Origin of the sequence: Nitrosospira sp. Nsp13, from assembly GCF_900101945.1 — a bacterium.
In the GTDB taxonomy this organism is placed as follows: Bacteria; Pseudomonadota; Gammaproteobacteria; order Burkholderiales; family Nitrosomonadaceae; genus Nitrosospira; species Nitrosospira multiformis_D.
In genome coordinates this window covers 1-57,671 of the sequence record NZ_FMVD01000003.1, presented here as the reverse complement: position 1 = coordinate 57,671, position 57,671 = coordinate 1, and the positions used below count along the sequence as shown (strand labels likewise).

General features: G+C 52.4%; 46 protein-coding genes. 17 read left to right on the top strand and 29 right to left on the bottom strand.

Going from position 1 to position 57,671, the window contains the following annotated elements; translation table 11 throughout:
- Positions 1–153: 153 nt before the first annotated feature.
- Positions 154–903, bottom strand: coding sequence for an RNA methyltransferase (locus BLO43_RS05130; protein WP_090906141.1), 750 nt, complete (start codon positions 901–903; stop codon positions 154–156).
- A gap of 265 nt (positions 904–1,168) precedes the next feature.
- Between BLO43_RS05130 and BLO43_RS05125 the strand changes: the two genes are divergently transcribed.
- The 4 genes from BLO43_RS05125 (at position 1,169) to mutS (ending at position 7,897) form a co-directional block, all read left to right on the top strand.
- Positions 1,169–1,981: an inositol monophosphatase family protein gene (locus BLO43_RS05125; RefSeq protein WP_090906140.1), complete on the top strand. Its 813-nt coding sequence runs from the start codon at positions 1,169–1,171 to the stop codon at positions 1,979–1,981.
- Between the two features lie 70 nt (positions 1,982–2,051).
- Positions 2,052–2,243: a hypothetical protein gene (locus BLO43_RS05120; protein WP_090906139.1), complete on the top strand. Its 192-nt coding sequence runs from the start codon at positions 2,052–2,054 to the stop codon at positions 2,241–2,243.
- 4 nt (positions 2,244–2,247) lie between these two features.
- Positions 2,248–4,947 (top strand): MGH1-like glycoside hydrolase domain-containing protein, encoded by a 2,700-nt coding sequence (locus BLO43_RS05115; protein WP_090906138.1) that lies wholly within the window; start codon positions 2,248–2,250, stop codon positions 4,945–4,947.
- Between the two features lie 355 nt (positions 4,948–5,302).
- A complete protein-coding gene (gene mutS, locus BLO43_RS05110; RefSeq protein WP_090906137.1) occupies positions 5,303–7,897 on the top strand; it encodes a DNA mismatch repair protein MutS in 2,595 nt (864 codons plus the stop codon).
- 10 nt (positions 7,898–7,907) lie between these two features.
- Here mutS and BLO43_RS05105 read toward each other — a convergent pair whose 3' ends face one another.
- The 13 genes from BLO43_RS05105 to rpsB form a co-directional block, all read right to left on the bottom strand.
- Positions 7,908–8,387, bottom strand: coding sequence for an FKBP-type peptidyl-prolyl cis-trans isomerase (locus tag BLO43_RS05105; RefSeq protein WP_090906136.1), 480 nt, complete (start codon positions 8,385–8,387; stop codon positions 7,908–7,910).
- A 176-nt stretch (positions 8,388–8,563) separates the two neighbouring features.
- Positions 8,564–9,169 carry a ribonuclease HII gene (gene rnhB, locus BLO43_RS05100; protein WP_090906135.1) on the bottom strand — a complete coding sequence of 202 codons (606 nt, stop codon included), beginning with the start codon at positions 9,167–9,169 and terminating at the stop codon, positions 8,564–8,566.
- 119 nt (positions 9,170–9,288) lie between these two features.
- Entirely contained in the window at positions 9,289–9,729 is a 441-nt protein-coding gene (gene fabZ, locus BLO43_RS05095) for a 3-hydroxyacyl-ACP dehydratase FabZ (RefSeq protein WP_074631369.1), read from the bottom strand.
- A 151-nt stretch (positions 9,730–9,880) separates the two neighbouring features.
- Positions 9,881–10,408 carry an OmpH/Skp family outer membrane protein gene (locus BLO43_RS05090; protein ID WP_081346654.1) on the bottom strand — a complete coding sequence of 176 codons (528 nt, stop codon included), beginning with the start codon at positions 10,406–10,408 and terminating at the stop codon, positions 9,881–9,883.
- A 25-nt stretch (positions 10,409–10,433) separates the two neighbouring features.
- On the bottom strand, positions 10,434–12,716 hold the full coding sequence (bamA, locus tag BLO43_RS05085; RefSeq protein ID WP_090906134.1) for an outer membrane protein assembly factor BamA: 2,283 nt from the start codon (positions 12,714–12,716) through the stop codon (positions 10,434–10,436).
- 16 nt (positions 12,717–12,732) lie between these two features.
- Entirely contained in the window at positions 12,733–14,100 is a 1,368-nt protein-coding gene (gene rseP / locus BLO43_RS05080) for an RIP metalloprotease RseP (RefSeq protein WP_090906133.1), read from the bottom strand.
- Positions 14,101–14,391: 291 nt separating this feature from the next.
- The gene (gene ispC / locus BLO43_RS05075; RefSeq protein ID WP_090906132.1) at positions 14,392–15,579 is read right to left on the bottom strand and encodes a 1-deoxy-D-xylulose-5-phosphate reductoisomerase; all 1,188 of its coding nucleotides are present in this window, start codon (positions 15,577–15,579) and stop codon (positions 14,392–14,394) included.
- Entirely contained in the window at positions 15,576–16,397 is an 822-nt protein-coding gene (locus tag BLO43_RS05070) for a phosphatidate cytidylyltransferase (RefSeq protein WP_090906131.1), read from the bottom strand. The genes ispC and BLO43_RS05070 overlap by 4 nt, the downstream gene beginning before the upstream one ends.
- A 36-nt stretch (positions 16,398–16,433) precedes the next feature.
- Entirely contained in the window at positions 16,434–17,240 is an 807-nt protein-coding gene (gene uppS / locus BLO43_RS05065) for a polyprenyl diphosphate synthase (RefSeq protein WP_090906130.1), read from the bottom strand.
- Positions 17,241–17,342: 102 nt separating this feature from the next.
- Positions 17,343–17,900 carry a ribosome recycling factor gene (gene frr, locus BLO43_RS05060; protein ID WP_074631356.1) on the bottom strand — a complete coding sequence of 186 codons (558 nt, stop codon included), beginning with the start codon at positions 17,898–17,900 and terminating at the stop codon, positions 17,343–17,345.
- Between the two features lie 61 nt (positions 17,901–17,961).
- Positions 17,962–18,678, bottom strand: coding sequence for a UMP kinase (pyrH, locus tag BLO43_RS05055; protein WP_074634153.1), 717 nt, complete (start codon positions 18,676–18,678; stop codon positions 17,962–17,964).
- A gap of 8 nt (positions 18,679–18,686) precedes the next feature.
- A complete protein-coding gene (tsf, locus tag BLO43_RS05050) occupies positions 18,687–19,595 on the bottom strand; it encodes a translation elongation factor Ts (protein ID WP_074634152.1) in 909 nt (302 codons plus the stop codon).
- A gap of 111 nt (positions 19,596–19,706) precedes the next feature.
- Positions 19,707–20,447: a 30S ribosomal protein S2 gene (gene rpsB / locus BLO43_RS05045; RefSeq protein WP_074631354.1), complete on the bottom strand. Its 741-nt coding sequence runs from the start codon at positions 20,445–20,447 to the stop codon at positions 19,707–19,709.
- A 421-nt stretch (positions 20,448–20,868) separates the two neighbouring features.
- Between rpsB and BLO43_RS05040 the strand changes: the two genes are divergently transcribed.
- The 5 genes from BLO43_RS05040 (at position 20,869) to BLO43_RS05020 (ending at position 23,389) form a co-directional block, all read left to right on the top strand.
- Positions 20,869–21,282: an ElaB/YgaM/YqjD family protein gene (locus tag BLO43_RS05040; RefSeq protein ID WP_090906308.1), complete on the top strand. Its 414-nt coding sequence runs from the start codon at positions 20,869–20,871 to the stop codon at positions 21,280–21,282.
- Positions 21,283–21,324: 42 nt separating this feature from the next.
- Positions 21,325–21,693, top strand: coding sequence for a phage holin family protein (locus tag BLO43_RS05035; protein ID WP_090906129.1), 369 nt, complete (start codon positions 21,325–21,327; stop codon positions 21,691–21,693).
- Positions 21,690–22,055, top strand: coding sequence for a hypothetical protein (locus BLO43_RS05030; protein ID WP_090906128.1), 366 nt, complete (start codon positions 21,690–21,692; stop codon positions 22,053–22,055). The genes BLO43_RS05035 and BLO43_RS05030 overlap by 4 nt, the downstream gene beginning before the upstream one ends.
- A gap of 212 nt (positions 22,056–22,267) precedes the next feature.
- Entirely contained in the window at positions 22,268–22,552 is a 285-nt protein-coding gene (locus BLO43_RS05025) for an EF-hand domain-containing protein (protein WP_090906127.1), read from the top strand.
- 228 nt (positions 22,553–22,780) lie between these two features.
- Positions 22,781–23,389: a shikimate kinase gene (locus BLO43_RS05020; protein ID WP_090906126.1), complete on the top strand. Its 609-nt coding sequence runs from the start codon at positions 22,781–22,783 to the stop codon at positions 23,387–23,389.
- 23 nt (positions 23,390–23,412) lie between these two features.
- On the opposite strand, the gene def is transcribed toward BLO43_RS05020, so the two are convergent.
- The 7 genes from def to smc all read right to left on the bottom strand — a co-directional run bounded on the left by def (position 23,413) and on the right by smc (position 33,229).
- A complete protein-coding gene (gene def / locus BLO43_RS05015; protein ID WP_074631342.1) occupies positions 23,413–23,946 on the bottom strand; it encodes a peptide deformylase in 534 nt (177 codons plus the stop codon).
- Complete coding sequence (locus BLO43_RS05010; protein ID WP_074631340.1) at positions 23,936–24,682, bottom strand: S-methyl-5'-thioinosine phosphorylase; 747 nt, start codon at positions 24,680–24,682, stop codon at positions 23,936–23,938. The genes def and BLO43_RS05010 overlap by 11 nt, the downstream gene beginning before the upstream one ends.
- Positions 24,683–24,845: 163 nt before the next feature.
- On the bottom strand, positions 24,846–25,391 hold the full coding sequence (locus BLO43_RS05005) for a hypoxanthine-guanine phosphoribosyltransferase (RefSeq protein ID WP_090906125.1): 546 nt from the start codon (positions 25,389–25,391) through the stop codon (positions 24,846–24,848).
- A 39-nt stretch (positions 25,392–25,430) separates the two neighbouring features.
- Complete coding sequence (gene galU / locus BLO43_RS05000) at positions 25,431–26,315, bottom strand: UTP--glucose-1-phosphate uridylyltransferase GalU (RefSeq protein WP_090906124.1); 885 nt, start codon at positions 26,313–26,315, stop codon at positions 25,431–25,433.
- 12 nt (positions 26,316–26,327) lie between these two features.
- Positions 26,328–28,415 (bottom strand): NAD-dependent DNA ligase LigA, encoded by a 2,088-nt coding sequence (ligA, locus tag BLO43_RS04995; RefSeq protein ID WP_090906123.1) that lies wholly within the window; start codon positions 28,413–28,415, stop codon positions 26,328–26,330.
- Positions 28,416–29,672 (bottom strand): cell division protein ZipA C-terminal FtsZ-binding domain-containing protein, encoded by a 1,257-nt coding sequence (locus tag BLO43_RS04990; RefSeq protein WP_254773339.1) that lies wholly within the window; start codon positions 29,670–29,672, stop codon positions 28,416–28,418. It abuts the gene before it with no gap.
- Between the two features lie 14 nt (positions 29,673–29,686).
- Positions 29,687–33,229 carry a chromosome segregation protein SMC gene (gene smc / locus BLO43_RS04985; protein WP_090906121.1) on the bottom strand — a complete coding sequence of 1,181 codons (3,543 nt, stop codon included), beginning with the start codon at positions 33,227–33,229 and terminating at the stop codon, positions 29,687–29,689.
- 113 nt (positions 33,230–33,342) lie between these two features.
- Between smc and queF the strand changes: the two genes are divergently transcribed.
- Entirely contained in the window at positions 33,343–33,762 is a 420-nt protein-coding gene (queF, locus tag BLO43_RS04980; protein WP_090906120.1) for a preQ(1) synthase, read from the top strand.
- A gap of 133 nt (positions 33,763–33,895) precedes the next feature.
- Positions 33,896–35,386, top strand: coding sequence for a transglycosylase SLT domain-containing protein (locus tag BLO43_RS04975; RefSeq protein WP_254773338.1), 1,491 nt, complete (start codon positions 33,896–33,898; stop codon positions 35,384–35,386).
- Positions 35,387–35,560: 174 nt separating this feature from the next.
- Here BLO43_RS04975 and BLO43_RS17025 read toward each other — a convergent pair whose 3' ends face one another.
- Together BLO43_RS17025 and BLO43_RS04965 are read right to left on the bottom strand one after the other, a co-directional pair.
- Positions 35,561–36,625, bottom strand: a complete 1,065-nt coding sequence (locus BLO43_RS17025) for a PEP-CTERM sorting domain-containing protein (RefSeq protein ID WP_090906118.1) — start codon at positions 36,623–36,625, stop codon at positions 35,561–35,563.
- Between the two features lie 255 nt (positions 36,626–36,880).
- Positions 36,881–37,213 (bottom strand): DMT family transporter, encoded by a 333-nt coding sequence (locus tag BLO43_RS04965; RefSeq protein WP_090906117.1) that lies wholly within the window; start codon positions 37,211–37,213, stop codon positions 36,881–36,883.
- Between the two features lie 459 nt (positions 37,214–37,672).
- Between BLO43_RS04965 and BLO43_RS04960 the strand changes: the two genes are divergently transcribed.
- The 4 genes from BLO43_RS04960 to BLO43_RS04945 all read left to right on the top strand — a co-directional run bounded on the left by BLO43_RS04960 (position 37,673) and on the right by BLO43_RS04945 (position 46,377).
- A complete protein-coding gene (locus tag BLO43_RS04960) occupies positions 37,673–38,926 on the top strand; it encodes a DUF1207 domain-containing protein (RefSeq protein ID WP_090906116.1) in 1,254 nt (417 codons plus the stop codon).
- 120 nt (positions 38,927–39,046) lie between these two features.
- Positions 39,047–40,846, top strand: a complete 1,800-nt coding sequence (gene recJ, locus BLO43_RS04955) for a single-stranded-DNA-specific exonuclease RecJ (RefSeq protein ID WP_090906115.1) — start codon at positions 39,047–39,049, stop codon at positions 40,844–40,846.
- A gap of 227 nt (positions 40,847–41,073) precedes the next feature.
- The gene (mfd, locus tag BLO43_RS04950) at positions 41,074–44,535 is read left to right on the top strand and encodes a transcription-repair coupling factor (protein ID WP_090906114.1); all 3,462 of its coding nucleotides are present in this window, start codon (positions 41,074–41,076) and stop codon (positions 44,533–44,535) included.
- 225 nt (positions 44,536–44,760) lie between these two features.
- Entirely contained in the window at positions 44,761–46,377 is a 1,617-nt protein-coding gene (locus BLO43_RS04945) for a sensor domain-containing diguanylate cyclase (RefSeq protein WP_090906307.1), read from the top strand.
- A gap of 300 nt (positions 46,378–46,677) precedes the next feature.
- Here BLO43_RS04945 and BLO43_RS04940 read toward each other — a convergent pair whose 3' ends face one another.
- Entirely contained in the window at positions 46,678–47,511 is an 834-nt protein-coding gene (locus tag BLO43_RS04940) for an SH3 domain-containing protein (protein WP_254773337.1), read from the bottom strand.
- 176 nt (positions 47,512–47,687) lie between these two features.
- A complete protein-coding gene (gene purT / locus BLO43_RS04935) occupies positions 47,688–48,905 on the bottom strand; it encodes a formate-dependent phosphoribosylglycinamide formyltransferase (RefSeq protein WP_090906113.1) in 1,218 nt (405 codons plus the stop codon).
- A gap of 377 nt (positions 48,906–49,282) precedes the next feature.
- On the opposite strand from purT, the gene serB reads away from it, so the two are divergent.
- Entirely contained in the window at positions 49,283–50,113 is an 831-nt protein-coding gene (gene serB, locus BLO43_RS04930) for a phosphoserine phosphatase SerB (protein WP_090906112.1), read from the top strand.
- A 147-nt stretch (positions 50,114–50,260) separates the two neighbouring features.
- Here the strand turns inward: serB and BLO43_RS04925 are convergent, their stop codons facing one another.
- Entirely contained in the window at positions 50,261–52,948 is a 2,688-nt protein-coding gene (locus BLO43_RS04925; RefSeq protein ID WP_090906111.1) for a TonB-dependent receptor, read from the bottom strand.
- A 343-nt stretch (positions 52,949–53,291) separates the two neighbouring features.
- Entirely contained in the window at positions 53,292–54,554 is a 1,263-nt protein-coding gene (locus tag BLO43_RS04920; RefSeq protein WP_090906110.1) for a sialidase family protein, read from the bottom strand.
- Positions 54,555–55,013: 459 nt separating this feature from the next.
- Between BLO43_RS04920 and BLO43_RS04915 the strand changes: the two genes are divergently transcribed.
- Positions 55,014–56,336 carry a porin gene (locus BLO43_RS04915; protein ID WP_090906109.1) on the top strand — a complete coding sequence of 441 codons (1,323 nt, stop codon included), beginning with the start codon at positions 55,014–55,016 and terminating at the stop codon, positions 56,334–56,336.
- 56 nt (positions 56,337–56,392) lie between these two features.
- On the opposite strand, the gene BLO43_RS04910 is transcribed toward BLO43_RS04915, so the two are convergent.
- Together BLO43_RS04910 and BLO43_RS04905 are read right to left on the bottom strand one after the other, a co-directional pair.
- On the bottom strand, positions 56,393–56,815 hold the full coding sequence (locus tag BLO43_RS04910; protein ID WP_090906108.1) for a hypothetical protein: 423 nt from the start codon (positions 56,813–56,815) through the stop codon (positions 56,393–56,395).
- 339 nt (positions 56,816–57,154) lie between these two features.
- Positions 57,155–57,671: RIO1 family regulatory kinase/ATPase domain-containing protein (locus BLO43_RS04905; protein ID WP_302847673.1), on the bottom strand; the 517-nt coding region annotated here is incomplete at its 5' end.

Below are 57,671 nucleotides of genomic sequence, written 5' to 3'. Positions count from 1 at the left end.
AGTATATAAAGTCCCTCTAACTCAGTCAACTATTTTGTTCGGATGACGGGGACCACCTTATCCGGGGTAATTTTTCCGGCCCGGACTTCGGGTACGTGCAGCCAATCCGCTGAAAAAACTTCCCGTGTACGTGTTGATGGCGATGCCCGGGACTTATTCGGGGGTTTGTTGCGGCGACTGGATCCGCTTTTCGAGAGCGCTCAGCATCCCACGCAATAGATTAACTTCTTCCTTTTCCAATCGCGCACGGGCGAACAGCCGGCGCATCCGTTGCATGAGTCGTTTCGGTTCCCGGGGATCCAGAAAACCGCTGCTAATCGCGACCCGCTCCAGATGACGGTAAAGCAATTCCATATCGTTGAAATCCGCCGCGATGTTTGCCACGGGCGAAAGAGACTCTAATTCAGGCAACGCCATGCGCAATTCATAGGCCATTATCTGAACGGCACTGGCAAGATTGAGGGAGGAGTACTCCGGATTGGCGGGAATGTGCACAACAATCTGGCACTTGCTCACTTCCATCGTGGTAAGACCGGACATTTCGGTACCAAAAACCAGCGCAACAGGATGCTGGCACGCATGATCGAGCAATTCGTGCGCCCCCCGGCGCGCATCAAAAACCTCATGCGAAAGATCGCGTGGGCGAGCGGTAATTGCTGCCGCCAGAACCGTGCCGCTCAGAGCCTCGTCAAGATTCGCGCAAACCTTGGCATTGTTCAATATATCCCATGCACCCGCGGCGCGCGCTTCCGCGTCTTTGTCGGGAAAAATTCTAGGATTCACCAAGTAGAGCGAACTCAGTCCCATTGTTTTCATCGCCCGCGCCGTTGCGCCGATATTGCCCGGATGACTGGGATGGCTTAGCACGACACGGACTTTATCAAGCAGGTAGAGGGGATTCATATTATCCGGAATCCGGTAGTTGATCGCTTATTCATTAATACCATGTCGCACGAAGGGCCCCGTGAAGCGGGATCGGGCCGAGTGCTGGGAGCAGTTTGCGGCTATTTTTTTGCCGCCGTTTTTGCCACCGGCGCAGCATCCATAGACCCAGCCATGAACTTCTCCCAACCGGCAAAACCGTCTCGCAACCTGTCTCGCCATCATCTCGCGTCCTAATGGGTTATCTGGGTTAAAATCAAACTCTGCTCAATTCTGAATCCAAAAAATGCATCCTATGCTCACTATTGCGGTAAAAGCCGCACGCCGCGCAGGCGGTATCATCAATCGAGCTGCGCAAAACCTCGATTTACTGCACGTTTCGCGCAAAGCGCACAATGATTTTGTCAGCGAAGTGGATAGCGCGGCGGAAGATGCCATTATCAAGGTGTTGCTGGATACTTATCCCAATCACTCGATTCTAGCAGAAGAGAGCGGCGCCCAAGGCGAGTCGGAATACCAGTGGATTATCGACCCGCTTGACGGCACCACCAATTTTCTTCACGGTTTTCCGCATTACTCGGTTTCCATCGCACTGATGCATAAGAACATACCAGTCCAGGCGGTCGTATACAATCCTTCCGCCAATGAATTATTCACTGCCAGCCGCGGACAAGGCGCTTATCTCAACGATCATCGTTTGCGCGTAAGCAAGCGCACACATCTTGGTGATTGCCTGATCGGCACCGGCTTCCCGTTTCGGGAGTTTTCGCACATGGACGCCTACATCGCCATGTTCAAGGATGTCATGCCACGAGTTGCCGGTATCCGCCGCCCCGGTTCCGCCGCGCTGGACCTCGCCTACCTGGCTGCTGGACGTTACGACGGTTTCTGGGAACTGGGGCTCTCTCCGTGGGACATCGCCGCCGGCTGCCTGCTCATCACGGAAGCGGGTGGCCTAGTAGGCGACCTGGAAGGCAATGCCACTTATATGCAGAGCGGCAACTTGCTTGCTGGCAATCCGAAAGTTTTCGCGCAACTGCTGCAAGTCATTGCGCCGCATCTGTCAAAGGAATTGAGAACAGATACAGGGAAGGATTAATGACCCTGGGTCCGTTGGATGGGATGAGCTGAACTTACCAGGATTGAAGGTCAAGTCACGCCAGTAATCCATGCGGATTATTGCGCCAGGCGATGCCGGCCCGGCCTTATCCCGCCTTGCCCCTATCCGCGATCATTTGCTCGATACCGGCTTGAACATGGTATCGGGAACCTTCAATGTGAACTGCTTCATGCGGCGCGCAGTACCTGGGTTAAACTGGAATAGCGTGCTCGCCGGGGGGCACCGCGCAAAAGAGGAGTAACGTCATGTCTAATCAACCGGATGCGGAACGGCAGCGGCTCGAAAATCAGCGAACAGGCTGTGAGGACTGGCGTTTGTGGGGACCCTATCTGTCCGAGCGTGCCTGGGGAACCGTTCGCGAAGATTACAGTCCGGACGGTGACGCTTGGGAGTACTTCGATCATGATCAATCCCGTTCCCGCGCCTATCGTTGGAACGAGGATGGCCTGGGGGGTATCTCGGACGAGGCACAGCGGCTCTGTTTCGGGCTGGCGCTATGGAACGGCAGGGATTCCATCCTGAAAGAGCGTGCTTTCGGTCTCACCAGCAAGCAGGGCAATCGTGGCGAGGATGTGAAAGAATGCTACTTCTATGTTGATGCCACCCCTTCGCATTCCTGGCTCCATTATCTCTACAAATATCCGCAGTCCGCATTTCCCTATCCACGATTGGTTGAGGAAAATGCGCGCCGTTCGCGCAAAGATCCGCCATTCAGCCTGATGGATAGCGGTGCTTTCGCCGATGGACGCTATTGGGACGTGGAAGTATGCTATGCCAAGGCATCGCCCGAGGAGCTGCATATTCGTATCATTGCAACCAACCGGGGAGAAGACGAAGCGACATTGTGGCTATTGCCGCAACTATGGTTTCGCAATGACTGGGCATGGTCGAGGAACGGCGCTCCGAAACCGGCACTGCGTGCCCTACCCCCTTCCGGTGGCGTAGCCTGGGCGGTCGTGGCGGAGCACTCGATGCTGGGAACATACCATCTCTATGGGCGGCAGCATGCCGATGTTCTTTATACCGAGAATGAAACCAACCGCTCGCGATTGTGGGACACAGCCGGCGCGGGATCGTATGTCAAAGACGCATTCCATCGCTACCTCGTCGATGGTGAACACGCAGCGGTGAATCCAGAACAGAGGGGAACCAAATTCGGCGCCGTGCACAAGCTCAAGGTTGCACCGGGTCAGGCCGGCACGATCGACCTGGTATTGTCGCGCATTCACCGTCCCCAGCCCTTCATTCATCATGAGAGTATTCTTGCCTTGCGCCGCTCGGAAGCTGATTCCTTTTTCAGAGGATTACTACCTGAAGCCAGCATCCAGGATCACCGTATCCTCCGCCAGGCATTGGCCGGCATGATATGGAATAAGCAATTTTTTCATTATGATGTATCCACCTGGCTGAAGGGCGACGGGATATCGCCACCCTCATCAAGAGAGCATGGACGCAATCACAGTTGGCGTCATCTCAAGGCAAGCCATGTGATATCGATGCCCGACGCATGGGAATATCCCTGGTTTGCTGCCTGGGATCTGGCTTTCCATTGCGCTGTCCTGGCGCTTATTGATGTGGACTTCGCCAAAGAGCAGGTTGAACTATTGCTGCTTGAAACCTATTTGCACCCCAATGGACAAATCCCTGCTTACGAATGGTCGTTCGGTGACGCGAACCCCCCGGTACACGCCATGGCGGCCCTCAAGGTCTTCCGCGCAGAACGGGTACAGCGCGGCAAGGGCGACACTACCTTCCTCAAACGCGTACTGCACAAGCTGTTGTTGAATCACACCTGGTGGATCAACCGCAAGGATGCTACTGGCACGAATGTGTTCGAAGGAGGATTTCTGGGGCTGGACAATATCTCGGTATATGACCGGTCCAAACCGTTGCCCCCCGGCTATACCCTGAAGCAGGCCGATGCCACCGGCTGGATGGCGATGTTTTCGCTGCAGCTTACCGTGATCGCGCTGGAAATTGCTGTTGAGGATCCGGCTTATGAGAATATTGCTATCCAGTGTTATAGCCAGTTCCTGGCGATAGGTTACGCCATCGCCGGCCATACCGGCGCCTGCGTATCCCTTTGGGATGAAGAGGACGGTTTCTTCAAGGATCTCATGATCAGCCCGGATGGCACGGTAAATCGTATCGACGTATTTTCCTGGGTTGGCATCATCCCGCTATTTGCCTGCGAGGTGGTGGACGCACGCTTGCTCGAACACCGGACGCGCTTCAAGGCGCTGCTGTGGGAGCACAAAGGAGGAATGTTTGATGGAAGCACCATATGCGCCTGCCCGATACACACCAATGCACGCGGGGAACATTTATTGTCGTTGGTAACCGCTTCGATGCTCGTAAAAATGTTGCCGCGCATTTTCGACGAAAAGGAATTCTTTTCCTCGCATGGCGTTCGCGGGGTCTCCAAGCGCCATGCCACACACCAGAATCCGGGGAATATCCCCGGCATTGGCGATACCTTTATCCGTTACGTGCCGGGTGAATCCGACTCGCCGATGTTTGGCGGCAATTCCAACTGGCGCGGACCGGTATGGATGCCGACCAACTATCTGCTGATTCAAGCCCTCGAAAAACTGCACCGTTTTCTGGGCGATGCCTTTACCTTCTCCGCACCCTGTCTGAACGGCTACGAAATTACCCTTAAATACGCCGCCACGATGCTGGCCGAGCGGCTCGTTGACATTTTCCGCCGCGATGAATCCGATCTGATTCCGGCCTTTCCCATGGATAGCCCGCATCAGACTGATCCGCACTGGCGCGACCTGCTGCTATTTCACGAATATTTCCACGGTGAAACAGGTCAGGGCCTGGGAGCTAGCCATCAAAGCTGGAGCGGACTGGCGGCAAATCTGGTGATGCGCCGCTATCATCAGAATATCCCGGAATTCTGGAAGCAGCAAGCGCCTATTACTCCTTCGAAGTCATAGTTGCCTTCAGCTACAAAAATACGCGCACGTGGATTTATTAGCTACCGGCCAGCACTGTTACACTAGGGCCTGTTAACACTTATTTCGCACCCGCGACGGCGATGGATTTCATCCAGCACGAGGCATGAACCGCGCGGCGGAGCAGGCCTCCGTAAGCGGCGAGTAACAACGGGCTGGATGAAATCCGTCCCGTCCCTTCGGGTTGCTACACAAAAAACGCGGATACGGAATAAATGTTAACAGGCCCTAGGTCACAAAGGAATAATTCTGACGGGAATAGTGCAAATAACCGTCATCAAACCGCAACTCATCATCCAGTCACAAGAGAAATTCATTGGATAAAAACCACACGCCCATGATGCAGCAATACCTGCGCATCAAGGCGCAACACCCTGGCATGCTGATGTTTTACCGCATGGGAGATTTCTACGAGCTGTTCTTCGATGATGCGGAGAAGGCAGCGAAACTGCTCGACATCACGCTAACCCGGCGCGGCACGTCGGCGGGGGAACCCATCAAGATGGCGGGTGTGCCCTATCATGCTGCTGAACAATATCTGGCGAAACTCATCAGGCTTGGCGAATCGGTGGCGATCTGCGAACAGACCGGCGATCCCGCCACCGCCAAGGGTCCCGTGGAACGCCAGGTCACGCGGATCATTACGCCGGGCACGCTGACCGATGCCGCGCTGCTGGACGAGAAACGCGACTGCGTGTTGCTAGCCTTATGCGTGCACGAATCCACGCTGGGATTGGCTTGGCTCAATCTGGCCGCGGGACAATTTTGTGTGATGGAGGTTTCGCCTGATAATCTGGCGAGCGAACTCGAACGCTTGAAGCCTGCGGAAGTTCTCTTGCCGGAGTCGTTGGAGCCGGCCGGACTCAACGGCACGGGCACGGGCGCCCTCAAGAAGCTGTCCCTTAAGCGTCTGCCCCTATGGCAGTTCGATATCGATGCCGCTGTCCGCAGTCTCTCCCGGCAATTTGAAACCCGCGATCTTTCCGGTTTCGGCTGCGACGGGCTGCATGCATCTTTGGGTGCCGCAGGGGCGTTGCTGGAATACGCCCGCCTCACACAGGGTATGATGGGTATTGCTCATGTCAAAGCGCTACGGGTGGAGCGGGACAGTGCTTACGTGCGTATGGATGCCGCCACCCGCCGTAATCTGGAGATTTCCGAAACCATGCTTGGCGAGATGTCGCCTACATTGCTATCGCTGCTCGACACGTGTTCAACCAACATGGGCAGCCGTTTGCTGCGGCAATGGTTGCATCATCCGTTGCGTGACCGCATGGTAATCCAGAGCAGGCTTGATGGCGTATCTTTTTTAATCGGAGCGGCGGGATTGGGGCCGCACCTTCAGGTACGCGAGTGCCTCCGGCGTGTAGCCGATATCGAGCGTATCACCGGGCGTATCGCGCTGGCATCTGCACGCCCGCGAGATTTGTCAGGATTGCGTGATAGCCTGGAACGATTACCTCAAGCCATTACTGCCATTGCCGAGATTACGGACTCCTCCAGCGAGCATATGGCCACGCTGACAAAAATGATGGAACCGGATGCGGCGCTTGTCAGTCTTCTGGAGAAATCGCTGCGCGAAGAACCCGGGGTGGTACTGCGTGGAGGAGGTGTAATCGCTGATGGCTATGATGCCGAACTGGATGAACTGCGCGCCATACAAAATAATTGTGGCGAGTTCTTGCTGCAGCTCGAAGCGCGGGAAAAAACACGTACGGGCATCTCGAATCTCAAAGTGGAGTATAACCGGGTACATGGCTTTTATATTGAAGTTACCCACGCTCACAGCGAGAAGATCCCCGATGACTATCGCAGAAGGCAGACGCTGAAGAATGCCGAGCGTTATATTACGCCGGAACTTAAAGCTTTCGAGGACAAGGCGCTGTCCGCGGAGGATCGGGCGCTGGAACGGGAGAAGTTTTTATATCAGGCGTTGCTGGACATGCTTGGGCCGTACATCGGGCATTTGCAGCAGGTTGCCCGGAGTATTGCCGAACTGGACGTGCTGGCTGCCTTTGCCGAGCGCGCGCTCGCACTCGATTACGTTGCGCCGGTTTTTACCCGTGATGCCATGATCGAAATTGAAGCGGGCCGCCATCCGGTAGTGGAAAACCAGGTAGAGAACTTCATCGCCAATGATGTACAGCTCGGCGCTTTCGGCTACGCCAGGCGGCAAATGCTTGTCATCACCGGACCCAATATGGGTGGCAAATCCACTTATATGCGGCAGGTTGCGCTGATCGCATTGCTCGCCCATTGTGGCAGTTTCGTTCCCGCTAGAAGCGCTCGCCTGGGTCCGCTGGATCAGATTTTTACCCGTATCGGCGCATCCGACGACCTTGCCGGTGGCCGCTCGACTTTCATGATGGAGATGACGGAAGCTGCCAATATCCTGCACAATGCGAGCACACAAAGTCTAGTACTGATGGATGAAATTGGAAGAGGGACTTCAACCTTTGATGGCCTGGCGCTGGCTTTGGCAATTGCCCGCTATCTACTGGAAAAAAACCGCAGCTATACCTTGTTCGCGACGCATTATTTTGAATTGACGCGACTTGCGGAAGAGTTTGCCCAAGCTGTCAATGTGCATCTGGATGCGGTGGAACACAAACATCATATTGTATTTCTGCACGCCGTCACTGAGGGGCCCGCCAGTCAAAGCTACGGACTGCAGGTCGCGGCACTGGCCGGCGTGCCGGAGTCTGTGATCAAAACAGCCAGAAAATATCTGGTAAAACTTGAACAGGAAACAGTAGATAAGCAATTGCAAGGCGATTTATTCTCGGGAACAACCACCATCGCAAAAGCAACCCCGCCGGAACACCCCGCCCTTACATTATTAAGCGCGATTCAACCAGACGAGTTAAGCCCAAGACAAGCGCTGGAAAAAATCTACGCACTGAAAACGGCGCTCGAGAAAGGACAGTCTTAGGAGCCGGAACTTAATGTTCGTGACCATGATCTCCATGAACGTGGCCGTGAGACAACTCCTCCGCAGTCGCAGGCCGTACTGCGACAACCGTACAGTCAAAACGCAGAGCCTTACCGGCCAATGGATGGTTGCCGTCCACAACGACTTTGTCATCGGCGATATCGGTTACGGTAAATATCAAGACATCGTCGGAGTCTTCTTCGCCGCCTTCAAACTGCATTCCCACCACAATATTGTCGGGAAATGCATCGCGCGGCTCCACTCGCACCAATTGACTATCGTATTCACCAAAGGTATTTTCCGGCTCCATATAAACAGAGCAACTGTAGCCCGCCTCCTTGCTATGCAATTCCTCTTCCACCATTGGAAAGATCCCGTCATAACCACCGTGCAAATAGGTGATCGGTGAGTCGGTTTTTTCCATAACCTCACCGGTCGAATCAAGAAGCTCATAGGTGAGGGATACCACCGTGTCTTTTTCAATGCGCATATTATTCAGGTCTGTGATTTAAGTTACTGCAATCGGTACGCGTGCAATCGCTTCTTGCACCCGCGCTTCAAGTACCCGCTGACTCGCCCGTTCGCTATATACCTCAAGCATGCTGGCGATAGTGAATATTATATTAGTAATATGAAACGAAATAAGGTTCCTTCTCAAACAAGAGACTAAATTTTCGCCTGTTGAGCTTTACCATTTATTATCAACTCCCTGACCGGCGCAAAACTATGACGATGGACCGCCGATGCCCCGTGGACCCGCAAGGCCGCAATGTGTTCCTTGGTGGAATATCCTTTATGGCGATCAAAACCATAGTGGGGAAAGCGCTGGTGCAATGCCACCATTTCAGCGTCGCGCGCCGTCTTGGCAAGAATCGATGCAGCCGAAATTTCCGGTATCAGACTATCGCCCCTGATAATTGTGGTGACGGGGCACGTCAGGCGAGGACTATGATTCCCATCCACCAATACTCTACCAGGAATAAATGACAGGCCTCCCACCGCGCGTTTCATGGCGAGCAGGCTTGCCTGCAGAATATTTAGCCGGTCGATTTCTTTAACGGATGCGAAACCAATAGCCCAGGCCACCGAATAGGTTTTAATGGCAATGGTCAGCCTGTTGCGCTGACTTTCACTGAGTGTTTTTGAATCCGCCAAACCCTCTATTCTATGGTCCGGATTAAGTACCACGCAGGCGGCGAACACCGGCCCTGCTAATGGCCCTCTGCCAGCCTCGTCCACGCCGCAAACCCAGTTGATCCCTTCAGCTGGCATTTCTCACAATCCCCAATTCTCGGTCGGTGACGATAAAGGAACCGGCCAGTGCCAACTGGCTGCGATCCCGCGCACTTAAGCGGACGATGAGGCTCGTCCAGGTATATCCGGTATATCCGCTACGGCTCCTTGCTTCGCACCGTGCACATCAACTCAGCCTCGGTAACAATACGGCCATCAACTTCCGCCTGGGCGGAATACTTCCAGATACCGATTCGCTGCCGCTCTATAGTCGCCTTGAGTATCAATTGGTCACCCGCCTGGACCGGTTGCTTGAAACGGGCCCTGTCTATGCCGACAAAATAATATATCGAATTTTCATCGACTTTCACATTCATCGTCTTGAGCGTCAGGATCGCCGCAGCCTGCGCCAGCGCTTCGATAATCAGCACGCCTGGCATAACCGGATGGTGGGGAAAATGACCGCCAAAGAAGGGCTCGTTAATCGTCACGTTCTTGAGTGCAACTATGTTCTTCCCTGGCTCACAGGAGAGAACGCGATCCACCAGAAGAAACGGATAGCGATGAGGCAGGTATTGCAGAATTTCATGGATGTTCATAAGCCTAAATCCGGTAGTTGGACGGGGTGGGGGTGTTCGGTTGTCGGGGCGAGACGCAACGTGCAACGGTACAAATTTTCAAACTCTCTTCCATATGGATGGGTGATGGCTGACACCGTCACGATAGCACCGGCCGGGAAAATATTGGCTGCTATTTGTCTGCCAGCGCTTTGATAACCTTCTCGGTAATGTCCATGCGCTGACTACGGTAAACCAGATCCCGCAAGGGCAATATCAAGTCATACTTTTCCGTTTCCGCGATAATTTGAATTGCTTTACTGGCGCTCAGTTGCAGCGTGGCAACTTCGTCATTCTGACGCAAACTCAGGTCCTCGCGCATCTGCCGCTGAGCCCGCTGATGTTCTCGATTGAGCGTGGCGAGATCGCGCTCTTTGTTACGCCGATCCGCCTCCGGCATGGCCTTACCTTCTGTTTCCAGAAGCTCCTGAAGAATTTTCGCCTGTGATGCCATCTTCTTGATTTCCTGGTCGCGTGGCAGGAATTCCTTTTCTATCTTCTTCAACGCCCTGACCGCAGGTGCCGATTCAGCCAGTATTCTCTCGGTATCGACCACACCAATCTTGATATCATCCGCATGGGCGTCAAAGAATCCGCTGGCGAAAACGATAGTCATGCATGCCGCCGTCAAAGTTCGCCGCCATTGAACCTTATGCTTCAATTTTATCTCCTGCTTATCCGTTTAATTAGAACTGCTGTCCAAATTGAAACTGGAACCGCTGTAAGTTATCCCCGGGTTGGTTATTTATCGGTTGGGCGATGCTGACTTTAAGCGGCCCCATCGGAGAAATCCAGGTAACCGCGATTCCCGTGGAATAACGCAGCCCTTCCGCTTGAGGTATCTGGCCGTCAGGACCCCATACGGTGCCGCCGTCCACGAACGCGCTCAGGCGCACTGATCTGTCGTTCCGCATGCCAGGCATCGGAAACAGTATTTCAACACTGCCCACTGCGCGCTTATTACCTCCCAGCGTTCTGTTATTGGCATCACGAGGACCTAACGAGCTGATGTTGTAGCCACGCACCGAAGTATTGCCGCCGGCAAAGAAATTCTTGAAGAAAGGAAGATCTTTTCCGTTGTAGCCATCACCATAGCCGGCTTCTCCGTTCAGCATGAGTGTGAAAATACTGGTGAGTGGATAATAGTACCTGAGTTGATAATCCAATTTGTAATAAGTCAGGTCGCCGCCCGGCAAACCCGTTTCTGCAAATACCCGCTGAGTGGTACCCGAGGTGGTCCAGATGGCGCTGTCGCGGCCATCGCGCCGCCAGCTCAGAGTCAACGGTATGTTGATGGTGCTGCTTCCGAATTTTTCCACAAAATCGATATTACGTTGCGGGCTGTTAGGACCCAGATCAATTTTCGTATTTTCGATACCAAGACCGGTCATGATACTGTCATTTTCATTCAGCGGAATGCCAAAACGCAGGCCAGCTCCTGTGGTATCGGTATTAAAAGTACTTACCGAGGATAGCGAACGTGTATTGAGCACCCGCTTGTAAATATCAAACCCCCCGGTTATCCCGTGACGCGTAAAATAAGGATCCGTGTAGGAGAGCGAGTAGGTCTTGTTTACGCTGCCGGTATTGACCATGAGGTTGACGAATTTTCCGGTTCCGAATATGTTGTCCTGGGCAACGGAACCGCTTAGTATCAAGCCTTCCATATTGGAGTAACCCGCTCCGAACATGACGGCGCCCGTTGCCTTTTCCTTGACCTCGACGTTTACATCGATCTGATCGGTGGCATTGGGAACAGCCGGCGTTTCTATGTTGACAGCATTAAAATAATTTAATCTGTCTACGCGTAGCTTGGATTGATTGATCTTGGAGGTTGAATACCACCCCCCTTCGAATTGACGCATTTCCCGTCGAATCACCTCATCCCGTGTGCGATTGTTACCTGTTATATTGATACGTCTCACGTAAACGCGGCGGCCCGGATCAATAAAAAAAGTAAACGCCACCTCGTGTTTTTCTTGATCCAGTTGCGGTGACGCATTGACATTTGCAAACGCGTAACCATCATCACCCAGCCGGTCGGTAATGAGCTTGACGGATTCGGTCAGCTTTTCCCTTGCAAATACGCTACCCGGCGCCAATTTTATGAACTTGCGCAATTCATCTTCCGGCAACAGCATGTCGCCGGCGAGCTTAATCTCGGAAACTGTGTATTTATTACCCTCGACGATATTTATCGTAATGTAAATATCCTGCATATCGGAGGTAATGGATACCTGGGTCGATTCGATGTTGAATTCCAGATAGCCGCGATTGAGATAAAAAGAGCGCAGAGACTCCAGATCAGCCCCCAGCTTCTGTTTCGAATACTGATCTTCCTTGGTGAACCAAGTCAGCAAGCCAGGCGTTCGTAGCACGATCGCGTCCAGCAACTCCTTTTCCTTGAAATTTTTATTGCCGACAATATTGATCTTGCGGATCTTGGCGGTTTTGCCTTCATCCACGTCAAAGTTGATACCTATACGATTACGGTCAAGTGGAGTGGTCGTGGTGGTGATCTTGACGCCATATTTCCCGCGGCTGAGGTATTGTTGCTTTAATTCCTGCTCGGCCTTATCCAGCATTGAGCGGTCAAAGATGCGTGATTCCGCCAGACCTGCCTGTTTCAACCCTTCTTTCAGCTTATCCTTCTCGAACTCCTTGGCGCCGACAATAGTAATCTGGGCAATAGCCGGACGTTCTTCCACCACTACAAGCAGAACACCATTGTCCGATTCCAGTCGAACATCCTTGAAGAAACCGGTCGCATAGAGTGTCTTGATGGCGGTCGCGGCTTTTTCATCGTCAAGTGTATCGCCCACCTTAACCGGCAAATAACTGAACACCGTTCCCGCTTCAGTGCGTTGTATGCCTTCCACCCGTATGTCCTTGACTACGAATGGCTCAAGAGCCCATGAAACCGAAGCGCAACATGCAGAAACAAGCGCCACGAGATATTTGACTTTCATACTTGACATTCATGCTTTAACTGGAGATGAGCCGACTGACATCGTTATATATGGCAAAAGCCATCAGGGTAAATAACAGCGCCATCCCGACCTGCTGACCAATCTCCGTAGCTCTGACAGAAAGCGGACTGCCCTTGACGATTTCGACGACATAATACATTAAATGGCCTCCATCCAGTATGGGAATAGGTAACAAATTCAATACTCCCAGACTGATACTGATGAGCGCAAGAAAGCCAAGATAAGATGCAAGTCCCATTTGGGCCGACTTACCGGCATAGTCGGCGATGGTAATGGGTCCGCTCACATTCTTCCACGATACTTCTCCAACCACCATTTTCCAGAGCATCTGGAGCGTAAATACCGACATTTCCCAGGTTTTATGCACAGCCTTGATTAAGGCCGGTCCGGCTGGATAGCTGACCTTTATCAGCAGTTTTTCCAATTCATCCTGATCGATTTGCGGTCCAATGCCGATTCTGCCGATTTTTTCTCCGTTTTCAGTGGTAGTATCGGGAACAACTTCTATATTGGTGATTCTGTTGTTACGTTGAATTTCCAGCGCCAACGGCACTCCCGGGCTGGTTCGTATCCTTTGCACCACTTCCTCCCAGAGCGTGGTCTTCGACCCATTCACCGACACGATCTCATCACCCGGCAGCAAGCCGGCGCGACTACCCGCGCTGTCCGCAGTGACCTTCGCAATAATGGGCTTTATTGCCGGTTGATAACTGCTCAGACCGATCTTTCGCAAAAAATCCCCATCCAGGTCGCTGGACTGCATACTGCTCAAATCCAACTGCCGCGAAACGATCTCTCCGCTCCGGTCAATGACGTCGACGATTACGGCGGGAGATCTTTCTACCGCATGCGACAACAGCACCCAGCGAGCATCCTGCCAGGTAGCGACAGGTTCGGTTCCGATCTTTACTATCGTCTCCCCCATCTCGAAAGCCGCAAACGCGGCGGGTGTCGCGGGAGCGATCGGCCCTACCACAGGTTTCATGCCACTGACGCCCAGCATAAATAGCACCCAGTACAATATGATCGCCAGCAAAAAATTCGCGACCGGCCCTGCCGCGACAATTGCGAACCGGTGTACCACCGGTTTGCGGTTGAACGATCGCGTCAGATCCTCGGGCGCGACCTCACCTTCACGCTCATCGAGCATCTTGACGTAACCGCCCAGGGGAAGAGCAGCCACTACCCATTCGGTTTGATCATTTCCCCAGCGCTTCGTTAATAATGGCTGGCCGAAACCGATGGAAAAACGTAATACCTTCACTCCGCACCAGCGTGCCACCAGGTAATGGCCGAATTCGTGAAACACGATCAGCAACCCCAGGGCAACGACAAAAGCAATGATTGTGGAAAAAAAAGTCATACTCATGCAAAACGACAACGATCATGACGCAAAAGAGATTTCGGTAAAGAGACGATCTGCATGGTCGTCTCATCAAAAAAGAGACTGAGCCCACGAAATCGGAAGGAAAAAATCAGACGGGTAACAAGCAGAGAACGAAAAAGAACACGCCGGTTCGTTAATGATAAACCTGCCGTCCATTTACCGGGGGTACGGTAAGATCTCATTCCTCGCCCGGGCCGCTTCGCCGGCTCCAGGCCGGCGCGTAAAACGGCTGCCGGGCCCGTTCCGGAAGCCGATAAGCCAGGTACCTTATACCAGGCAAGCCAGCCATTCATGTGCGGCTTCACGCGCCGCGCCATCTGCTATCAGCACATCATTTAGCGTGGCGATGTCCTTGCGGCTTACCGCCTCCATAACGTGTTCAATCATGGCTGGAATCGCGGTAAATGGCATCCGGCACTTGAGAAAGGATTCTACCGCCACTTCGTTGGCGGCGTTAAGGATTGCCGGCGCACTGCCCCCGGCGGCCAGTGCTTGATATGCAAGCCTCAAACAGGGAAAGCGTTTAAAATCAGGAGCCTCAAAATCCAACCGCGCTACTTTGAACATGTCCAGAGGAGCTACACCGGTCTCGATTCTCTCAGGAAAACCCAAGGCATGGGCAATCGGGGTGCGCATGTCGGGATTGCCAAGTTGTGCCAGTACCGAACCATCCACATATTCAACCATGGAATGAATGATGCTTTGCGGATGGATTACCACCTGAATCTGCTCAGGCGCCGCATCAAACAACCAGTGGGCTTCGATGACTTCAAGGCCCTTGTTCATCATAGTGGCAGAATCAACCGAAATCTTCTGTCCCATCACCCAATTGGGATGAGCACAAGCCTGCCCCGGCGTTACATCGTCCAATGAGCTGAGTGATAATTGCCTGAATGGCCCGCCAGAGGCGGTCAGCAAAATACGGCGCACGCCGGCCGCACCCAGATCTCCAGAGAAATTCTGTGGTAATGACTGGAAGATGGCGTTATGTTCGCTGTCTATCGGCAGCAGTGTGGCACGATTCTGCTTAACGACATCCATGAAAATCCGCCCGGCCATCACCAGGGTTTCCTTGTTGGCAAGCAGTACATGCTTGCCCGCGCCGGCGGCGGCAAATGTGGGGCGTATGCCAGCGGCACCAACGATCGCTGCCATCACTGTATCCACCTCGGGCAGCGACGCCACCTTCTCCAGCGATTCGACACCGGATAGCACCTCGGTGGCGAGCCCAGCCGTACGAATCTCCGACTTCAGCCATTCGGCGCTGGCCGCATCCAGCATCACCGCGTAGCGTGGCTGGAAGTGACGGCATTGTTCAAGCATTTTTTTTGCGTTGTTGTTGGCGGTAAGCGCAACAACATGAAACCGGCCGGGATGACGTGCGACCACATCCAGCGTATTCACGCCTATGGTGCCGGTAGAGCCAAGAATTGTGAGATGACGAGTGGCTATCATAGTTCGGATTGTAAAAATAAGAGTGCCAAAGCAGCTATCGGCAGAGTTGACGTGAGCGCATCGATGCGATCAAGTATACCACCGTGACCAGGTAAAATATTGCCGCTATCCTTAACTCCGGCATGACGTTTCATCAATGACTCGAACAGGTCACCGATAATGCCCATCAGGACAAGCACGAGCAACAACGGAACCAGTAATAGCCCATGGGCTTTTTCTCCGGCGATATAACTCCACGCCACGGCGTAAAATGTGACCGCCACCAGCGCTCCTGCCACCCCTTCCCAAGTCTTGCCAGGGCTGATGCCAGGCGCAAGCTTGCGCTTTCCCCATGCACGCCCCGTAAAATACGCCGCGGTATCCGAAATCCAGACCGTAGCCATGAAACCTAGCAGGAGCAACGGGTCGATGGCCCGCAGCTGAAATAGGGCAAGGCAAGTGGGCAATAGCAATATCCAGCCTGTCAATGACAACAGAATTGGATTCCTGATGGAACGATTAGATTTCAGCAAACAGGGAGCGCCCAGCACCCAGAATACCGATGAGGCGACGTAAAACCAAAGAAATAACGGCGTGTAGGGGTCGGACAAAACCGCGTCGCTCAATGTAAACAATAACTCTCCACCCACTATTGCGGTAAGAAGCAGATAAGTGATGGAATATGTGAGAGAGAATTTTGCGAGCTTGCTCCATTCCCATGCGCCAGCCACTGTCAGGGCAAGCAGCAATATCGTCCAGAAAACCGCTGATAGGTAAAACAATGCCGCCAGAAACAGGAGCAACATGATGGCGGCGGTGAGAATCCGGGTCTTAAGCATGGAAGGGGTTAGGCAAAAACAGTGCCGGCCAACAATTTATTGAAACTTCATCATTCTTTCGGCGGCAATCTCGCTTAGCTCCTTGGTGGATGACGCTACCTGGAGCTGTTCACTGGTACGGCCAAAACGGCGCTCGCGTTGCTGATAGGATTGAATGGCCAGATTCAATGCCCGCGTATCAAAATCCGGCCACAAGGTATCGGTGAAATACAGCTCCGTGTAGGCGAGTTGCCATAACAGAAAGTTGCTAATGCGTTTTTCCCCGCCAGTGCGAATAAACAGGTCGGGTTCCGGAGCATAGTTCAACGCAAAATACTGCATCAAATCCTTTTCTTCGAAACAAGCCGCCAATTCCGGATGTTGCTCCAGCATCTTGCGAACAGCTTGCATGATATCCCAGCGGCCACCGTAGTTGGCCGCGATGGTGAGTGTAAAGCGTGTATTGTTCGCGGTCAGCGCTTCCCCATTACGAATAAACTCGACTATTTTTGGTTCGAATTTTGACAGATCGCCGATTACTTTAAAGCGAATACCGTTCTCATGCAGTTTGACAACCTCTTGTTCCAGCACAGTGATAAAAAGTTGCATGAGGAATGTGACTTCATCCGCCGGCCGGCGCCAGTTCTCACTGCTGAAGGCGAACAAAGTGAGATATTCCACACCGTGATCGACACAAGCCTTGATCGCAGTCCGCACTGTCTCAACTCCACGTTTATGCCCCGCCACACGAGGCATAAAACGCTTTTTCGCCCAACGGCCGTTGCCATCCATGATAATGGCGATATGCCGGGGAATCATGCCGGCTTCAGGTATTTCTTGCGTTGAGCTGGTGGTAAGGGGCATGGGGAAACACAATGAGTTAGGGATATCTCAAAATCCCGAATTTCAAATACTCGGTTTCGCGGATTGCGTGCTTACCCTGCGGTGTGGCAATACTTCGTGGTCTCAGATTGCCATTAATTCCGCTTCCTTGGTCTGCAGCAGCTTGTCTATCTCTGCGATGTGACGATCCGTAAGCTTCTGAATTTCATCCTGTCCACGGCGCTCGTCATCTTCGGCGATCTTCTTTTCCTTGAGTAAATCCTTCAAATGGGCATTTGCATCACGCCGAATATTGCGCATTGCTACTCTCGCGGTTTCAGCCTCGTGCTTCACTATCTTGGTGAGGTCGCGGCGGCGTTCCTCGGTAAGTGACGGCATGGGAACACGGATTATTTCACCGACGGTTACAGGATTCAACCCCAGATCGGAATTCCGGATTGCCTTTTCAATTGCACTCAACATCTTCTTTTCCCAAGGGGAAACAGTGATAGTACGGGCATCCGCCAAATTGACGCTGGCTACCTGACCAATGAGCGTGGGGGTACCATAATAATCGACTGTAATGTGGTCGAGCAAACCTGTATGAGCCCGGCCGGTTCGCACTTTGCCCAGATCCAGTTTCAATGCTTCAAGGCTTTTTAGCATTTTTTGTTCAGCTGATTTCTTGATATCGGCGATCATGATATTTGTCAATTACGGTAAGGACAAGAATACTTTCTTTTGTCAGGGATCTTGAATAAATTCAAACCCGTACCAGCGTCCCCTCATCTTCACCCATCACTACCCGTTTCAATGCTCCCGCCTTGAAGATGCTGAATACATTGAGCGGCAACTTCTGATCGCGGCAAAGAGTCAGGGCGGTGGCATCCATCACCTTCAGGTTCTGAGAGATTGCTTCGTCAAACGACAGGTTTTGGTAACGTATGGCGCGAGGGTCTGTCTTTGGATCGCTGGTATATACACCATCCACTTTGGTGGCCTTGAGCACGATATCCACGTTCATTTCCATTCCACGTAACGCGGCAGCAGTATCGGTAGTAAAGAAGGGATTGCCGGTACCAGCAACAAAAATTACCACCTTTCCTTCTTCCAGATAGCGCATTGCCTTGCCGCGAATATAGGGCTCCACCACTTGATCAATACGCAACGCGGACTGCACCCGGCTTACCAGGCCGGCACGGCGCATGGCATCCTGAAGTGCCAGGCCATTCATGACCGTAGCCAGCATACCCATGTAATCCGCATTGGCACGATCCATCCCATCTCCCGCCGATGTCATACCGCGAAAAATGTTGCCTCCGCCGATAACCACTGCGATCTGGACACCCAGCCGGCTCACATCCGCGATTTCGGCGACAATTCGCTCAATGATGGTGCGATTGATGCCATAGCTGTCCTCACCCATCAGGGCCTCACCAGAGAGCTTCAGCAGAATACGCTTATAGACGGTACTCGTCATGAACATCTTTAGTTTGTCTGTGAGGCCTGATCTTCTTTCATTTGGCTCACCTGAGCCATCACCTCGGCGGCGAAATCTCCAGACTTCTTTTCAATACCTTCCCCCACGACGAACAAGGTAAAGCCATTAACGGTGGCTGATTTAGCTGCAAGCAGTTTTTCCACGGTCTGATCCGCATCCTTGACGAAGGGCTGGCCGAGCAACGTCACTTCAGCAAGGTATTTGGCAATACGTCCATCCACCATTCTTGCGACGATATCAGCAGACTTGCCACTCTCCGCCGCTTGCGCAGTATAGATCTGCCGTTCACGCACCAGCAATTCGGGTGAAACCTGTTCACGCGAAACGCAAATAGGCTTGCTGGCCGCAATATGCATGGCCAAGTCCTTGCCTAATGTTTCATCACCGCCTGTATAATCGACCATTACACCGATTTTTGTGCCGTGCAGATATGAAACTAGGCGGCCATCCGCCACATATCGTACGAAACGGCGTACGTTGATGTTTTCACCCAGTTTCATTACCAACGCTTTTCGGAAGTCATCCACATTTTCACCGCCCGGCAATGAGGCGCCTGCCAGCGCCGCCGTATCCGCGACGCCGCTCCCGGCCACCAATTGTGCCAGGCCACGGGCAAAATTGATAAAATCTTCATTCCTAGCAACAAAGTCGGTCTCGCAATTGATTTCCACCAACGCGCCGCGCTTGCCGTCAGGCGCGATATACGCCGCCACCATTCCTTCCGCCGCAATGCGTCCGGCCGCTTTGCTTGCCTTGGCGCCACTTTTGATCCGCAGCAAATCTTCCGCTGCTTTCATGTCGCCACTGGTTTCAGTCAGAGCCTTTTTGCACTCCATCATGCCCAGGCCGGTCATGTCGCGTAATTCCTTTACCATTTGTGCGGTAATGTCCGCCATACTCGCTCCAAATACAAAATTAATTAAAGCCGCAGCCCATTCACATACCGGCAGCCATCATGAAATCAGCACTGCCGGCACGCTGCTCGCAATTCTAGCCCAGGCTGATCGCTATTCCGCGGCTGTCGTCTCGTCCGTCTCTACAAATTCGTTTGTGATAATTTCCTGAACAATCTGGTTGCGCCCTTCCAGAATCGCATCGGCCACCCCTCGTGCGTACAGGCGTATGGCCTGGCTGGAATCGTCGTTGCCGGGAATTATGTAATCCAACCCCTCGGGACTGTGGTTGGTATCAACAACACCCACCATCGGGATACCCAATTTTTTGGCTTCGGTGATTGCGCCTTTCTGATAACCCACATCAATCACGAACATGGCATCGGGGATTCCCTTCATATCCTTGATACCACCCAGACTACGATTGAGTTTTTCCAGTTCGCGCTGAATATCCAGCGCCTCTTTTTTGGAGAGTTTGTCTAGCGTGCCGTCCTCCACCATTGCTTCCATATCATGCAGGCGCTTGACGGATTGCTTTATCGTCTTGAAATTGGTCAGCATCCCGCCGAGCCAGCGCTGATCGACATAGGGGGCTCCGCAGCGGAGTGCTTCCTCTCGCACGATGTCCCGCGCCTGACGCTTGGTGCCGACGAAAAGGATGGTTCCCTTGTTGGCGGATAGCTGACGCACGTATTTCATCGCATCCTGGTACATCGCCAGGGTTTTCTCCAGATTAATGATGTGTATCTTGTTACGATGGCCGAAAATATACTGAGCCATTCTGGGATTCCAGAAACGAGTCTGATGTCCAAAATGAACGCCCGCTTCCAGCATTTGCCGCATGGTTACTGACATGAATTTCTCCTTTGGGTTGAGCCTCTACCCGCCATAGTCGCTCTATAAGAGAGCACCCTTGGAATAGGCAGGTATGTGAATTTAATCTGGGATTTAAGCTGAACCCGGAATGGGATAAGCGACGCAAAGCCAGATTAGCGCGGCATTATAGCATTGTTGCGGGGTTCACTCAATTTGAACCTGAGGAAATCAGAACATGCACTCTCGGAACTCTAGAAATGCCTTTCTTCCATCAATCGACCCTACTTATCGATTGCAATGGATCTAACGTGTATAGTAACGAAATACAGATGAGATAATCGAATCAATACGAATCGGTTTGATTATGTGTGTCAACGTACATACCGGAATTGCCAATTGCGAGAAACTGGTATCTCATGCTGGTATACAGCATACTTTCTATTACAAAAAGGAGTTAACCATGGCAACCGATACTTCCAGGACCAAAACGGATGAAGCACAAGCCGAGGTGAAGCATATGGCACAGCGGGCAGGTACGGCAGCATATAAGGTGGGAGACGCTGCCAGATCGGCTGGCAAGCGGGCGGGCGTCGTTGCCAGCGAGGAATTGGCCCATCTCCGTGCCGATCTGAGCGATCTGATCTCCCGTCTCTCCAGTTTATCGGAAACCGAAGTGGAAGAAGCCAAGGAAAAGCTGCTGGAAAAAATTGCTTCCACCAGGGAAGCGGCCACCGAGATGGCGAATGACGCCCGCGAGCAGTTCGATCATGGCGTTGAGTATTCCAAGGGCTACGTGAAAGAGCATCCCATGCAATCGGTCGGTTATGCGGCATTCGCGGGCTTTCTGCTCGGCGTGTTGATTACGCGTCGCTAATTTCTCCTGGTGCCCCGGCACGTCAGTCGAGACAAAATCGCCATGTTTGAGACCATCAAGAAAGCCAGGCGCCTGGCCGCCATTGCGCTGGAACGTGCCGACGATTACCTTGAATTGATAAGAATATCCGTTGAGATTCAAGGACAGAGCTTGAAAAAACGGATAATCAGCTTTGTGATAGTGATGCTTTTCGCTGCCTTGAGCCTGATCTTTTTGGGCCTGGCCATCATAATTACTTGCTGGGATACACCTTATCGAGCGGCCGCCGCATGGGGAGTAATGGCCTGTTATGCCTTGATCGCCTTCGTGGCTTATATGGGCAGTCAAGATAAGACACGTCCTGCTTCCACCTTTGATACCCTGCGTGACGAAATACGGCAGGATGTCAAGCTGATGAAGGATGTGGTATGAGCGCTTCCCTCGAAGACGAGAGAAAAATACTGCTGGATCGGATGCATGCCAGCCGGGATGTCTATCGGTCCACATTCAGCCATCCGGATGAGAATATTCCCGCCGATACCTTGGACGCATTCCCGCGCAGCCATACGTTCAAGTTTTTAACGCGCCACCCCTATTCCGCTGCTTTGGGCCTGGTGGCCGTGCTGGCGATAATGCCGCGCGGCTCCTTACGCAAGGCGGCAAGAGGCGGCGCCGGCATTACGGCAGGACTACTGGGCAACAAGGCCAGAACATTGATGATACGGAAGGTGCTGCCCTCAGTGGTACATTTGTTACGCTCGCACAACCCGCGCTCGCGGGAACGCCTTCCATGATGCGAGCCGCGTAGTACAGTTTAAGCACACCATGGAAATGTAATATCCGGAAATATATTGTCTCAGGCCTTTTTCGGGAGAACTATCATGGGTAAATATTTTCTCGCCTGGATTTTAGGCGTACCTGCGTCAGTTTTAATAATAATCTACCTTTTGATGAATTGAGCACTGCTTATCCATATCCTCCTTACGGTGATTATTCAGGAGATGCAATGAATCACTTCCCGGCGTTCCAAAAGAAAACAGTACAATTATCGGCAATATTAATCGTCGGTATCTCTTCTCTGGCTCATGCGGAAACGTCCGTGGGGCCCAACGAAAAAAATACGAGCCCTCCCTGGGAATTATACGATACGGACAAGGACGGCTACATAAGCGCGAAAGAAGCGGAGGAGCAAAATATGCCCGCCAGGATTTTCAAGAGTCTGGATATTGACCGGGATGGCAGATTGAACAAGGACGAGTTCAGCGCCACACCACCCATTCAGCCGGACTAACAAAAAGAGTTTCTTTAAATCTTCTTCTTCCACGTCATTCTTTCTCCACCGCGTTGCCGGTTCCACAGACCGGAATCTGGTCTTGATTCTCTCGTGTAAATCATAATCGGGTCATTGCGCCCGCGGCCCTTCATATCAGTGCTGATTACAAGAAAAAGTACGCGGCTCTCCAGCTCAAGCACGTTTTGTCTATGCGCGATTCAGGATATTTCCGCTACAATTACGCGCATGAATTCCACATATGCAACACTGGCGTCAGAAAAAACCGCGGATGACGCAAATGAGGCAAGCGGCAATATTTTCCTGGTGGGTATGATGGGCGCGGGGAAAACCACCATCGGCAAATTACTGGCTCACTTTCTGGACAAGACTTTTTTTGACTCGGATCGGGAGATTCAGAAACGCACTGGGGTCAGCATCCCGGTAATTTTTGAAATTGAAGGAGAAGCTGGTTTCCGAAAGCGTGAAACCGAAATATTAACGGAACTGCTGAGAAGCGAGAATATCGTGCTTGCCACAGGGGGGGGCGCAGTGCTAAATATCGAAAACCGTGAGATGTTAAAGCGCGGCGGCACGGTAATTTATCTGAGGGCGACAGTGGATGATTTGTGGCGGCGCACGCGGCAGGACAAAAATCGGCCATTACTTCAAACTTCAGATCCTCGCCGGAAATTGGCCGAACTTTATGCCCAGCGTGATCCGCTTTACCGGGAGACAGCGCATATCATTGTCGAGAGCGGGAAACGAAGCGCTCGTCATCTGGCCCAATTGTTAGCACAGCAACTGGCCTGTTCTGATTTGATAATGGATAAAAAACAAATTAGCCAGAACGGCTGACTATTCCTGGCGGAGGCCTTTCCCTACTCGTCCATGGGTGCCTGATCCGGAAACAAAACGTCGGTAAAGCCGAATGTACGAAAGTCCGTGATTCGCATGGGGTAGAGGATGCCCTGCAGATGGTCGCATTCATGTTGCACAACACGGGCGTGAAATCCGTCAACCTCGCGATCGATGGATCCGCCATATTGATCCAGGCCCCGGTAGCGAAGTCTGGTAAAGCGTGGCACCATACCACGCATACCGGGTACGCTCAGGCAACCCTCCCAATCCTGTTCCATTTCTTGCGTGAGGGGTGCCACCTCGGGATTTATCAGCACGGTATAAGGCACTTCTTCCGCATCGGGATAGCGTGGATTGCGCTTCACGCCGAATATCACGACTTGAAGGCTGATTCCAATCTGCGGTGCGGCAAGCCCCGCGCCATTCAGCGCTTCCATCGTGTCATGCATGTCCTGAATGAGTTCGTTGAGTTCGGGTGTGCCGAATTTCTTCACTTTGCCGGCCACTTCCAGCAAACGTGGATCACCCATTCTCAATACCGGTTTAATCGACATCGAGCTCTACCACCCATTCGAGAATATTTCTGACACCTACCATCGCTTTTTCCAGAACAGCATGAGCATCCTCCAGACGGATGGCATGAGCGCTCGTTGCACGACCTGCGGCATAATTTGCCACGACTGCGATAGTCGCGTAGCAGAGACCTAGTTCTTTTGCCAATGCCGCTTCCGGCATGCCGGTCATACCCACCATGTCAACTCCGTCCCGCTCCAACCGGTTGATTTCCGCGGCGGTTTCCAGACGTGGTCCCTGGGTGGCGCCATAGACACCACCGTCGATGACTTTTTCATTTGCCCGTTTTGCCGCTTCCAGCAGGCTTCTCCGCGTTATCGGGCAATAAGGCTCGGTAAAATCAATATGGGTAACGGGCCTGTCTGTACCGTCATAATAAGTATACTTGCGGCTATGGGTGTAATCAATTATCTGGTCCGGAATAGCGGCCGTACCAGGCGTGAAATCAGCGTGAATCCCGCCCACCGACGCAACAGATATCACCCGGGAAAGGTTCAATGATTGCAACGCCCACAGATTGGCGCGGTAATTCACCGCATGCGGTGGAATGGTGTGGCCATAACCATGGCGCGCAAGGAATACCACCTCATGATCATTGATCTTGCCAAAAGTCAACGGACCGGATGGTTCGCCATAGGGGGTTCTCATAATCTGTCGATGCGATATTTCCAGGCAGGCGAGTTGGGCCATACCGGTGCCACCTATGATTGCAAGCATGCTTTCAGGAGCCAATGATGAAGAGTTCTGAAAATGCGGTCATCAGGAAACCGCGAAAATCCCAAACTTTCAAATCCGGAATATGGATTCAAACAATATAAAATATTTTTATTAATCATAATACTATCTACCAGAATGTAGTGATTCATCACTGGATTCAGGTTCAATCCTTCAATGCATAAATCGCCGGTAAATTTCTCCATGCGCCATAGATATCCATTCCAAAACCAAACGCATAGCGATTTGGCAATACGACCCCCACAAAATCCGCATTGATCGGCTTGGGTCTGTTGAGATCCTTATCGGCAAAAACCGCGCTGTAAAACGCTGCCGCATCATGACTCATGATCCAGTCGCGGATCGCCGCAAGCGTAATCCCTTCGTCGAGAACGTCATCCAGAACCAGCACCACTCTATCCCGCACATTTTCATGAGGAGTCACCTTCCAGTTGATTTTGCCACCCTGGATTTCATTATCATAGCGGCTGACGTGCAGATAATCGAAATTAAGCGGAAATTCCAGGAGCGGCAACAGTTGTCCGGTGAACACCACCGCGCCACCCATTACACTTAACACCAATGGATATTTGCCCGACAGCTCCAAAGTGATATCCGCCGCCATGCGCCGGACAGTCTTTGATACGTCGGCAGCGGAATATATCTGCTCCGCTGCGCCGAGTATTCTCGTTGCTTCTTCGGAAGATAACATCAATATACGATACTAGACAAAACGACAGGAAGCCTGCACTCAGGCAGAGGTATTGCGACGGCCGTACGTATCCAGATATTCCGCAAACTCCCTGCCTACTTCGGGATGCGTAAGCCCCAGCGCGATAGTCGCCTTGAGATAGCCGATCTTGGTTCCACAGTCGTAACGGATTCCGGAAAATTCGTAAGCAAGCGCCCGTTCTTCCTGCAACAGCGACGCTATGCCGTCAGTCAACTGAATTTCTCCACCTGCACCCGGTTCGATTTGTTCCAGATGATTAAAGATTTTCGGTGTGAGGATATAACGGCCCACTACGCCCAAGGTCGAGGGTGCTTTTTCAGGCGCAGGTTTTTCCACCATACCTGTAATAGGATGAAGCCTATTCATTCCCGGCCCGCACTTCACGATACCGTAATTCACCGTGTCTGCCGGTTCGACATTTTGTACGGCCAGTATCGAACAGCCGTTTTGTTCATATACTCCAGTCATCTGCTGCATGATTGGCTCATCGCCAACCAGCAAGTCGTCTGCCAGCAGCACCGCGAACGGCTCGTTGCCCACCGCAGGACGCGCGCACAATACCGCATGGCCCAATCCCAGGGCTTCCGACTGCCGGATATAGATGCAGGAAATATTTTTCGGCAGAATGCTTCGCAGTATTCTCAGCGTCTCATGTCTGCCCCGTGCTTCCAGTTCCGTTTCCATTTCGTAAGCCTTATCGAAGTGATCTTCGATTGCGCGCTTGTTGCGTCCCGTGATGAAAATCATTTCTGTAATGCCCGCTGCAATGGCTTCTTCCACCGCGTACTGAATCAACGGTTTATCCACGATAGGCATCATTTCCTTGGGACTGGCCTTGGTGGCTGGCAGAAAACGGGTACCCATACCTGCTACGGGAAAAACGGCCTTGGTTATTTTTGGCATAAGCTTACTCGATTAAGGGTTTTCAGAAATTGAACGTCCGTCAGTCTGTGTATCCTGCATTAATTGTAACAGCCCTGTTTCGTCGAGGATGGTTATCCGCAGCTCGACCGCCTTGTCATACTTGCTGCCAGGATCGGCACCGGCCACTATATAATCGGTTTTTTTCGAAACACTCCCCGAGACTTTCCCACCCAATGCTTCAATCTTTTCCTTCGCATCTTCGCGGGAAAGATTAGGCAAGGTTCCCGTCAATACGAAAGTTTTGCCTCCGAGCTTGCCAAGGCTGACACCGGAGCTTGCCTCGGCCTGCTGCATGCCCGAGCCTTCTTCCCACCGCACACCCCCGGCACGCAATTGTTCGATGACTTCGAGATTATGTCGTTCGGCAAAAAAATCGGCAATGCTCTCGGCCACCACCGGACCGACATCCGGGACTTGCTGCAAGACTTCCCTATCCGCCGCCATTAATCGATCGAGGTTACCAAAATACCGGGCCAAGTCTTTGGCCGTGGTCTCGCCAACGTTGCGGATACCGAGTGAATAAATGAACCTGGCCAGCGTAGTGTGCTTGCTTTTCCCGATGGCATTTATTATGTTACCCGCCGATTTTTCCGCCATGCGCTCCAGGGCTGCAAGCGCGGCAATGCCCAGTCTATAAAGATCTGCGGGAGTTCTGATAATGGAGTTATCCACCAGTTGCTCCACCAGCTTTTCTCCCAGGCCATCAATATTCATGGCACGACGCGATGCATAATGCAGGATCGCCTGTTTCCGTTGCGCTGGACAAAACAATCCACCGGTGCAGCGCGTCACTGCTTCTCCCGGCAAGCGCACCGCTCTTGCACCGCAAATTGGACAATGACCGGGCATGACAAACGACTTGGCATGCGCCGATCGCTTCTCCTTCTGTACAGCCACCACTTCGGGAATCACGTCACCCGCCCGTCGCACAATCACGCTATCGCCGATCATCACATCCTTGCGCCTGATTTCATCCTCGTTATGCAGTGTCGCGTTAGTGACGGTGACACCCCCCACAAATACCGGCTTCAGCCGGGCAACCGGGGTTAATGTGCCGGTTCTACCCACCTGTACATTGATTCCCAGCACTTCGGTTACGGCTTCCTGTGCCGGAAATTTGTGCGCCACGGCAAATCGGGGAGCCCGGGAAACAAACCCGAGCTTTTCCTGCTGAGCCAGATCGTTCACCTTATATACGGTGCCATCTATGTCGTAAGGCAGGCATTCACGCATCCCTTCTATTTCACGGTGATATTCCATCAATGCCGCCACACCATTCACCACGCTACGCTCACGGGCCACCGGAAAACGTAGCGACGCCAGATAATCCATTATGCGGCTTTGTTTATCATGCGGCACGTTTCCATCGGGATCCGCGCCGATGCCGTACGCAAGGAACGTAAGCCTGCGATTAGCGGTAATGCCGGGATCAAGCTGCCGCAGCGCACCGGCGGCGGCATTGCGAGGATTGATGAACTCCTTTTCATTTCTCTCACGCTGTTGCCGGTTAAGTTTCTCGAAATCGGCTTTCAGCATCAGCACTTCGCCTCGCACCTCGAGCAGGGCGGGCGGGGAACCACTGCTCGAGTCGCCATGCAGATGCAAGGGAATGGATTTGACGGTACGTAAATTCAAAGTGACGTCTTCGCCGGTGTATCCATCGCCACGGGTCGCGCCCGTGGTAAATATCCCATTCTCGTACCGAAGGCTAACGGCAAGCCCATCAAATTTTGGCTCCACCGCGTATTCCACGCTGTCCACTCCCAGGGTCTGACGCACGCGCCGGTCGAATGCGTCCACTTCCGCCGCCTCAAACGCATTACTGAGGGAGAGCATGGGTGTGCGATGAACAATTTTCGGAAATTCCTTGAGCGGCGCAGTACCTATGCGCTGCGTAGGAGAATCCGGTGTAATGAGCTGGGGATAGCGTTGTTCAAGTTCCTGCAACTCTCGAAACAGGCGGTCGTATTCGGCATCCGGAATAACTGGCGCATCCAGTGCGTAATACTGATAGTTATGCAGTTCGATTATATTGCGCAGGTTCTGTGCCTGATGCCTGATGTGATCAGGAATGTTCATTCACGCAAACAGCCTCAGCGCAATCTCGCCGCCGGCCGGAATCTTGCGTGCCACCATCATGGATTGAATGGCACTCAACTGTTGTCTGATTTTGCCAATACCGCTATCACTCAGGGGCATATGATTATCATCGACCATGATACCTCCCAGGGTGTCAGAGAAAATCCCTGCGAGATGCATCATCTCATCAAAAACATTTTCGCCGTTTGCCACACGGGGTACGTCAAGCAGAAAAGTAATGCCATGAGTAGTAATCGTTCGCATGCTATCGGGAAGGAATGGAGAGGATTCATGATTATTGAGGGAAAACAATAAGGCGTTGTTTTCGTCGCGATAACTGAACATACCATTGGCCCCCAGTTTGAAACCTGATGCTTCCGCTAAAACCTGGATCTTGGCACCGGTAAATACACTATTATCCCTGCTGATAATGTTGATGCCTATCATGACATCCACTTCCGCGCAGAATTGGTCCAGCGATAATGCCTGCGCGTATGCCTGGCGAGCATTGGGACAGTCCGCAACCGCATTCACGCGCGTTGCGAAGCTTTGCACCATGTCCTGGAACTCGGATAAGCTTACTTCGCTCACAGGGCCGGCGCGATCGGCAAGTTGCAGGCAGCCCCTCAAGCTAATATAGCCACCCTTACCAAGGGTCTCTATCGTGATTTCTTCCCAAGACGACTCTACAGTTCTTTGCCCCAGCCATCGCACCGGTTTGCTGAAATCGAATTTCCGCTGTAATACCTCTGCCAATTCCGCATCTGCGATGAATGTTTTGGCACGGATGTTAGCGATATAATCGACCGCATCCACAACATGAACATGACTGGCAGACGCCTGTTCATGCGAGGCGGCCGAACTGGTTGAGGTGGTCGAGTTGGCTGATGCGATCAAACCGGCTGATATGGCCGAATCGGCTGACGTGGCAGAACCGGCTGAAGTAATCGAACCATCTGGTATGGCCGCTACGGAGGTAACGTTCAGATCCGGCTCCGTAATTTCCACCGGTTCAGGTCCTACGCCCGGCTCTCCCTGCAATTCTCGCAATAATTCCTTACCGAGTTGCGGTTCGACCCGTTCATCGTCCGCGACTGAGGCATTCGCCTTTGTCTTTAACAGTATATCTTCATGTTTGCGTGCGAAGGCTTCTTCCGCGCCCCGGCGGTAGCGCCGCTGCTGCATCCAGTTAAAGAAAACCACACCAAGCACCACCACGAAACCAATGGCTATCAGGCTGATCTGCAATTCGCTCATATCCGCCATGCCGGTCAGGTCGCCATGGCTACATCGCTCAGTCTGACGGCTTCCTCGATCTCAACCGCAACCACGCGCGAGACGCCCTGTTCCTGCATGGTGACACCTATCAATTGTTGCGCCATCTCCATCGTGATTTTATTGTGGCTGATGAACACAAACTGGGTGTGACGCGACATTCTCTTCACGAGATTACAGAAACGTTCAGTATTGCTGTCGTCGAGCGGCGCATCCACCTCATCCAGCAAACAGAATGGAGCCGGATTCAACTGGAACAGTGAGAACACGAGCGCCAGCGCGGTCAGGGCTTTTTCACCGCCAGACAGCAAATGAATGGAGCTGTTCTTCTTGCCCGGCGGCTGCGCAAAGATCTGTACACCCGAGTCAAGAATCTCCTCGCCCTTCAATATCAGCTTCGCCTGTCCGCCGCCGAATATGGTGGGGAACAATTCATTCAAGTGACCATTCACCTTGTCGACAGTCTCCAGCAGGCGTTCACGGGTTTCACGGTCAATCCGTCGAATTGCATTCTCCAGAGTTTCCACTGCTTCTTTTAGATCCTGAGATTGCGAATCGAGATAGGTTTTACGTGCCTGGGCGGATTGCAATTCCTCCAGCGCGCCGAGATTAACCGCGCCCAAGGCAGTTATCTCGATATTGAGGCGGTTTATCTCGGCCTGCAAGGAGGAAGGCCGCGTTTTCCCGAGCACCCGTATCAATTCCTCCTCGTCCGCCCCCGCCTCTTTTAACTGCGCGCTAAACTGATTTTCGGTAATCCTTGCCTCCTGTTCCTTGAGGCGAGCGTTGTTAATGGATTCCCGCAACGGGTGCAACTTTTGCTCGGAAGTCATGCGTTCCTGCTCTATTCCGCGCAAATCACCGGACGCGCTTTCGAGGGCATTGCGAACCGCCGCCAGCTTCCGTTCCCGTTGTTCTCGCAATGATAGCCATTCCTGAAGGTGATCATTCAGCGGACTTTCATCAAAACCGCTTTGATCATTCAGTAATTTTTCCAGATTGTCTCTGAGTTCAACGGCATTCTCGTTAATAAGTTGGACAGAATTCTCCACCTCGGCGATTTTATTCTGACAGGTTTTTTCATGAAACGCAGCTTCCTGCACCTCCTTCACCGTATTCTGCGCGAGCTGACGCTGAGCGTGCAGAAACTGTTCTGCCGCTTCACTCGCCAGCTTTTCCTTTTGCTCCTGTTCCCGCAAAACTCCAATCTGGACTCGATATTCCGCCAGTTTTGTTTCAGCATCCTGCATCCGGGCGGTTTCCGCGACCGCCTGTTGACCAATTTCCGCCAACTCTGTATCGATCTGACTCCGGCGCTGGTTGGCGCGCTCAGCCAACTGGGTGAGCTTCAATGCTTGCATTTGCGCATTATGGTGCTCTTGCTGGAGTTGCCCGGCGTCATAACGTAAACGCGATACGGAGGATTCCAGTTCGCGGCAATCTTCTTGCGCCGCCTCCAGGGCAGAGCCTTCGACCGAGAGGCGGGCGCTCAGCGCGTCCGTTTCGATTTTAATCTGGGCCATCTCCCGTTGCCGCGCCAGCACCCCATGCAATTGTGAATCCGGCGCATAATAAGTAAGGCTGTGACGCGTAAAAATATGGCCCTCACGTGTAACCAGCATTTCACCAGGAGAAAGTTTCGCTCGTTGCAAAAGACCGTCCCGCACCCCTTCTATCACAAATATCCCGCTCAACCATTCATCCAGCACAGGCTTTATTCCCGCGTTGTCGCAAGTCAGGTAGCGATGTAACGGCATCCAGCCTTCCCTGCCCTCCGCCATATCATTTGCTTGCTCGCCCTGTACCGGCAATCTTGCGCATTCAAACAACGCCCATTTTCCGGGAGGCGAATCACCTACCCAGTCATGCGCCGCTTCCAATTGTTCCAGCCGCGCACTGTTAAGACGCTCCCGCAGTACCGCTTCAAGCGCGTCTTCCCACCCTTTCTCGATCTGGACGCTTTGCCATAAACGCGGCGCCGCATCCAGTTGATGCTTGACAAGCCATGCATTTAACCCCTGGCTGCCTTCGAGCCGATGCTGTAGGCGCTGCAAGGCATTGAACCGGGCTTCCGTCTGGGTAATCTGTTGCTCCAGCACCTGCGCTTTCCGCGCCAATTCACGTTGGGCCTCATTCGCGGCCAGCAACAGACTCTCGGTTTGCGCAAGCACTTCTTGTTTCTGTTTCAGGCCGGTTGCGGTGTCTTCCGTCTCCCTGTGCAAATGGGATAACTCTTCAACATTTGGCTGGAGCAGGGTATCTCGCTCCGACATTAGTTTTGTGCGGCGCATTTCAAGCTGCTGAAAGGTTTTTTCGGCATGAACACGATGGCTTTCTTCCAATTGCCCAGCCTGCTCAACCAAGAGCAGGTTGCGCTGAGTTTCAGCCAGTTTTTCCTGGCACAAGCGGAAAGCGGAATCCGCCTGCGGCAGTTTCTCATTTTCCGTCTCGGCTTTTTGTTTACCGGCCTCGCGAGCCAAGTGCGCGCGTTCAAGCTCCCCATGCCAGTGATTCAAGCTGTCACCCGCATCCTCCACCTGTTTTTCATGGTGCTCAAGCTGACCCCTGACCATGGTGATTTGTTGTTCCATACGCTGATGATTTTCGCGCAGGTGCCGTATCTGCTGTTCGATACGCGCGACTTCCGCGTTGGCGGCGTAAAGCTCGCCCTGGGCCTCATGCAGGCTGTCACCGATGGCATAATGTTGAGCGCGCTTAGCTTCCAGGCGCTTTTCCGCTTCACGCAGGTTCGCGGTTTCGAATTCGAGAGCTGTTTGCAGAGACTGGGATTCTTTTTCCGCGGCAGTACGCTGCATGGCAGCTTCCTGTTTGCGGGCTTGCCACAAAAGGTTCTGCGCCGTGTGTAGCCGGGCTGTCATATCTTTGAACTGACAGGCAATCCCGGCCTGCTCTTCCAGATGCAGCAACTGTTTTTGCAGCTCCTGGCAAATATCGCTCATCCGCAAAAGGTTTTCACGCGTATCTGCCAGACGCGACTCCGTTTCGCGGCGACGCTCGCGGTATTTTGATATCCCTGCCGCCTCCTCAAGAAATATACGCAACTCCTCGGGCTTTGCCTCAATAATACGAGAGATCATGCCCTGCTCGATTATGGCGTAACCACGGCCGCCTATGCCGGTGCCGAGAAAGATATCGGCAATGTCGCGGCGGCGTACATGAATATTATTGATGTGGTAAGTCGATTCGCCATCCCGCTGTAGCACCCGCTTGATGCAAATCTCCGCATAGCTCGACCACTGCCCCGCCGCTTTACCAAGATGATTGTCAAACATCAGCTCCACGCTTGCGCGTCCCACTGGTTTACGATTGGCGGAACCGTTGAAAATAACATCCTGCATGGATTCGCCGCGTAACGCGGATGCCCGCGATTCGCCCAGAACCCAGCGCACCGCGTCGATTACATTGGATTTTCCGCACCCATTGGGGCCCACAACCCCGACCAGATCACCGGGAACAGGAATTTCTGTGGGATCAACAAAGGACTTGAAACCTGCGAGTTTGATATGAGAGAGACGCAATTTATCGTTCGCAAACAGTTATAATTGTGCAGCCCAACGTAAAATCTTAACGTCGTTCCTGAAAGATCTACCTGGGCGCAGACCATTCTAACCGATTTGACCGAGATAAGAGAATGCCCAGTCGTCCCACAAAAGAACTGGAAATCTTCCCCAACCCCGCACCGGCGCGAGATTACCATATTCATATGGAAATTCCGGAGTTTACCTGCCTCTGTCCAAAGACCGGGCAACCGGATTTCGCCACCCTGATCCTCGACTACATTCCGGACAAAAAGTGCATCGAGCTTAAGAGCCTTAAGCTTTATATCTGGTCTTATCGTAACGAGGGCGCGTTCCATGAAGCTGTTACAAACCGCATTGTCGATGACCTGACCGCCATATTGAAACCAAGATATCTGCGTCTCACCGCCAAATTTTTTGTACGTGGCGGCATCTTCACCAATATCATCGTGGAACACCGCAAATCGGGATGGAAACCTTTACCGGCAGTAGAGCTGAGTAAGTTCGAGGGACAGTCTACAACGCGCGGATAAATTTGCCACGGGGTAACGATGGAGAGTCCGCATTTATTTTGTCATATGCATTATCGGAAAACTTACCTTAGCTCCGCCAATTCTTGAAATCAGCCTACGCCACATTCAACGTTACAAATCTTACAGGATGGTCATGCCACTAGCCGGAAGCCCGCAAATACAACATTCCATAGCGTTCCTGGTTGTCAGCCTGGCGCTGGCAACTGCAAATGTTACAGCATATGGAGCGAATCCCGCTGAACGGCCACTTTCTCAATCTATCCCGGCGGGGGCATACGAAAAATCCGAAGATACTCCCGTCGAAGAAAGCAAAATTGACGTACTCCCCGAAGAAACGAACGAATCAGACGAATTAGACGATTCCGCCGTCATAATACCCGCACCTCCAGGCGATTTATGGGAGCGTATACGCAGCGGTTTCGCCATGGCTGAAATGGATAGCGATGAGGTGCGCAATGGGGAGGATTTCTACGTCAATAATCCCAAATACGTAAAACGCATTATTGAACGCAGTAAACGCTACCTGTTTCATATTGTTGAGGAGGTGGAGCGCCGCCGAATGCCCGCCGAGATCGCTTTGCTGCCTATTATTGAAAGCGCTTTCAATCCCAAGGCTTACTCTCGTAGCCATGCCTCTGGCATTTGGCAATTTATTCCATCCACTGGCAAGAACTACGGCTTAAAACAGAACTGGTGGCATGATGACAGGCGGGATATTGTCGCAGCCACGCGCGCCGCGCTGGATTATTTACAGAACCTCTATAGCATGTTTGGCGATTGGGAACTTGCGCTGGCTTCATACAACTGGGGCGAGGGCGCAGTGGGGCGCTCACTCATGAAAAACCGCGACAATGGGCTGCCGATGGATTTCCGGAATATCAAATTGCCACCCGAAACCCAGAGCTATGTGCCTCGATTGATCGCCATAAAAAACATCATCTCCAATCCGGCAATCTTTGGTATCGAGCTTGAGTCTGTGCCTAACCAGCCTTATTTCGAGGAAGTCCCGGCAACTCGCCATATGGATGTAAAACTTGCGGCAAACCTTGCGGATATTTCCGTGGACGAGTTTAACGCGCTTAATCCCGCCCACAACCGCCCCGTCATAAATGTCGATGGATCGCGCATCCTGCTGCTGCCGGTAGATAAAGTAGACATTTTTACCGAGAATCTGAGGAATCATGACAAACCCCTGGTGTCGTGGCAAGCCTACCAGGCAAAAAAAGGAGAAACCGCCGAGAAAATCTCAGTACGGTACGGCATTAGTGTACAGCGGCTGAAAGAAATCAATGACATAAACGGACACAGCAGGATAATGCCGGGGCAGACGTTGCTGGTACCGTTTAACGGTCGCGCTGATGGTGCGGATATTTCAATCATGAACAACAAACCTGTTGCACCAAGAATCTTCGAACGCGATTTCGTCTATACCGTCAAAAAAGGTGATGCGCTATTCGGTATCGCCCAGCGTTACGGCGTTACTGTGGCACAAATAAAGGCATGGAATGACGGTACCGAACGGCTCCTGATCGGCCAGAAACTCGTGCTCAAGCATACCCCGTTTGACAGAACACCCCTTCGCTCGTCAGAGAAAAGCGCCCTCCCCGCAAAAAAGAGTATGTGACGTTGCTGCCAGCCGCCTACCGGACTTGAAGACCGAAGCGAGAAAGTGACTGGATAAAGACGGATTCCGACGATTTCGAAGGCCAACAGCTAATTCTATCGGCCAAAAAAAGCGACGAAATACAGGCTGGTCCGATGCTCCTTCCCAAACGTCAATGACTTATCCTGAAGTTCCTTAGACGCTTCCACTATGAATCCCGTCAGGATGATTGACTCGCCCAGACATTTTCCTACGACTGCGCATGGCATACATGCTCGCGAGGCCAAGGCCGAGAAGCGCTAGGGTCGCTGGTTCCGGAACGGTGCCCACTTCCTCGGGAATAGTACTGGGAGGATCAACGGGATCAGGACCACCAGGACCAGGGCCGGGGCCGGGGCCGGGGCCAGGACCAGGGCCAGGGCCAGGGCCAGGACCGGGGCCAGGACCAGGACCGGGGCCAGGACCAGGGCCGGGGCCAGGACCAGGACCAGGACCAGGGCCGGGGCCAGGACCAGGGCCGGGGCCAGGACCAGGACCAGGGCCGGGGCCAGGACCAGGGCCGGGGCCAGGACCAGGACCAGGGCCGGGGCCGGGGCCAGGACCAGGACCATTGCTCCCAGCGGCGAGGGTACGGCCACCTCCTCTGCTACCAGCGCCAGCTAGACCCCCCCCTCCGGGACAAAGGCCATCGTCCCGTAAGCCGGTCTTTTGCGACTGCCCATGATGCCGTTGCAGGCAATCGCCTCTCGGACCACGCGGCGCCGGGGAGGAGTTGTGGGTCTGATCCGATTGGGCCTGCTGGCCAGCGGCCTCCGGGCTTCCTCCATCTGGCCCCCAGTCCATCGAACCAAGGCCCAGGGTGGCAAAGAAACCAATAATTGTATTTTCATCCTCGCTTGATCCGATATCTTCATCGTTTGCGGCGATCTTGCCCAAGGGGAGATCGAAAATCGTGAAACCGGCAGCGGGCGAACTCAGCAACGGCGCTGCAAAGGCTGAGTAGAGGCCATAAAGCAAACTGAGCCCGCTAAAATTATCTAGCAGATTATTCTTGTTAGCATTCTCACTCCATACGGAAGGATTCACAGGAAATAATACGTTATCAGCTTCCGGGTGGCTCGTACTGTACTTCGCGGAATAAATATCTTCATTCGCAGCACTCGCCCCATTGACTTGCAATATTGGAATAGCGTGAGCGCTCGCTGAAAATAAAACGATCAACAATGCTGCTGCCTGAAATAAAAATTTTGCTGTGTCCATGATATGAAGATTCCGATGCCAGAGCTATTACGCTGAAACTCAGCGTTGAGCATGTTTGCATCGTAGCAATTCTGGCTAAAGGCACAATTGGACATTAGTACACCTCGCAGCCAACCGGACTTGAAGAATTCAGGCGAATGAGCAATCGGGTGAGGAAGGACTTTGAGGATTTTGAAGCCAGTGGCAGTTCCATTGGCCCAGGCAAGCGGTTGGTCCGGAATATCTTTTTGGGGCAATTTCCTTTAAATCCGGCAGCTAATGTACAGCCGACTTGGAAAATAATTGCAAAACGACCACCCCGGCAATGATAAGCGCCAGTCCAATGATAGCCGGGGTATCAAGTGATTGTCCAAAAACCAGCCAGGCGATGAGCGCGATAAGTACGATACCGGCGCCGGACCAGATAGCGTAGGCAACTCCCACCGGAATAGTGCGCAAGGTCAACGACAGAAAGAAAAAGGCAATAGCATAACCTGCCACCACTAAAAGCGAGGGCCATAACTGTGTGAAACCATTGCTCGCCTTCAAGGCAGAGGTCGCCACAACTTCGCTGACGATAGCGATAGAGAGAAAAAGCCACTGCTTCATTGCTGTGCTCCTTCACAGATGGACACCCGCCAAAATCCACAAACTCAATATCACTCCCCTGTCAAATAGAGACAGAGACTCGCGATAGATAGGGATTACATTAATTGATGACATCAGTTTCTGTAATTTAGCAGAAATTCGCAAGCAGGTTTCCCCTTCTCTCAGCAACATGCTGAGATGGCTGTTCACCTGGAGAAAGCTTTTTCACCTGGTCGCATATCTCCATTGAACAGAGTAAAAGCATCCTGCGATTAGTAATAAAGAACATCATTGACTTTAGCGAAATGAGAGTATCAGTCGGCCCGAATAAAAGGCCGGCAGTCTCAATCATCGATAATAACAATGCTTTGTGTGGCAACGTACCGACCCCAATCCCATCTTTTCATTAAACTTTCTCGGTTACCAATTCATTCAAACTAAAAAAAACCGTTTCTCAGATCATTTAACAAGAGGTGAAAAATGCCAAGAAAGAAAATGCTCACACTCTCCTGGTTATTCAGGCTGTACGGCAAAAAGATGGCGGATGCTTCATGGTTCTTACCAATCATTGCGGCCATTTTATTTCATCCGTCCGTTGGCAGCGCCGCAATACCCGATGATTCCTATATTGCGGGTTACGCCGCAGGAGCTCTCAAACGTGATTTCAAGCTCGATCTCTCCTCCCTGGTGGTACGAAATGGCGTTATTACAGTGCCGGTAGGTGATTTAACGCCAGAAGACCGAACACGAATTTTGCAGATATTATCGGAAATCCCCGGAGTTACCGGGGTAATAGCGCTGGAGGGCGCCGCCAAAGAGGTCATAGCGCCCAACCCTGTTCAAACCGAGCAAGCAGCGGATAAAAAGCTGGAAAGCGCCCATCAGCAGGTTATAGCCGATCCTGCAGCGCCAGGCATACGGAGCGCTCCGGAAAGTTCATCCGAAACAAATACAACCGTTTTTGCGACGGGCTTTCTACCCACTGGGCACCTGTTTAAACCATTACTGGCTGATCCGCGATGGGCTCACTTCTCAGCCGCCTACCGCAATTATATCGGGGATAATATTGACGGAAACAACAATGGAGCGGTCAGTTTCGGTGAAACGATACCATTTTATCGGGCCAATCTGGGGAAGTCCATTGTGCAATGGGAGACAGGTCTGCAGGCCGGTGTCTTCAGCGACTTCAATCTGGATGCACGCTCATCCGACCTCATCAACACAGATTTTATTGCATCGGTTTACGCAAGTGTTCGCGCACGTCAATTTTCCGCATTTGGCCGTATCTTCCATCAAAGCTCGCATCTTGGCGATGAGTTCCTGCTGCGTACCACCGTGGAGCGCATAAATCTCAGCTATGAGGGGGCTGATCTCAAGCTTTCGTACGAACTCCCGTATGGATTGCGGGTATACGGTGGTGGGGGCGGTATTTTTCACAAACAGCCATCGACAATCAAGCCCTGGTTAATACACTATGGCGTTGAGTTCAGAAGCCCCTGGCGTATTGAGTTCGCAGCAATGCGACCGATTCTGGCGGTGGATATGAAAAACTGGGAACAAAACAATTGGAACCTCGACGTATCCGCCCGAGCCGGCGTGCAATTCGATAATTTTCAAGCATTCGGTCGCAAGCTTCAATTCCTGGTGGAGTATTTTCACGGCAATTCTCCAACCGGCCAGTTTTATAGGGAAAGGGTCGAATATCTCGGTATCGGAGCGCACTACCATTTTTGAATTCAATTTGTATAGATGAATGGATGACGAGTGTTCTTTCCTGTCTCAGGGGATTGGAAAGGAACGCGAATAAAGCGGCAGGCGTTATACTAGAAAATTAAAGGTTTCAATCTCTAGTGCATGCCCAATATCATTATTCGCAATTATCCGCCGCATACCTTCGATACGCTTGTCCGAAGTGGCTTACATCCAGTACTGGCTCGCGTCTACGCTGCGCGTGGCATCGAAGAGCCGAATCAACTCGACATGGAATTGTCGCGACTGATTCCATTTGAGCGTCTGAAGAACGTTTCCACCATGGCGGTGCGCCTGGCCGACGCAATCCCTGCGCGGAAGCGCCTGCTGATTATTGCCGATTATGACTCGGATGGCGCCACCGCTTGTGCTGTTGGCATACGTGCACTGAGAAAATTTGGCGCGATAGTGGATTATCTTGTTCCCAATCGTTTCGAATATGGTTATGGCCTCACGCCGGAAATCGTACGGCTTGCCGCCGCTACCACGAATCGTCCGGACATCCTCATAACGGTGGATAATGGCATCGCGAGCGTGGAAGGGGTGGCGGAAGCCAATCGTCTCGGCATGCAAGTATTTGTGACCGACCATCATCTGCCTGGGGATGAACTGCCAGACGCCGCCGTTATTGTAAATCCCAATCAACGCGGCTGTGATTTTCCCAGTAAGCATCTTGCCGGAGTGGGCGTGATATTTTACCTGATGCTGGCGCTGCGGGCGGTGCTGCGCGCTAGAGGAATATTTACACCTCCCCAAAAAGAACCTAATCTGGCCAGCCTGCTTGACCTGGTTGCATTGGGCACCGTGGCCGATGTAGCGAAGCTTGATGACAACAATCGTATCCTGGTGCAGCAAGGCTTGCAGCGCATCCGCAGAGGACATGGCTGCGCGGGTATCAACGCACTGCTGCAAGTCGCGCGGCGGGATTTCCGGCGAACCTCCACCTACGAACTGGGTTTCATGCTTGGGCCGAGATTGAATGCCGCGGGACGACTGGACGATATGGCACTGGGCATTGAGTGCCTCATCACCGAGGACGAATCTCGCGCCTCGCAAATTGCCTTGCAACTCGACGCGCTTAATCATCAACGCCGGGAAATCGAAGCGGACATGCAGGACAGCGCACTGGTTATGCTGGAAAACGCGCTTTCCACGCAGCCTATGCATAATGCGACGCAAAACGCCACTGGCAAGACTCTGAATACCCATAGCTTGAGCCTATTCAATCCGGGTTGGCACCAGGGCGTGATCGGCATACTCGCATCGCGCATAAAGGACAAATTTCATCGCCCCGTTATTGCATTTGCACCTGGCGGCGACGGCGAAATAAAAGGCTCGGGGAGATCCATTACAGGGTTCCATCTGCGGGACTCATTGGATCTGGTTTCCAAGCGTTACCCAGGCCTGCTGCTCAAGTTTGGAGGCCACGCGGCGGCGGCGGGGCTGACGGTACGCGCCAGCGATTTCGAAAAATTTCGTGATGCTTTCGAGCAAATCGCGCAGACATTGCTTACCCCGGCCGACCTCACGCTGGTTATCGAAACCGATGGGAGTCTGGATGAGTCCGAGTTGAGTCCGGAACTGGCACGGCGTCTTACGGAACAGGTGTGGGGGCAGGGCTTCACCCAGCCCGCGTTCAATGCCCGCTTCCGGGTGGAAACGCAGCGAATAGTCGGAGAGAAGCATCTGAAGTTAAAATTGAGGAAACAGGAAACACAGCCCGGAGAGCGTGAATCGAACAAATCAGGCCGTCTCTATGACGCTATGCTGTTCTTTCACACGACTCCGCTTCCGGAAACGATAGATGCGGTTTATCGGTTGGAAATGAATGAGTTCAACGGCGGCTCCACCCTGCAATTCATTCTGGATTACTGGTTTCCACCCGGTTTAAGCACTGGCGCCTGATTATCGGTTCCTGAAAGTCAAGAACCTTGACGTGCTCATTTTGCCATCTGCCTCTCGTCCCTTGATCAGCCTGTTGAACCGGATGAACAGGGGCGCCACTTTTCCTGCAACAGTCAACCAGCCATACCGGACGCCGGCCCGATCACTGACACATAAACTTCTTTTCAATGGGGAGCGATGGCGTTTATCATTCGCTGCCCATCGATAACAGACAATAGTATCCGCAGATGCCACTCAAGCTGACGATTCCTACACCCAGATCAACAATTCGCTATCCCCATTTCGACGGCTCTTGCGATGCGCTCGCGCTCGCACAGCTGGCACAGCAGGCAAAACCGATAGCGATTATTACGGCTAGCGCGCTTGCCGCGCAAAGATTACTGGAAGAGATACCTTTTTTTTCACCCGAACTGAAAACTCATCTGCTGCCGGATTGGGAGACACTGCCATACGACACCTTCTCACCCCACCACGACCTGATTTCCGAGCGGCTCTCCACGCTTTATCAGCTCATGAGCGGCGCTTGCGATATATTGATCGTACCCGTCACCACCGCGCTATATCGCATGCCGCCGCGAGAATATCTTGCTGCGCACACTTTTTTTCTTAAGCGGGGAGAAACGCTCAATCTAAGCGCGCTGCGCAGCCAGATGACTCTGGCGGGTTACACTCATGTCACCCAAGTGCTATCGCCAGGAGAATACAGCTTGCGTGGCGGTCTGATTGATCTGTTCCCGATGGGCAGTCCGCTGCCTTACCGCATTGATTTACTGGACGATGAAATCGAAACCATCCGCACGTTCGACGTGGATACGCAAAGAAGCGTCTATCCCGTCACCGAAATACGGTTATTGCCGGCCCGTGAATTCCCTTTTGACGAAGAGGGCCGTGCTTGTTTTCGAAGCAATTTCCGCGAAAAATTCGAAGGCGATCCGTCACGGAGCCGCATTTACAAGGATGTAAGCAAAGGTGTCGCACCCGCGGGGATCGAGTATTACTTGCCGCTATTTTTCGCCCATACTGCGACGCTGTTCGACTACTTGCCACAAACGATGCCGCTATGCCTCCACCATGATATCTACCCGGCAGTCGAGAGTTTTTGGCATGACACGCAATCGCGCTATCAGTTGCTACGCGGCGACCATGACCGGCCGCTTCTACCACCGGGAGAATTGTTTGTCACGACGGATGCTTTTTTTGGCGCGCTAAAGCCTTATCCTCGTGTTGAAATTCCATCCGAAACTCAAGGCACGGATCTCAATGCCCAGAATTTGACCCGTTTGCTGCCGCCCCTGCAAATCGACCGCCGCGCTGACAATCCTGCGGAGAGGCTTGCCGGGTTCATTCCGGAATTCACCGCCAGCTTCCAGTCGCCGGCGGGGCGAACATTGCTGCTGGCGGAAAGCCTTGGTAGACGGGAGTTGATCCTGGATCACCTGAAGCAATATGGGCTATCCCCTGATATTTGCGATGGTTACGCACAATTTCTGGCAAGCACCCAATCCTTCATGCTCAGCGTTGCGCCGTTGCATAACGGGTTCATACTATCCGCTGAGGGCATGGCCTTCATTACCGAAAGTGAACTCTACGCAAGACATCTGCATGGCCGCCGTGAACGTGATTCGCGTAAAGCTACAGCGGTGGGTGATGCAATGCTGCGCGATCTCTCCGAGATCAAATCCGGTGATCCGGTAGTACATGAACAGCATGGCATTGGCCGTTACCTAGGGCTGATAAGCATGGATCTGGGAGAAGGCGCAACCGAGTTTTTATCGCTGGAATACGAGGGAGGAGACAAACTTTACGTACCGGTCTCGCAACTGCATCTTATCGGGCGATATAGCGGGGCGGCGCCCGAAGCCGCACCGCTGCATAAACTCGGCAGCGGCCAATGGGACAAAGCCAAGCGCAAAGCGATGCAGCAGGTGCGCGATACCGCTGCGGAACTGCTCAATCTGTATGCTCAGCGGACCGCTCGTCTGGGCCATGCGTTTGGTTTCAGGCAACATGATTATGAAGCCTTTGTCGAGGGCTTCGGCTTCGAGGAAACACCCGATCAGGCAGCTGCGATTGAGGCAGTGATCGAGGATCTGACTTCAGGTAAGCCAATGGACCGACTGATCTGTGGTGACGTAGGTTTTGGCAAAACCGAAGTGGCGTTGCGCGCCGCGTTCGTCGCTGTTGCCGATGGCAAACAGGTCGCGGTACTGGTGCCTACCACGTTACTGGCCGAGCAACACTTCCAGAATTTTTCCGATCGCTTCAGTCTGATTGCGGAGGAGTGGCCAATAAAAATTGCGGAGCTGTCACGTTTCCGTTCGGTCAAGGAGCAAACCCAGGCATTGAATGGACTGGCCAGCGGACAAATAGAAATTGTCATTGGCACCCATAAACTGATTCAAAAAGGGGTGAAATTCAAGAATCTGGGTCTGGTCATCATTGACGAGGAGCATCGCTTTGGCGTGCGTCAAAAGGAGCAACTGAAGAATCTACGCGCTGAAGTCGATGTACTGACACTTACCGCGACACCCATTCCCCGTACGCTTGCGATGTCGCTGGAGGGCCTGCGCGACTTTTCCGTGATCGCCACCGCACCGCAGCGGCGGCTTGCAATCAAAACTTTTGTCAGCCGCCTTTCCGAGGGGGTCATCCGCGAGGCGTGCCTGCGAGAACTAAAACGTGGCGGACAAATATATTTTCTGCACAACGAAATAGGCACCATCCAGCTGATATATGACAAGCTTGTCCGATTGTTGCCGGAAGCACGCATACAGATCGCCCATGGACAAATGCGCGAACGCGAGTTGGAACACGTGATGAAGGATTTCTATCAGCAGCGTTTTAATCTGTTGCTTTGCACCACCATCATCGAGACCGGCATTGACATCCCCACGGCCAACACCATCATCATCAATCGCGCGGACAGATTCGGCCTTGCCCAATTGCATCAGTTGCGCGGGCGAGTGGGGCGCTCACATCATCAGGCCTATGCCTACCTTCTAGTACCGGAGGAAGAGGCGCTGGGCACACAAGCCAGAAAGCGTCTTGAAGCCATTCAAACAATGGAAGAGTTGGGAGCAGGTTTTTACCTCGCCATGCACGACCTGGAAATCCGGGGTGCCGGGGAAGTGCTGGGTGAATCCCAAAGCGGCGAAATGCAGGAAATTGGCTTCAGTCTCTATACCACCATGCTGGATGCCGCCGTTCGATCATTGAAAGAGGGTAAAGAACCCGATATCCAGCATCCCCTGGGAGTCGCGACCGAGATTAACCTGCATGTACCCGCCTTGTTGCCGGAGGACTATTGCAGCGACGTGCATGAGCGCCTGATACTGTACAAACGTCTGGCCAATTGCACAAGCGATGAGCAACTGGATGACATGCAAAGTGAATTGATCGATCGCTTCGGCCTTTTGCCGGATCCTGTCAGAGCATTGCTGGACTGCCATCGCCTGCGCGCCGCCGCCAAGCCATTGGGAATCACCCGGGTAGAAGCTGGCATTGAGTATATCCAGGTACAATTTATCCCCGATCCACCGGTGGATGTCGCTAAAATCATCGCACTTATTCAACGCAGCCGCGAATATGAACTTTCAGGCCCCGATCGCTTGAAAATAAAGGTAAAGATTACGGGGGTGGTGGAACGGGTAAAACGAATAAAGAACTTGATCACAGAGTTAAGTAAATGAAAGTCCCGTAAAATCAAATATGCTTAAAATCCGTATTGCATTCCCGTACGATTCCGGCGCATATTGAGAACCGCTATAGGATTTTTTCAGGGAGGACTTTCAAGCGTAGAATCGCTGCCTTCAGGAAAAATAATCCTGCGTTCGGGTATGACGTTCCCGTCTATTTTGAAATTTTTAGATATACTTATTCACATGGTGTGGTTAAAAAGTATAAGAAGCAAAATAATGGTTTTCGCCATCATAGCCACGCTTATTCCATCATTGGGACTGGGATTGCTGTCGTTTCGGCAGAATGAGGCGCAGATCAGCGATAACGTCACTCGTGAACTTCGTACGCTGACAAGTGACGCCAGTCGCGAAATAGAACTCTGGATTGATAAACGTGCCCACGAGGTGCGCGTATCGTCCACGTCCAATGCGGTCATCGACGGATTATCGGCGATTGCCCGGCCGCAAGCGAATATCCGGGCAAATACGGTCACCAAGAATCCGCAAGCCCTGGCGCACTATCTGCGTTCAGTCCAGGAAAAGCTCGACACGTTCCGGGAACTAACCGTAGTGAACGCCGACGGGCAGGTCGTAGCCAGCAGTGCGGCAGCGGCCGCCGCCGTAACGCTTCCAGACGAGTGGCCGCCAAACTCTCTTACGGAGGGTCTCGTGATCACACCTCCTCATTGGGACGAACAATACACCACCACCACACTCAGCATCGCGGTTCCAGTACTATCATACGACAATCTCATAATGGGTGCATTGGTTGCCGTGCTTGACCTGCGTACGCTACAGCCTCATCTGAAAAGTGCCAAGAAATCGCCGCCGGGCGAAGTACTCCTGCTGGATCGGGACGGAAGAATTCTTGTCAGCAGCCAGATTGATGCGGAGAAGCTGAAGCAACTGGATGCATCGGTACTGCGACGCTTGCAGTCACAACCCGGCGAGTCCCTGGTCTTCCAGGGAATGACGCATCGGGAGGTTATCGGACTCGCCGACGTATCCGAAAATCTGCCAGTCACCATCGTGGCGGAACGTGATCGCGGCGAGGTATACAGCGCCTGGGTAGAACTGCGCGATATGTTTCTGGCGCTTGTGAGTGCGCTGGTCATTGTAGTGGCGGCAGTGGCCTTTCAGATGGGCCGTTCGATTGTCGGGCCGCTGCAACGTCTGATTGGCGCGGCGGACAGGATCGCCGGCGGCGATCTTGAGGTGCGGCTGACTGCAACACGCAATGACGAGCTGGGGCATCTCACACAGGTATTCAATCAGATGGCGGACAAGTTGCGCCATAGTCACGCCGAGATTATGGCCACCAATCAAGCCATGCAGCAGCAGAATCAGGTGCTGGAAACACTCTCCATCACCGATAGTCTTACCGGCTTGTACAACCGCAGCAAACTTGACGCGATCCTCAGCGATGAACTTGCGCGTTTCAAACGTACCCAGCGAGAATTTACGTTGTTGATGATGGATATCGATTACTTTAAAACGCTCAACGACACTTATGGCCACATTACTGGTGATGAGATCCTGACAGCGGTAGCCCGAATACTCGTTCAGTCGATCCGCAGTATTGATTATGCGGCACGTTATGGTGGCGATGAATTCATTATTATTCTGGTGGAAACGTCAACGGACCAGGCGCTGAAAACGGCGGAGCGCGTTCGCTCCCAGGTGGAAAACATGCGTTACAGCACCAATGACTCGATAATCGCAGTAACGGTGAGTATCGGCGTCGTGCAGTGCCAGTCCGGCGATATGACACCCACAGCGGTATTCGCTCGCGCCGATAGCGCACTCTATGGGGCAAAGCATGCCGGCCGTAATCGAGCTTTCTGCGTCTCCTAGCGGTCTATCGTACTTAAAGAATCGAAGCAAAAAAGTAACGGGGCGAGGACAAATTTTGACGATTCTGAAGGCCAATAGCTGTTTCATTGGCTGAAAAACGCGGCGAAATATGGACCGGCCAGATAACTTTTGCAGCCGATTTCCTTTAAGTTCGGCAGACACTACTGGTGCCTCAGAAATATTGCTTGTTTAAGAATATACCCGCGAACTATTCTCGATTTGACGCCTGCGCAGGAAACCGCATAGAGTCACGACTGGATTATTCCCATTCCGCATTATTCGTCGTTGTTGTGAACAATACTACTTGCCCACTTGTGCTTCCACCAATGTATTCAGTACCCATCCTGACTGCCCATCGGCTGTCTGAATTCGCAGCCAGTCACCTTGATATGCCTCCGCTGTCATCAGGGAATCTTTCTTCGCTACACTCAACACCGCTGCGCTGAGCGCCGGGTTCTGGCGCAGATTGCTGTTGGTCGCGGCACGCAACGGGATGGGTACCTCGAACGGCGTTGTCACACGGCGCGAATCCGACGTCTTGAAAGCACGATTGTTCTTTATCATGTCGATCAATCCGCGAGCGTACGCAGCGTACTCCATGGCCGCGACATGATTGTCTTCCGCGTAGGACGCGGCGGCAGCGCTCAAGAGACGCTGTGCCTGGCTTTGCACCACCTGCTCGGACTCTGTAAATGGAGATGACTTCAAGTTCTCCATGGCAACTTCAGCCTCCGCAATTGTCGAAGCGGCGGCGGGCCGTGTGGCCAACCGCCGAAGCTTCACCTGGGCGTGGACAGCCTGACTGCTTGTCTCCTGTAAAGTCTTAGCCTGATCCTGCTGCCGGGCTTGTTGAACGCGGATCTGCGCCTCTTTCTCCACCAGTATCTTTTGCAGGCGTTCGATTTCCTGCTGCTGCGCCTCTTTTTCCGCTTCCTTTTCCACTAGCAGCTTCTGCATGCGTTCAATTTCTTGCTGTTCCTTCATATTGGACTCTGGAGAGACGGCCGGAAGCTCGGGTGACTGAGATTTCAGAAGGAGGCTGCATCCCATCATGTTTAAACCCAGCAGCACCAGGGCTATCCAGCATAACATCTGTCCCGCTCGAACCTGTGGCAGCCTGTATGGCTTATCCATCTGTATCGAAAATCCTTTCACTTCCCTATCTCCCGGTTCCAATACTTAAAATACACGATGTATTATCGCGCAGTTCTCATTTCGCAGCTCAGCTTTATGTGATAGGCATCAGTACGCTGATAGACTACTTACAATAACGGTCCAATATGCCTGGACTTTACCTTAACCACCCGTTTTTAAGCGGTATTTTTTACCGCCATCACGCGGCTTGCCGCAAGTTTTGCGCGAGCCCTCGCCTCAACCGTATCGATACCATTTGCGAGCGCCACGCCCATGCGGCGATTGACGAACGATTCCGGCTTACCGAATAGACGCAAGTCACTTTGCGGTACACGCAACGCTTCATCTACGCCACTAAACGCGATAGCCTTCTGATCCAGCTGCCCGTAAATCACGGCACTCGCACCCGGCGCGCGCAAATCGGTATTCACTGGAAGACCAAGTATGGCGCGGGTATGAAGCTCGAATTCGTTCTGAAACTGACTACACATCGTTACCATGCCGGTATCATGCGGGCGCGGGCTGACCTCACTGAACCAGACATCGTCACCCTTAACAAATAGTTCCACGCCAAAAATACCCAAGCCTCCGAGGTTATCGGTGATCTTTTCGGCAATGTAACGCGCACGTTGCAGCGCAAGTAGTGACATTGTCTGCGGTTGCCAGCTTTCCACGTAATCGCCGTGAATCTGAATATGACCAATCGGCTCACAAAAATGCGTCTCCACGTCACCATTCGCATTCATCGCACGTACGGTAAGCTGTGTTATTTCGTAATCGAAATCGATGAAACCCTCGACAATTACCCGTCCCTGATCCACTCTGCTGCCGCTGGCAGCAGAGTTCCACGCGGTCTCTACTTCTCCTGTACGATCAATTTTCGATTGACCCTTGCCGGAAGAAGACATCACCGGTTTCACTATGCAAGGATAGCCGATGCTATTTTTAATCGCCGTACGCAATTCTTTCAGGCTGCTGGCAAAGGCATACGATGACGCTGGCAAGCCCAGCGTTTCAACTGCAAGACGGCGGATTCCCTCACGGTGCATGGTGAGTTGCGCGGCGCGTGCTGTCGGAATGACACGTGCTATGCCCATTCGTTCGATTTCTACCAGCATGCCGGTGTCGATCGCCTCGATTTCGGGTACGATAAGTTGCGGCTGCTCCTGTTCTATCAGTTTACGCAATGCGGCGCCATCCGCCATATTGACTACATGCGCGCGGTGCGCCACCTGATGACCGGGCGCATTCGCATAGCGATCAACGGCGATGGTTTCTATGCCAAGGCGTTGCAATGCGATAATGACCTCCTTGCCGAGCTCACCACTACCCAACAACATCACCTTTGTGGCGGCGGGACTCAGCGGGGTCCCGATAATAAGCGGTTTAGTCATGATTCACCTATTTGAACATTTTCGTTATGAAGGATAGAACATAAAGATACCCCCATCGCCATTCTCATGGCATAGGGGTATCTTAAGGGCATCGTCAACAATTGGGTTGAACAATTGACGCGCGTAGCATTTTCAGCTTGCTGGAAACTGGTATGGAAGTAAGCTGCGATTGCTGGCAAAATACGGGCTGTTAAAAAACATCAGTGTTCATAACCACCCCCACATTTCGGGAAGAGTTGCTGCGTGGGTAATCCGCTTACGCCCATACCGCTTGTGAGATCTCCTTATGATAATAACAAGACAGGCCCGCCATTGAGCAACGGGTTTGAGACAATCCGCCGTACAAAAAACTTTTTTAATAATAATTGATATCTTCTATGAATCTCATTATCCAAGGCTTTGAGATAGCTAACCATGATTTAAGAGAATTGGCAAAGCTTGCTGGCGCTAACCAGATCGAGCGCATCACCGGCGAAGCATTCCGGCTAAAAAATGCGAGCCAGCGGGAGCACATCGCTGAATACTGTGCTGGCGCCGAACTGGACTTCGCTTTCGTTGAGCAAACGGTGCCTCTCGGGGATTTTGGCCTGGTGGCGATGGATATGGACTCCACGTTGCTTGCGATCGAGTCCATCGACGAAGTAGCCGATATGCATGGTGTGAAGCCACAAGTATCCGAAATTACCCTGAGAACCATGCGGGGCGAAATCGTCTTTGCCGAGAGCTTGAGACAACGCACCGCATTGCTGCAAGGACTGGACCAGGATGCGTTGCAACGAGTTTACGACGAGCGTGTGCGATTAAGTCCCGGCGCGGAAAAGATGCTGCAACACATGAAGTCGGCGGGTCTCAAAACGATGGTCATTTCCGGGGGATTCACATTTTTTACCGATAGAATAAAAACAAAATTGGGGTTCGATTATACGGCCGCCAATACACTTGAAATTGTGAACGGAAAGCTTACTGGCAAGGTACTGGGTGAAATTATTGGCTCGCAAGGAAAAGCCGACGTGCTCAAACACGTGCGCGAGGAACTGGGATTGAAGCGGGAGCAAGTGATCGCTATCGGTGATGGCGCCAACGATCTTAGGATGCTGGAGGAAGCTGGCGTCAGTATCGCTTATCATGCCAAGCCCATCGTGCAGGAAAAGGCGACTTATGCGATCAATCATGTTGGCCTCGACGGGGTGGTTAATTTGTTTGGTTAATCTTTATCGCCACGGTCGCGGCGCGGTCCTTATGCGTTTCAAATTTATGCTCAGAAGGTCCCGCTACTTCGATCCCCGTAATAGCAACAATGAAACCCCCTGAATAGAGCCCTCGGGTTTGCCAGCAGAGCTTTATTCGAAGGCCTTTTAATAGCTAAACGCAGCTTCAACAAGATAGGTGCGCTGCGGATAGGGATGGAAAACAAACGCCTTATCGTTATTCAGGTTGGTAATACCAAACGAAACCCGGCTTTTCAAACCATTCTGTAATTTAAACCGATAGCTGGTTTTGAAATCCATGAAGAAAAAATCACTTTGGGCTCCAAACACATTGTTTACAAAATCCTTGTTATCGAGATCGTTAAACGAGTCACTGGTATAACGGCCGGAAAATGAGATATCCCAAGCCTCCGTTGCGTTGTAGGTGGTAAAGAAATTCGCCCGCCAGTGGGGTAAACGGATGCGTTGTTTACCCGTAAGATTAAAACTGTCCGGCCCTAGTTGACCGGCTGGCGGCGGCGTATGATTCGGTGCGGTGAAATTTACAAGAGGACCCTCGTCTACCTTCGCATTCATCCAGGTGCCATTGAACATGAAATCAAATTTAGAGTTCAGGATGCGCCGTTGATCGAAGATAAGTTCCACACCCGTAGTGCTGGTCTTATCGATATTCTGGAATGAGGCCTGTGTCTGTATGCCCGAGGCCGTTAGCACTTGCTGAATAGCATCCTTGATATCATCACGAAAAACATTCACGCGGACATACCCCTTGGGCAACCCGTATTCAATCATGAAGTTGTGGTGGACTCCATTTTCGGGTTTGAGCAGTGCGTTGGCGGTAAGAACCTGAGTTGGGGTACTCAGGGACTGATAAAGTTCAGCAATCACCGGGAACCGATGCGCCCTTCCGAACGAGTAACGTAGCTTCCACGGTCCGGGTTCATAACCCAGCGAAACTTTGGGCGAAAGCGCGGATTCGGTACGATCGGGCACCACCGTACTTCCTACAACCCCTTTGCTTGCCGCCCACCATTCCTGGCGCGCCCCCACTGTCACATCCCAGCCCGGCGAAAAACGATAGGCGGATTGAGCGAACATCGCATGGGTCGAGGTTTGACCATCGTTGTTCCTGTTCGCTTGCAAGGGACCACGCGTCAGTGTCGCGTAGTCCGTCAACGAGTACTGCCGGAAACTTAAATTGTATTGATCATAATGATATCCGCTCAGAAACGACAATTTCTGATTGCCAAGCACTGCGGGAGTACTCAGCTTGAGGTCATAATTCAGCCAACTGAATTTCTTGAAATCCTGAATCTGGCCTGTGGGATTCCCATTGGGATCGCTCGGATTATAGAAAGCGGTGGCGCGGGTATCCTTGAGAACGTCAAAATTGCTGATTGTTGTATCGATATGCCAATTTTCGGTCAGTGCGCCGCGAAGCTGCAGGCCGAGGTTCAACGTCTCACGTTTATCCGAGCTGAACCCAAACCCCCTGTTTAGCACATCGAAAGATGTGCCATCCAGAGCGGCATTAGGCAGGATCAGGGGTTGAGACCCGTTCTGAGGTCCGCCAAAGAATGTTTGCCCGGAAGTATTCTGCAAATAATTACGCGGATGATTCTGGTTGCGTGTGCGATCCTCGTAGGCGACTGTAAAAATAGCCTGAAGTTCGGAAGTAATGTCATAACCCAATTTGCCTTTGAACAGTTGAGTATTCACCTTCTCCGGACCTGTATCACCATAGATGATACTCGGTGTGCCACGCGTGTCAGGTGTACGAATACCGCCAGTAACGTCCGTGAGCGGGGGAATAGGCGTCCCGGAAGGAGGCTGAGGCGCAGTAAAAGCGGGGGTCTGGCCCAATCCGGTGTTGTCAATAAAATAGGATTGCGGGTGACTCTGGGCTTCCAGGCGATTGTAGGCCAGGAATACCGACAGTTTGTCTTGAAACCGGTTGCCATAGGACACGTATTGCCGGTCGCCTATAAACGTTCCTTTATCCGGCCCATAGAGCTTGTATGGTTGAATAAAGAGGCTGGTCTCGACATAGAATTCCTGTTTGCGTGGCATGCGCGTTCTTATATTTACCACGCCACCGATCGAATTACCGCTGTATTCCGCTGAGAAAGGACCATACACGATATCAACGGCGTCAATTTCATTAGGACCTACCATTGACCAGCGTGGTGCGCCATTAAAAGTAGCCTGTAAAAAGTTGTGTATTGGCAAACCATCGGCATAAACCATATTGCGCGCTGTTGAGAACATATCCGCACCACGGATACCCAGTACACCGTTTGGATCGCCGACATAACGCTGGCGTATCTGTAAACTGGGTTGGTACTTGAGCACTTCTTCCGTTGTTTGCGCGTTCTGACGCTCGATCTGCGTTCGTGTGACGCGGGTGGAAGGCGAGGTGTAATGCGAATCACGTTCGACCTCGCCTGTCACTACCATCTCCTTGAATACCGTTTCCTTCTGGTTGTCCGGCGCCGGCTTATCCTTGTCTTTTTCGTTGACTTTATCCTTACCCTTAATCTTCTCTTCGTCCTTGTCAGGTGCTTCGCTTACCGTCTCTTTTTCGGCAGCACCAGGAAGCGGAGCCGCACTCTGCGCGACCTGGCTCAAGTTTTGCGCCAGCGGGGTCGTTTTATTCGGCTGCACGATTAGCCCATTGATTCCGCCAGTCGACTGAAATATTTCAGCGGACGGTCTGCTTTCACGGGAACCCCTTACGGTATTTTGCGACAGCGTATTTTTTAGTTGCTCCGAATCTTCGGCCCAGACGGAAGAGACGCAAAGCACACTCGCCAAGGCGATAAAGATAGGTTTCATATTGATTTTTTCCTCGCCTGTTTTCTTATAACAACCAGCTTATGGCCGCTGTTTCTATTACGCATTTCAAATATTACTTTATCAACTTTTCAGTTTTTCCCCGACAACGGGGCAATTTATGGCATCGGATCAGGCTGTATCCCCAGATTTGCCCGTAGGAAGGCACCGTCGGCCTTGCGGGACAAGATATTTTGATAGAGGCGATGACACGAATAATTGCTTACCTTCGCCAGGGTTTGACGAAGCAGGCTCCGGTAAATCGCCGTTCGTTCCCGCAGGGGTTACCGCAAAATTGGTTGCCTAGGGCTACGACGTCTACCGCCCCTTGCAATGCGTCTTATGATCATCCGCCAGTTTTGTCAGCAACGCGTTTCGCGGAGGATTTATCCGAAGACTTCCCGGCCGTGAGGCGCTCAAACGGTAGCACACGCAAACCCTCCATTGCTGTATTCCACACTAACAGTACCTTTTTTCCGTCAATCAACGGGATGGGATAATCCGTCGCTCCGGCGGATTCCATCAAACGCTGAGGTGCACTCCAGGACAGACCGCTATCATTCGAATACATCATTTGCGCGGAATAAGAGCTTCCGTCAAATTCGCGCCAGGTGAGGAGAACCGTTTTACCTTCCGCAGCTACCGATGCATGATTTGCCTGAGCTGCGGGATCGCCGATAGGCATTGGCTGCGACTCCCAATCGGCACCGAGACGTTTGTAAAATAGTCCCTGACGGGCTGCGCCATTGGTAAACCAGACCAGATGCAACTGGCCTTGGCGATCAGCCGCAATGCCGCCCCCATTATGGGGACAGGCATCAATCTTCCACTCGTCATCCGTGGCGCGCCGCTTTCCGCCTTTATCCAGATTTGCAATGGCGAAATCACGTGTGTTTACACCGAAAATGTTTCGCCAAAAGGCTACCGGGCCTTCCTGCGTCCAGGTGAGTGCAATCCGGCAACACTCGCAAGTATGCGTTTGGAATTTTCGGTTTGCGCCGAAATTAACGCCGTTATCATTGGATTGCGCGGTATAAACCGACACTCCGGAAAACTCCCCGCCTTGCTCCCTTGCCGCATCCCGATCACGTGCGTCAAGCCATGCCACCACGACCCTGCCATCGCCATCGATAGCCAGTGAATCAAAACGATGACTGGTAATGCGACTGTCATCATTCAGCGTGGCGGGTTTCGAAAAAGTCCGGCCTGAATCTGCCGAACGTGCGAAACGAACATTGCCTGAATATTTCTGTGGCAACGACTGTATCCAGGTCAGAAGCACGGTACCGTCGCGTGCAATGGCGATCTTGGGACGATTCTCTCCGTCAGCCGATATATTTTCAGGCTCAGGTGTCACGACAACAGGATTGGAAAAACTTTTTCCCTCATCATCCGACCGGGAAACCAGCAGCCGTTGATTCTCCACTTTCGCCAACCATAACCGACCGCTTTCATCCAATGTTACCCCCACTCCCAGCGTCGTCTTGGGAGGCCGGGGTTTCGCATACGCCTGATCTTCCAAGGCCGGATCCGGGTGACCCGCATGTACGGCGGCTGAAGTGCTCAGCAAGAGCATGACTGCAATATGATAAATCCGTTGCCGCCGCATAATTTCCTCCCATGACTGTACCGGGCTGTGAGAATAATCCATTTCAGGAAGTATGAGAATGCGACAAATTGTCGCATTCGCCACGCGACATATACACCTGAGCCAATTGACGCGGTTATTGATTTTTATTGGCCATTGTGAGTAGACAACAATAAAAAACTATCCGGGGTCGACCTGTTTCTAGTGCGGGCTCAACGTTTCCTTCCCTCTCCACGTTGTTAAAAACCCTTTTGAGATTGGCGTTTTTTTTAGCGTTATGCTCGTGCATCATTCGTTCTTGCCGCATTTGCGAAATGAGCCACCTGCAATAAATGGCTCACTGGCTACGAGCGCCGGTACAGCGAGCACAAATTGGGTAACGACATGTTCGCGTCCGGATGCCAAGCAACTGCACGAATGATTTTAATGATGATAGCTTTTCTGCGAACTATTGCTATCCCTTGAAAGGAGAATTACATAATGATCCGTAGTTCGAAAAGTATGAATGCGGCGGTATTCGCGCGGGTAAGTTTCGTATTCCTGGCTCTTTTGAACTTGAGTGATTCACACGCCAATAGCTTGACAAACTTGTTCAAAGAAAGCGGTTTGGAAGTGGGTGGCTGGATCAATGGCGGTGCGACCTATAATGCGAATAATCCTTCGGATGGCTTCAATGGCACCGTTACTTTCGCGGACCGGGCCAATCGGTTTCAGTTAAACCAGTTCAATATATTTTTACAGCGCCCAGTGGTATCCCAAGGTAAGGAATGGGATATTGGAGGCCGTTTTGATTTTCTTTTTGGGACGGACGCCATCTACGCCCAGGCTTTCGGCATTTCCGCCTTCGATGAAAATACAGGTGAGCCTTCCGATCGGGGGAACTGGGATCTCAATTTGTGCTGCAAATCCACCCGCACTTACGGTATCGCACTACCGCAAGCCTATCTGGAGACGTATATGCCGATCGGTAATGGCCTCAATATCAAGGTGGGCCATTTTTATACGCCACTTGGTTACGAGACCGTTCCGGCGCCTGACAATTTCTTCTATACACGTGCCTATATCCTGAATAGCGGGGAACCGTTCACCCATACCGGCTTGCTGGGTAACTATACCGTGAATGATAATTGGTCAGTGCTAGGCGGTGCTACCACGGGCAGCGCAACCGGAGGCTGGGATGGCGGCTTTGATAAACAACTGGATAACTGGGGCGGATTAGGTGCCATCTTGTGGAGCAGCGACGATAAAAGAACCTCGGCTACCGTCGGCGGAACCTATGGCCAGTCAGCGACCAATGACCCCTGGATCATGTATAGCGTTGTTCTACAGCATCGGATCACGCCCAGAACCCACATGGTCGTGCACCACACTCATGGCTGGGCGGGGAGTATTAATCTGCCGGGAGGCATCAAGAATGCCGAATGGTATAGCGTTAATACGCACTTAACATATGACCTTTTCCATGACCTTTCCATCGGCATTCGTGCTGAGCGGTTCAACGATAGAGATGGCTGGCGTGTCTTTTCGCCCTATCGGATACTATCCGCGACCAATAATAAGGGCGTTAGCTATGCCGGCAACATCCCTTTTATCAGTGCGCCTGCAGACTATTACGCAGTTACCCTGGGCATGAACTGGAAGCCGGCGAGGCGGCTGAAAATGAACTGGAAGCCAATAGAGAAACTGAATATCCGGCCAAATATCCGCTATGACAGGGCGGATGGCATTGAGGTGGCGTTTCGGCCGTTTGACGGCAGGAAGGATCAGTTCCTGTTTTCGCTGGATGCGACGATCCCTTTCTGATTCAGATCAACGAAAGCGGCAACAGTTTGGCAAACATCGCCCGGATGTCAGGAACGCTAGAACCCACCTATACCATCAGACGTTTGAGAGTCATACGCAACATGATTGGTGTGGAGCATGGAAGCTATCTGCCGATGCATAGCAGCGGCCTGCAGGGTTGCCTTGACTGTCTTTTCGTAATTGCGAATTAACGCGTGCGTATGCGATTGAAGATCTTGCGCCCGCCTGCCATAAATGTAGCTTTTATCCTCATAGTGCTCCAGCAGCTCCTTTTTTTCCGCTACCTTTGCCTGCATCTGCGCTGCCGCATCTTCATAATATCTTGCCAGCCTCTCATGATCGCTTTGGGTGGTGGCATTCTGGGCCGCTGTACGGATCTCAGGTGTGTCAAGAGGTTCGGCCGCCATCGCGATAGGGCTTAGCAAGGCCAGCAGAGCCGCAATCGATAAGGCAAGAATATTGGTTAGCTTTGTTTTCATGACAGCAGTGAAGCAAGTCGGAATAGAGTAGTTTCATCCTAACTCCCCCAGTGTCATGGGTACATTGGGGAAACCCTGGTTTTATACTAAGGAAAACCATTATTGTTAAAAATGACCATAATGCGCCAAGGGATTAATTTCCGCCTTGCAAGCCGGAACATTCGGCATGGTAATTAGGGCCTGTTAACACTTATTTCGCACCCGCGTTGCTACACAAAAAACGCGGATGCCGTGTTGCAAAGCTTGGCCATAGCCTGCGCTTTCGCGCCTTGCCTCCGCATTCTTTGTGTAGCGACCCGAAGGGACGGGGGAGGATTACATACCAAGAATGCTTGCACCCTATCCCCTCATTTCGAGTTTATACCGTTGCCAGGCCGCTTCTTTCTTAAGTACAGTGTTAACCACTCGCATGACGCCGGCGATATTAACGGGCTTATTGTGGTACTCAATGCGTCCGGTCAGGGTAATATCCGGATGCAGCTTGCCGCTCTGGTAGAGCGACCATATTTCCCTGCCATAGTCAGTCGTGAGCAATTCGGGAGCAAAGCGGCCAAAGTAGGCGGCCAGATTATCCATGTCGCGTACCAGCATACCGCAGGCGTTGTTGTTGGCCGCCGCGTCAATGGCCTGAGGCAGGTCGATAATGACAAGTCCGTCGCTGCCGGCAAGCACATTGTATTCAGACAAATCGCCGTGAACGATGCCGGCGCAAAGCATACGCACCACCTGCCTGATAAGGGTGAGGTGGTGCGCACGCGCCCGTTCCGCCGTGAGCGCCAGATCATTGAGCCGGGGGGCGGCCTCGCCATTGGCGCCGGTCACCAGTTCCATCAGCAGCACGCCTTCGAAGAAATTA

Coding starts and splice junctions, on each gene's coding strand:
- BLO43_RS05130 (WP_090906141.1), bottom strand. CDS start 903: ATGAATCCCCTCTACCTGCTTGATAAAGTCCGTGTCGTGCTAAGCCAT.
- BLO43_RS05125 (WP_090906140.1), top strand. CDS start 1,169: ATGCATCCTATGCTCACTATTGCGGTAAAAGCCGCACGCCGCGCAGGC.
- BLO43_RS05120 (WP_090906139.1), top strand. CDS start 2,052: ATGCGGATTATTGCGCCAGGCGATGCCGGCCCGGCCTTATCCCGCCTT.
- BLO43_RS05115 (WP_090906138.1), top strand. CDS start 2,248: ATGTCTAATCAACCGGATGCGGAACGGCAGCGGCTCGAAAATCAGCGA.
- mutS (WP_090906137.1), top strand. CDS start 5,303: ATGATGCAGCAATACCTGCGCATCAAGGCGCAACACCCTGGCATGCTG.
- BLO43_RS05105 (WP_090906136.1), bottom strand. CDS start 8,387: ATGCGCATTGAAAAAGACACGGTGGTATCCCTCACCTATGAGCTTCTT.
- rnhB (WP_090906135.1), bottom strand. CDS start 9,169: ATGCCAGCTGAAGGGATCAACTGGGTTTGCGGCGTGGACGAGGCTGGC.
- fabZ (WP_074631369.1), bottom strand. CDS start 9,729: ATGAACATCCATGAAATTCTGCAATACCTGCCTCATCGCTATCCGTTT.
- bamA (WP_090906134.1), bottom strand. CDS start 12,716: ATGAAAGTCAAATATCTCGTGGCGCTTGTTTCTGCATGTTGCGCTTCG.
- rseP (WP_090906133.1), bottom strand. CDS start 14,100: ATGACTTTTTTTTCCACAATCATTGCTTTTGTCGTTGCCCTGGGGTTG.
- ispC (WP_090906132.1), bottom strand. CDS start 15,579: ATGATAGCCACTCGTCATCTCACAATTCTTGGCTCTACCGGCACCATA.
- BLO43_RS05070 (WP_090906131.1), bottom strand. CDS start 16,397: ATGCTTAAGACCCGGATTCTCACCGCCGCCATCATGTTGCTCCTGTTT.
- uppS (WP_090906130.1), bottom strand. CDS start 17,240: ATGCCCCTTACCACCAGCTCAACGCAAGAAATACCTGAAGCCGGCATG.
- frr (WP_074631356.1), bottom strand. CDS start 17,900: ATGATCGCCGATATCAAGAAATCAGCTGAACAAAAAATGCTAAAAAGC.
- pyrH (WP_074634153.1), bottom strand. CDS start 18,678: ATGACGAGTACCGTCTATAAGCGTATTCTGCTGAAGCTCTCTGGTGAG.
- tsf (WP_074634152.1), bottom strand. CDS start 19,595: ATGGCGGACATTACCGCACAAATGGTAAAGGAATTACGCGACATGACC.
- rpsB (WP_074631354.1), bottom strand. CDS start 20,447: ATGTCAGTAACCATGCGGCAAATGCTGGAAGCGGGCGTTCATTTTGGA.
- BLO43_RS05040 (WP_090906308.1), top strand. CDS start 20,869: ATGGCAACCGATACTTCCAGGACCAAAACGGATGAAGCACAAGCCGAG.
- BLO43_RS05035 (WP_090906129.1), top strand. CDS start 21,325: ATGTTTGAGACCATCAAGAAAGCCAGGCGCCTGGCCGCCATTGCGCTG.
- BLO43_RS05030 (WP_090906128.1), top strand. CDS start 21,690: ATGAGCGCTTCCCTCGAAGACGAGAGAAAAATACTGCTGGATCGGATG.
- BLO43_RS05025 (WP_090906127.1), top strand. CDS start 22,268: ATGAATCACTTCCCGGCGTTCCAAAAGAAAACAGTACAATTATCGGCA.
- BLO43_RS05020 (WP_090906126.1), top strand. CDS start 22,781: ATGAATTCCACATATGCAACACTGGCGTCAGAAAAAACCGCGGATGAC.
- def (WP_074631342.1), bottom strand. CDS start 23,946: ATGTCGATTAAACCGGTATTGAGAATGGGTGATCCACGTTTGCTGGAA.
- BLO43_RS05010 (WP_074631340.1), bottom strand. CDS start 24,682: ATGCTTGCAATCATAGGTGGCACCGGTATGGCCCAACTCGCCTGCCTG.
- BLO43_RS05005 (WP_090906125.1), bottom strand. CDS start 25,391: ATGTTATCTTCCGAAGAAGCAACGAGAATACTCGGCGCAGCGGAGCAG.
- galU (WP_090906124.1), bottom strand. CDS start 26,315: ATGCCAAAAATAACCAAGGCCGTTTTTCCCGTAGCAGGTATGGGTACC.
- ligA (WP_090906123.1), bottom strand. CDS start 28,415: ATGAACATTCCTGATCACATCAGGCATCAGGCACAGAACCTGCGCAAT.
- BLO43_RS04990 (WP_254773339.1), bottom strand. CDS start 29,672: ATGAGCGAATTGCAGATCAGCCTGATAGCCATTGGTTTCGTGGTGGTG.
- queF (WP_090906120.1), top strand. CDS start 33,343: ATGCCCAGTCGTCCCACAAAAGAACTGGAAATCTTCCCCAACCCCGCA.
- BLO43_RS04975 (WP_254773338.1), top strand. CDS start 33,896: ATGCCACTAGCCGGAAGCCCGCAAATACAACATTCCATAGCGTTCCTG.
- BLO43_RS17025 (WP_090906118.1), bottom strand. CDS start 36,625: ATGGACACAGCAAAATTTTTATTTCAGGCAGCAGCATTGTTGATCGTT.
- BLO43_RS04965 (WP_090906117.1), bottom strand. CDS start 37,213: ATGAAGCAGTGGCTTTTTCTCTCTATCGCTATCGTCAGCGAAGTTGTG.
- BLO43_RS04960 (WP_090906116.1), top strand. CDS start 37,673: ATGCCAAGAAAGAAAATGCTCACACTCTCCTGGTTATTCAGGCTGTAC.
- recJ (WP_090906115.1), top strand. CDS start 39,047: ATGCCCAATATCATTATTCGCAATTATCCGCCGCATACCTTCGATACG.
- mfd (WP_090906114.1), top strand. CDS start 41,074: ATGCCACTCAAGCTGACGATTCCTACACCCAGATCAACAATTCGCTAT.
- BLO43_RS04945 (WP_090906307.1), top strand. CDS start 44,761: ATGGTTTTCGCCATCATAGCCACGCTTATTCCATCATTGGGACTGGGA.
- BLO43_RS04940 (WP_254773337.1), bottom strand. CDS start 47,511: ATGGATAAGCCATACAGGCTGCCACAGGTTCGAGCGGGACAGATGTTA.
- purT (WP_090906113.1), bottom strand. CDS start 48,905: ATGACTAAACCGCTTATTATCGGGACCCCGCTGAGTCCCGCCGCCACA.
- serB (WP_090906112.1), top strand. CDS start 49,283: ATGAATCTCATTATCCAAGGCTTTGAGATAGCTAACCATGATTTAAGA.
- BLO43_RS04925 (WP_090906111.1), bottom strand. CDS start 52,948: ATGAAACCTATCTTTATCGCCTTGGCGAGTGTGCTTTGCGTCTCTTCC.
- BLO43_RS04920 (WP_090906110.1), bottom strand. CDS start 54,554: ATGCGGCGGCAACGGATTTATCATATTGCAGTCATGCTCTTGCTGAGC.
- BLO43_RS04915 (WP_090906109.1), top strand. CDS start 55,014: ATGATCCGTAGTTCGAAAAGTATGAATGCGGCGGTATTCGCGCGGGTA.
- BLO43_RS04910 (WP_090906108.1), bottom strand. CDS start 56,815: ATGAAAACAAAGCTAACCAATATTCTTGCCTTATCGATTGCGGCTCTG.